Annotated in this window: 46 protein-coding genes and 1 riboswitch (1 of these 47 cut by a window edge); of the genes, 26 read left to right on the top strand and 20 right to left on the bottom strand. The window is 62.0% G+C overall.

Annotated features, from left to right (window positions below; translation table 11 throughout):
* Positions 1-267: 267 nt before the first annotated feature.
* Both B9Z34_RS13070 and B9Z34_RS13065 read right to left on the bottom strand, forming a co-directional pair.
* On the bottom strand, positions 268-564 hold the full coding sequence (locus B9Z34_RS13070; protein WP_108428555.1) for a polyhydroxyalkanoic acid system family protein: 297 nt from the start codon (positions 562-564) through the stop codon (positions 268-270).
* Positions 557-2659 carry a molybdopterin-dependent oxidoreductase gene (locus B9Z34_RS13065; RefSeq protein ID WP_108428554.1) on the bottom strand — a complete coding sequence of 701 codons (2103 nt, stop codon included), beginning with the start codon at positions 2657-2659 and terminating at the stop codon, positions 557-559. Before B9Z34_RS13065 ends, B9Z34_RS13070 begins: the two co-directional genes overlap by 8 nt.
* 200 nt (positions 2660-2859) lie before the next feature.
* On the opposite strand from B9Z34_RS13065, the gene B9Z34_RS13060 reads away from it, so the two are divergent.
* From B9Z34_RS13060 to B9Z34_RS13040, 5 genes are all read left to right on the top strand, one after another.
* The gene (locus B9Z34_RS13060; protein ID WP_108428553.1) at positions 2860-4071 is read left to right on the top strand and encodes a M20 aminoacylase family protein; all 1212 of its coding nucleotides are present in this window, start codon (positions 2860-2862) and stop codon (positions 4069-4071) included.
* 11 nt (positions 4072-4082) lie between these two features.
* Entirely contained in the window at positions 4083-5171 is a 1089-nt protein-coding gene (locus B9Z34_RS13055; RefSeq protein ID WP_108428552.1) for a M14 family metallopeptidase, read from the top strand.
* Positions 5168-6127: a complex I NDUFA9 subunit family protein gene (locus B9Z34_RS13050; RefSeq protein ID WP_108428551.1), complete on the top strand. Its 960-nt coding sequence runs from the start codon at positions 5168-5170 to the stop codon at positions 6125-6127. Before B9Z34_RS13055 ends, B9Z34_RS13050 begins: the two co-directional genes overlap by 4 nt.
* A gap of 174 nt (positions 6128-6301) precedes the next feature.
* Positions 6302-6985, top strand: coding sequence for a glutathione S-transferase family protein (locus B9Z34_RS13045; protein ID WP_108428550.1), 684 nt, complete (start codon positions 6302-6304; stop codon positions 6983-6985).
* Between the two features lie 8 nt (positions 6986-6993).
* Positions 6994-8247, top strand: a complete 1254-nt coding sequence (locus B9Z34_RS13040) for a multifunctional CCA addition/repair protein (RefSeq protein ID WP_108428549.1) — start codon at positions 6994-6996, stop codon at positions 8245-8247.
* A gap of 130 nt (positions 8248-8377) precedes the next feature.
* Here B9Z34_RS13040 and trxC read toward each other — a convergent pair whose 3' ends face one another.
* The 5 genes from trxC to B9Z34_RS13015 all read right to left on the bottom strand — a co-directional run bounded on the left by trxC (position 8378) and on the right by B9Z34_RS13015 (position 11106).
* Positions 8378-8824, bottom strand: a complete 447-nt coding sequence (trxC, locus tag B9Z34_RS13035; protein WP_108428548.1) for a thioredoxin TrxC — start codon at positions 8822-8824, stop codon at positions 8378-8380.
* Between the two features lie 94 nt (positions 8825-8918).
* Positions 8919-9179, bottom strand: a complete 261-nt coding sequence (gene infA / locus B9Z34_RS13030) for a translation initiation factor IF-1 (RefSeq protein WP_108428547.1) — start codon at positions 9177-9179, stop codon at positions 8919-8921.
* A gap of 14 nt (positions 9180-9193) precedes the next feature.
* The gene (locus B9Z34_RS13025; RefSeq protein ID WP_233249603.1) at positions 9194-9409 is read right to left on the bottom strand and encodes a hypothetical protein; all 216 of its coding nucleotides are present in this window, start codon (positions 9407-9409) and stop codon (positions 9194-9196) included.
* A gap of 380 nt (positions 9410-9789) precedes the next feature.
* The gene (locus B9Z34_RS13020; RefSeq protein WP_108428546.1) at positions 9790-9984 is read right to left on the bottom strand and encodes a DUF2905 domain-containing protein; all 195 of its coding nucleotides are present in this window, start codon (positions 9982-9984) and stop codon (positions 9790-9792) included.
* 18 nt (positions 9985-10002) lie between these two features.
* Positions 10003-11106, bottom strand: coding sequence for a class I SAM-dependent methyltransferase (locus B9Z34_RS13015; protein ID WP_233249601.1), 1104 nt, complete (start codon positions 11104-11106; stop codon positions 10003-10005).
* A 227-nt stretch (positions 11107-11333) separates the two neighbouring features.
* Here B9Z34_RS13015 and B9Z34_RS13010 point away from each other — a divergent pair, with 227 nt between their 5' ends.
* The 6 genes from B9Z34_RS13010 to B9Z34_RS12985 are packed head-to-tail and all read left to right on the top strand — an operon-like array spanning position 11334 to position 15118.
* Positions 11334-12107 carry an SDR family oxidoreductase gene (locus tag B9Z34_RS13010; RefSeq protein WP_108428564.1) on the top strand — a complete coding sequence of 258 codons (774 nt, stop codon included), beginning with the start codon at positions 11334-11336 and terminating at the stop codon, positions 12105-12107.
* Entirely contained in the window at positions 12104-12499 is a 396-nt protein-coding gene (locus B9Z34_RS13005) for a dihydroneopterin aldolase (protein ID WP_108428545.1), read from the top strand. Before B9Z34_RS13010 ends, B9Z34_RS13005 begins: the two co-directional genes overlap by 4 nt.
* Positions 12496-12867: a dihydroneopterin aldolase gene (locus tag B9Z34_RS13000; RefSeq protein WP_108285955.1), complete on the top strand. Its 372-nt coding sequence runs from the start codon at positions 12496-12498 to the stop codon at positions 12865-12867. The genes B9Z34_RS13005 and B9Z34_RS13000 overlap by 4 nt, the downstream gene beginning before the upstream one ends.
* Before the next feature lie 5 nt (positions 12868-12872).
* On the top strand, positions 12873-13811 hold the full coding sequence (ttcA, locus tag B9Z34_RS12995; RefSeq protein ID WP_199220125.1) for a tRNA 2-thiocytidine(32) synthetase TtcA: 939 nt from the start codon (positions 12873-12875) through the stop codon (positions 13809-13811).
* 18 nt (positions 13812-13829) lie between these two features.
* Complete coding sequence (locus B9Z34_RS12990; protein ID WP_108428543.1) at positions 13830-14459, top strand: DUF4136 domain-containing protein; 630 nt, start codon at positions 13830-13832, stop codon at positions 14457-14459.
* A 14-nt stretch (positions 14460-14473) separates the two neighbouring features.
* On the top strand, positions 14474-15118 hold the full coding sequence (locus tag B9Z34_RS12985) for a histidine phosphatase family protein (RefSeq protein WP_108428542.1): 645 nt from the start codon (positions 14474-14476) through the stop codon (positions 15116-15118).
* 140 nt (positions 15119-15258) lie between these two features.
* Here B9Z34_RS12985 and ruvB read toward each other — a convergent pair whose 3' ends face one another.
* Both ruvB and ruvA read right to left on the bottom strand, forming a co-directional pair.
* Positions 15259-16311, bottom strand: coding sequence for a Holliday junction branch migration DNA helicase RuvB (gene ruvB, locus B9Z34_RS12980; protein ID WP_108428541.1), 1053 nt, complete (start codon positions 16309-16311; stop codon positions 15259-15261).
* Positions 16312-16325: 14 nt separating this feature from the next.
* Complete coding sequence (ruvA, locus tag B9Z34_RS12975) at positions 16326-16901, bottom strand: Holliday junction branch migration protein RuvA (RefSeq protein ID WP_108428540.1); 576 nt, start codon at positions 16899-16901, stop codon at positions 16326-16328.
* An 85-nt stretch (positions 16902-16986) separates the two neighbouring features.
* On the opposite strand from ruvA, the gene B9Z34_RS12970 reads away from it, so the two are divergent.
* Both B9Z34_RS12970 and ybeY read left to right on the top strand, forming a co-directional pair.
* Positions 16987-17967 (top strand): PhoH family protein, encoded by a 981-nt coding sequence (locus tag B9Z34_RS12970; RefSeq protein WP_108428539.1) that lies wholly within the window; start codon positions 16987-16989, stop codon positions 17965-17967.
* 19 nt (positions 17968-17986) lie between these two features.
* Complete coding sequence (gene ybeY / locus B9Z34_RS12965; RefSeq protein ID WP_108428538.1) at positions 17987-18442, top strand: rRNA maturation RNase YbeY; 456 nt, start codon at positions 17987-17989, stop codon at positions 18440-18442.
* A 221-nt stretch (positions 18443-18663) separates the two neighbouring features.
* Here ybeY and dbpA read toward each other — a convergent pair whose 3' ends face one another.
* From dbpA to tyrS, 4 genes are read right to left on the bottom strand one after another with little or no spacing between them, the layout of a single operon-like run.
* A complete protein-coding gene (gene dbpA / locus B9Z34_RS12960; protein WP_108428537.1) occupies positions 18664-20073 on the bottom strand; it encodes an ATP-dependent RNA helicase DbpA in 1410 nt (469 codons plus the stop codon).
* Between the two features lie 33 nt (positions 20074-20106).
* Positions 20107-20550: a D-aminoacyl-tRNA deacylase gene (gene dtd, locus B9Z34_RS12955; protein WP_108428536.1), complete on the bottom strand. Its 444-nt coding sequence runs from the start codon at positions 20548-20550 to the stop codon at positions 20107-20109.
* A complete protein-coding gene (locus B9Z34_RS12950) occupies positions 20547-21473 on the bottom strand; it encodes a cation diffusion facilitator family transporter (RefSeq protein ID WP_108428535.1) in 927 nt (308 codons plus the stop codon). Before B9Z34_RS12950 ends, dtd begins: the two co-directional genes overlap by 4 nt.
* Positions 21474-21522: 49 nt before the next feature.
* Positions 21523-22755, bottom strand: a complete 1233-nt coding sequence (gene tyrS, locus B9Z34_RS12945) for a tyrosine--tRNA ligase (RefSeq protein ID WP_108428534.1) — start codon at positions 22753-22755, stop codon at positions 21523-21525.
* 144 nt (positions 22756-22899) lie between these two features.
* Between tyrS and B9Z34_RS12940 the strand changes: the two genes are divergently transcribed.
* Both B9Z34_RS12940 and B9Z34_RS12935 read left to right on the top strand, forming a co-directional pair.
* The gene (locus B9Z34_RS12940; RefSeq protein WP_108428533.1) at positions 22900-24366 is read left to right on the top strand and encodes a M23 family metallopeptidase; all 1467 of its coding nucleotides are present in this window, start codon (positions 22900-22902) and stop codon (positions 24364-24366) included.
* 97 nt (positions 24367-24463) lie between these two features.
* The gene (locus B9Z34_RS12935) at positions 24464-25603 is read left to right on the top strand and encodes an anhydro-N-acetylmuramic acid kinase (protein ID WP_108428563.1); all 1140 of its coding nucleotides are present in this window, start codon (positions 24464-24466) and stop codon (positions 25601-25603) included.
* A 30-nt stretch (positions 25604-25633) separates the two neighbouring features.
* Here the strand turns inward: B9Z34_RS12935 and erpA are convergent, their stop codons facing one another.
* The 3 genes from erpA to rplM all read right to left on the bottom strand — a co-directional run bounded on the left by erpA (position 25634) and on the right by rplM (position 27002).
* Positions 25634-25999 (bottom strand): iron-sulfur cluster insertion protein ErpA, encoded by a 366-nt coding sequence (erpA, locus tag B9Z34_RS12930; RefSeq protein ID WP_108362196.1) that lies wholly within the window; start codon positions 25997-25999, stop codon positions 25634-25636.
* Between the two features lie 167 nt (positions 26000-26166).
* Positions 26167-26559, bottom strand: coding sequence for a 30S ribosomal protein S9 (rpsI, locus tag B9Z34_RS12925; RefSeq protein WP_019426472.1), 393 nt, complete (start codon positions 26557-26559; stop codon positions 26167-26169).
* 11 nt (positions 26560-26570) lie between these two features.
* On the bottom strand, positions 26571-27002 hold the full coding sequence (gene rplM, locus B9Z34_RS12920; protein WP_108428532.1) for a 50S ribosomal protein L13: 432 nt from the start codon (positions 27000-27002) through the stop codon (positions 26571-26573).
* 197 nt (positions 27003-27199) lie between these two features.
* Here rplM and B9Z34_RS12915 point away from each other — a divergent pair, with 197 nt between their 5' ends.
* The 6 genes from B9Z34_RS12915 (at position 27200) to B9Z34_RS12890 (ending at position 32057) form a co-directional block, all read left to right on the top strand.
* Positions 27200-28087 carry a 23S rRNA (adenine(2030)-N(6))-methyltransferase RlmJ gene (locus B9Z34_RS12915; RefSeq protein WP_108428531.1) on the top strand — a complete coding sequence of 296 codons (888 nt, stop codon included), beginning with the start codon at positions 27200-27202 and terminating at the stop codon, positions 28085-28087.
* Between the two features lie 174 nt (positions 28088-28261).
* Positions 28262-29293 carry a 1,2-phenylacetyl-CoA epoxidase subunit PaaA gene (gene paaA, locus B9Z34_RS12910; RefSeq protein WP_108428530.1) on the top strand — a complete coding sequence of 344 codons (1032 nt, stop codon included), beginning with the start codon at positions 28262-28264 and terminating at the stop codon, positions 29291-29293.
* On the top strand, positions 29290-29586 hold the full coding sequence (gene paaB, locus B9Z34_RS12905) for a 1,2-phenylacetyl-CoA epoxidase subunit PaaB (RefSeq protein ID WP_108428529.1): 297 nt from the start codon (positions 29290-29292) through the stop codon (positions 29584-29586). Before paaA ends, paaB begins: the two co-directional genes overlap by 4 nt.
* 8 nt (positions 29587-29594) lie before the next feature.
* Positions 29595-30377: a 1,2-phenylacetyl-CoA epoxidase subunit PaaC gene (gene paaC / locus B9Z34_RS12900; RefSeq protein WP_108428562.1), complete on the top strand. Its 783-nt coding sequence runs from the start codon at positions 29595-29597 to the stop codon at positions 30375-30377.
* A gap of 15 nt (positions 30378-30392) precedes the next feature.
* Entirely contained in the window at positions 30393-30929 is a 537-nt protein-coding gene (gene paaD, locus B9Z34_RS12895; protein WP_108428528.1) for a 1,2-phenylacetyl-CoA epoxidase subunit PaaD, read from the top strand.
* 24 nt (positions 30930-30953) lie between these two features.
* Positions 30954-32057, top strand: a complete 1104-nt coding sequence (locus B9Z34_RS12890; protein WP_108428527.1) for a 2Fe-2S iron-sulfur cluster-binding protein — start codon at positions 30954-30956, stop codon at positions 32055-32057.
* A gap of 71 nt (positions 32058-32128) precedes the next feature.
* Here B9Z34_RS12890 and B9Z34_RS12885 read toward each other — a convergent pair whose 3' ends face one another.
* The 4 genes from B9Z34_RS12885 to ahcY form a co-directional block, all read right to left on the bottom strand.
* A complete protein-coding gene (locus B9Z34_RS12885; protein ID WP_108428526.1) occupies positions 32129-32728 on the bottom strand; it encodes an OmpW family protein in 600 nt (199 codons plus the stop codon).
* A gap of 166 nt (positions 32729-32894) precedes the next feature.
* On the bottom strand, positions 32895-33725 hold the full coding sequence (gene metF / locus B9Z34_RS12880) for a methylenetetrahydrofolate reductase [NAD(P)H] (RefSeq protein WP_108428525.1): 831 nt from the start codon (positions 33723-33725) through the stop codon (positions 32895-32897).
* A gap of 18 nt (positions 33726-33743) precedes the next feature.
* The gene (locus B9Z34_RS12875) at positions 33744-34592 is read right to left on the bottom strand and encodes a TlyA family RNA methyltransferase (RefSeq protein ID WP_108428524.1); all 849 of its coding nucleotides are present in this window, start codon (positions 34590-34592) and stop codon (positions 33744-33746) included.
* A gap of 9 nt (positions 34593-34601) precedes the next feature.
* Entirely contained in the window at positions 34602-36035 is a 1434-nt protein-coding gene (gene ahcY / locus B9Z34_RS12870; RefSeq protein ID WP_108428523.1) for an adenosylhomocysteinase, read from the bottom strand.
* Positions 36036-36116: 81 nt separating this feature from the next.
* Positions 36117-36213, bottom strand: a riboswitch (S-adenosyl-L-homocysteine riboswitch).
* Between the two features lie 118 nt (positions 36214-36331).
* Here ahcY and B9Z34_RS12865 point away from each other — a divergent pair.
* From B9Z34_RS12865 to B9Z34_RS12845, 5 genes are all read left to right on the top strand, one after another.
* Entirely contained in the window at positions 36332-37303 is a 972-nt protein-coding gene (locus tag B9Z34_RS12865) for a hypothetical protein (RefSeq protein ID WP_108428522.1), read from the top strand.
* Between the two features lie 6 nt (positions 37304-37309).
* A complete protein-coding gene (locus B9Z34_RS12860) occupies positions 37310-38059 on the top strand; it encodes a flagellar motor protein MotB (RefSeq protein WP_108428521.1) in 750 nt (249 codons plus the stop codon).
* Between the two features lie 126 nt (positions 38060-38185).
* Positions 38186-39814: a peptide chain release factor 3 gene (locus tag B9Z34_RS12855; RefSeq protein WP_108428561.1), complete on the top strand. Its 1629-nt coding sequence runs from the start codon at positions 38186-38188 to the stop codon at positions 39812-39814.
* A gap of 8 nt (positions 39815-39822) precedes the next feature.
* A complete protein-coding gene (locus B9Z34_RS12850; RefSeq protein WP_108428520.1) occupies positions 39823-40605 on the top strand; it encodes an HAD-IIB family hydrolase in 783 nt (260 codons plus the stop codon).
* A gap of 68 nt (positions 40606-40673) precedes the next feature.
* On the top strand, positions 40674-41036 hold the start of the coding sequence (locus B9Z34_RS12845; protein ID WP_108428519.1) for a class I SAM-dependent methyltransferase. It continues 801 nt past the right edge of the window; only the first 363 of its 1164 coding nucleotides appear in the window; its start codon is at positions 40674-40676; the stop codon falls past the right edge of the window.

Below are 41036 nucleotides of genomic sequence, written 5' to 3'. Positions count from 1 at the left end.
CTAATCTTCGGGTGACCGATGCGATCAGGCGATGGCAGGACCTACGCTACCGTTTGGCTGAACCGAGCCGAAAACGCCGCTCACAGAGGGCAACGTTGCGTAAGATATTAAGTTAGCGCATATGCGCCTGCGCGGGTATGACAAGGGGAGCTTGTTGTCCTCGACACTTGATTTGTCTCTCCCTCCGATTCGATCGAGAGTCCATGCCTCCGATCGCTGTGACTACCCAATCAAGCTGGGCACGACCCAAAAAGGTGGAATCCGAACTCAGGCCTCGGGCCCTAACAACTCATCCAGATTGGCCCGGATTTTTGCTTCGATCTTGCCGCTGTAGGCGCCCAACAAAAAACCCAGTTTCAGCTGCAGGTCAAAACGGGTGTCGCTCACCCTCAACTCGCCACTCACCCCACTGCGCTCAAAGCGCATGCGGTCTTGTGCCTCACCAGGCTCAGACACGCAGGCCATGCCCCAGTCTTGCTCGGCCTGTTCGCGCCAGCGGTCGGCCACGGCGCGCGCGCCCGCCAAGCCCAAGGTGTGTTCACGTTCGATCTTCAGTTCAGGCATGGTGCGTTTCTTGGGCTTGGGGGTTCGTGCCTTGGGCGGCCAATGCGGTGTCCAAAGCCACCTCCACCAAGCAGTCGTAAAACACGGGCGCTCGGCCCAGATCGGTCAGGTGCTGACTGGTCAGCTCGTTGACGTTGGTGCCGTTCAGGCCCAGCTTGCGCCACCAGATGCCCAAGCCGTTGACCACGCCCGGCCGTGCACGTTGGTTCACCCGGGCCTTGCAGTGGTAAGTGCCCCGGTCGTTGAACACACGCACCACCGCGCCATCGGCAATACCCCGAAACGCTGCGTCTTGCGGATGCATCTCCAGCAACGGCTCGGTCTCGATGTCGCGCAGGCTTTGCACGTTGACGAAGGTCGAATTCAAAAAGTTGCGCGCAGGCGGTGAGATCATGGCCAGCGGGTAGCGGCCACCCGGCGCGGCCAGCTCGTAGTTGGGCAGGTGGTCGGGCAGACCATCCAGGCCCTGGTCGGCCAGGCGTTGGCTGAAAAATTCGCAGCGGCCCGAGGGCGTGGGAAAACCACCCTGCGCAAACGGCGCATCGGGCACGGGCAAAGAGGCAAAGCCGTGTGCCAGCAGTTGCTCAAAATCCTGCGCATCACCGATAGCGCTGCGGCAGAGGCTTTCGTCGCTCTCGGCAAAACACGGGTCGTCAAAACCCATGCGCGCAGCCAGCGCCCGGAAGATGTCGGTGTTGGTGCGTGCACCGCCCACAGGGGCAATCGCCGGGCGGTTGAGCAGCACGTCGGTGTGGCCGTAGCTGGTGTGGATGTCCCAGTGCTCCAGCTGCGTGGTGGCGGGCAAGATGAAGTCGGCGTAGTCGGCGGTGTCGGTCTGGAAATGCTCTAGCACCACGGTGAACAGGTCTTCGCGGCCAAAGCCCTGCACCACCTTGCCCGACTCGGGGGCCACAGCCACCGGGTTGCTGTTGTAGACGATCAAGGCTTCAATTTTCGGGCCGAATGCGGGCGATGCCGGGCGAAGCAAATCGTCGCCAATGGTGGCCATGTTGATGGTGCGCGGGCGTCTGTCGCCCAACAAATCGGGCCGCTGCAAAGCCGCCCGCCGCACCGGGAAATGCCCCGAGCTGCTGAGCAAGACCCCGCCCGCGCGGTGCCGCCAGGCCCCGGTGAGCGCAGGCAAACACGCAATCGCCCGCACCGCATTGCCGCCCCCGCGCACCCGCTGCATGCCGTAGTTCAAACGAATGGCCGCGGGTTGGGTCGTGCCCCAGTCGCGGGCCAGTTGGCGAATTTGCTCCACCGGCACACCACACACCTCGGCCGCCCGCTCGGGTGACCATTGCAGGGCCCGGGCCTTCAAAGCGTCCCAGCCCAGGGTGTAGCGGTCGATGTAGTCCTGATCGAGCCAGCCATGCACGATCAGCTCATGCATGAGAGATAACGCCAGCGCGGCGTCGGTGCCGGGGCGCAAGGCGATGTGTTCGTGGCATTTTTCGGCCGTTTCGCTGCGCCGGGGGTCGATGCACACCAGCTTGGCCCCATTGCGCTTGGCCGCCTGGGCGATGCGCCAAAAATGCAGGTTGCTGCCAATCGAGTTGCTGCCCCAAATGACGATCAGTTTGGATTCGGCAAAAAACTCGTTCTTCATGCCCACTTTGTTGCCCAGGGTCTGGGTCAGCGCTTCGGCCCCGGCCGAGGCGCAAATCGTGCGGTCCAGCAGCGATGCGCCTAGCTGGTGGAAAAACCGCGCCGCGATCGACTCGCTTTGCACCAGGCCCATGGTGCCCGCATAGCTGTAAGGCAAGATGGCCTGCGGGTCGCGAGCGGCGATGGTTTTCAGGCGTGCGGCAATCGCATCCAAAGCCTCGTCCCAGCCCACGGGCTCAAACTGGCCCGTGCCCTTGGGGCCGACCCGACGCAGGGGTTGCAGCAAACGCTCGGGGTGGTAGGTGCGTTCGGTGTACCTGGAAACCTTGGTGCACAGCACGCCGTCGGTGGGCGCATGCGCCGGGTTGCCCTGCACCTTGACGGCACGGCCATTCTCCACGGTGGTCAGCAGGGCGCAGGTGTCGGGGCAGTCGTGCGGGCAGGCACCGCGCACGGTCTGGGGGGCCAAAAGGGAGTCGGTCATGGGTTGGGTCTGCGGTGGGGCTAGGGGCGAAGATTCGGCCTGATTGTGGCCCAAACCCGCAAGGTGCCGGGGGACAAGCTTGTCCCCCATGTGCACAGGGGTGTTGGCGCTTGGGGTGCTTACAGCGATGATGTTTTAAGTTGTCCCCCATGTGCACAGGGGTGTTGGCAATCCCCCTCAAGTGTGGCTAGACTGTACCTATGAAAATCATCGACTCCATCCTCACCGACGCGGCCAGCATCGCGGCCATTCGCAAAGACATCCACGCCCACCCCGAGTTGTGCTTTCAGGAAGTGCGCACGGCCGATGTGGTGGCCAAACAGCTGACCGACTGGGGCATCCCCATTCACCGGGGCATGGGCACCACGGGCGTGGTCGGCATCGTGCACGGGCGTGACGGCGGCGCTTGTGGCCGTGGCATTGGTCTGCGCGCCGACATCGATGCCTTGCCGATGCAGGAGTTCAACACCTTCGCCCACGCCAGCAAACACCAGGGCAAGATGCACGCCTGCGGCCACGACGGCCATACAGCCATGCTGTTGGCAGCCGCCAAGCATTTCTCGAAACACCGCGACTTTGACGGCACGGTGTATTTGATTTTCCAACCCGCCGAAGAAGGCGGCGGCGGTGCCCGCGAGATGATCAAGGACGGCCTGTTCGACAAATTCCCGATGCAGGCCGTGTTCGGCATGCACAACTGGCCCGGCGCCCCGGTGGGCACCTTTGCTGTCAGCGCAGGCCCGGTGATGGCGTCGAGCAACGAGTTCAAGATCACCATCCGCGGCAAGGGCAGCCACGCCGCGCTGCCGCACAACGGCATCGACCCGGTGCCCATCGCCTGCCAGATGGTGCAGGGCTTCCAGACCATCATCACCCGCAACAAAAAGCCCGTGGACGCGGGCGTGATCTCGGTCACCATGATCCACGCGGGCGAAGCCACCAACGTGGTGCCCGACTTCTGCGAACTGCAGGGCACGGTGCGCACCTTCAGCATCGAGGTGCTCGACATGATCGAGACTCGCATGAAGCAGGTGGCCGAGTCGATATGCGCCGCTTTTGACGCGCAATGCGAGTTCGAGTTTGAGCGCAACTACCCGCCCACCATCAACAGCGCCGCCGAGGCCGACTTTGCCCGCCAGGTCATGACCGGCATCGTGGGGGCCGAGCAGGTGCTGCACCAGGAACCCACCATGGGCGCGGAAGACTTCTCGTACATGCTGCAGGCCAAGCCGGGCGCTTATGTGTTCATCAGCAACGGCGATGGCACGCACCGCGAAATGGGCCACGGCGGCGGCCCCTGCACCTTGCACAACCCGAGCTACGACTTCAACGACGACCTGATCCCGCTGGGTGGTACGTATTGGGTGGAATTGGCCACACAGTGGCTGGCCCAACCCACCCAGACTGCTTGATCAGGCTCCGCATGAACGACATCCAGAACGGCTTTTCCAAAAGCTACGCCCAAGCGCGTGAGAAGTTCCTGAGCGCCGCCCAAAGCGCCGGCCTGCAGGTGGATTCCAACATTCACCCTTTGCCTGGGCGCGATGGCGAAACCCTGGCCATGGACGTGGTGCTCGACGGTGCGCCCGATGCCAAAGCGTTGCTGGTCATCAGCAGTGCCTGCCACGGCGTGGAAGGCTACTGCGGCTCCGGCGTGCAGATCCATGCCCTGAAAAACAGCGCTTGGCGTGAAGCGGCCCGTGCACGGGGTGTTGCTGTGCTCTACATCCATGCGCTCAACCCCCACGGCTTCTCGCATGTGCGGCGCGTGACCCACGAAAACGTGGACATCAACCGCAATTTCCAGGACTTCTCCAAGCCTCTGCCCGACAACCCGGCCTACCGGGAAATCCAGCCCTTGCTCCTGCCCGAAGTCTGGCCACCTGACGCGACCAACGCGGCAGCCACCGCCCAGTACATTGCCGAACGCGGCATGAAGGCCTATCAGGCAGCCATCTCCAAAGGGCAGCATGAGTTTCCTGAAGGTCTGTTCTTTGGCGGGAAAGCACCGACCTGGAGCAACCTCACTTTGCGCTCGGTGCTGCAAAAATACGGTCAGTCATGCCAAAAACTGGCCTGGATCGATCTGCACACAGGCCTGGGCCCGAATGGCGTGGGCGAGCGCATTTTTGCCTGCGCCGACGATGCAGCGGCCTACCAGCGTGCCAAAGCGTGGTGGGGCCAAGGCATCACCTCGATTTATGACGGCTCCTCCAGCTCACCCATGCTGACGGGACTGATGTGGATGGCGGCCTACCAGGAATGCAGGCAAGCCCAATACACCGGCATCGCCCTGGAATACGGCACACAGCCACCGGACAAGGTGCTTTACGCCTTGCGCGGTGACCACTGGTTGCAAGGGCACCCCGAAGCCCCCGAAGCCTTGAAAAAGCAGATCAAACAAGACCTGATGGACGCTTTTTACGTCGACACCGACGAATGGCGCACCCAGATCGTTGATCAAGCGATGGAAGCGATGCACCAGGCTGTCACGGGTTTGGACACGCCATGAGCACCCCGCGCGTTCTGGTGCTGGGTGGCAGCGGCTTTGTCGGTCGCCACGTCTGCGAGCAACTGACCCGCCTGGGCTGGCAGATCACGGTGCCGACCCGTCGCGCCGTGAATGCGGCCAGCGTGCAAAGCCTGCCCGGTCTGACGGTGATCGAAGCCTCTGTTCACCAGGAAGCCGATCTGGCCCGGCTGATGCCTGGCCACGACGCGGTGGTGAACCTGGTGGCCGTGCTGCATGGCAACGAAGAGCGCTTCGAACGGGTGCATGTTCAGCTGCCCGGCAAAATCGCCAGCGCCATGAAAAAAGCAGGCGTGCAGCGACTGATCCACGTCAGCGCTTTGGGTGCCGACCCACAAGGCCCTTCGATGTACCAGCGCAGCAAGGCGCGGGGCGAGACGGTCTTGCACAACGCGGGGCTGCAGCTAACGATCTTGCGCCCCAGCGTGATTTTTGGTGCCGAAGACAAATTCCTCAACCTGTTTGCCGATCTGCAGGCCGTGGCGCCCTTCATGCCCTTGGCGGGCAGCGGCACACGTTTTCAGCCCGTGTGGGTGGCTGATGTGGCGCGGGCCGTGGCGGTCTGTCTGCAAAAGCCGGACACCATTGGCCAGACTTACGAGCTGTGCGGCCCGGATGTGTTGACGCTGGGCGAGCTGGTCAAAAAGGCTGGCCAGTGGGCGGGCGTGAACCACGGCCGGGGTCGGCCGGTTGTCGGTTTGCCGATGTGGGTGGGCTGGCTGCAAGCTGCGGCCATGGAAATGGCACCCGGCGAGCCGCTGATGAGCCGGGACAACCTGGCTTCGATGAAGGTGGACAACGTGGCCACGGGCCAGCTGCCGGGTCTTTCCGACTTGGGCATCAGCGCAGCTTCTGCAGCAGGTGTAGCGCCCAGCTATCTGGGCCACCGCGGGCCATGCAGTCGCTTGAACAGCTGGCGCTCACGCGCTGGGCGCTGATCCCACTGGCGATGCGCTTTGGTGGGTGTGTGAGGGGATGCGGCGGGCTCCTCATGACGGGGTACCGAAAATCGTCACCCGCCGCATCCCCTCACACATCTTGGCGGTCTAATTTGTCTCTTTTTGACAGCCGTGGTCGCTAACATGTGGGTTTCGCCACACGGGAGATAAAACATGATCCAGCTCTACATCGCCAACAAAAACTACTCGTCTTGGTCCATGCGCCCCTGGGTGTTGCTGCGCCAAACGGGCATTGACTTTGAAGAGGTCTATGTCCGCTTTGACAGCTTTGCGCCCGATTCCCAATTCAAGGCCATGCTCAAGAACGTGAACCCGGTGGGCAAGGTGCCCGTGTTGGTGCACGATGGTCTGGCCGTGTGGGACACCCTGGCGATTGCCGAATACGTGGCCGAGCAGTTCCCCGAAAAACAGCTTTGGCCGAAAGACCGTGCCGCCCGGGCACGCGCGCGCAGCATCTGCGCAGAGATGCACAGCGGTTTTACGGGTCTGCGCAGCGCCTGCCCGATGAACATCGAGGCGCACCTGCCCGAAATCGGCGCTTTGGCGCTGCGCGACAAGCCCGCCGTGCGCGCCGATCTGAACCGCATCTGCAGCCTGTGGAGCGACTTGCTCCAAGAACACGGCGGCCCCATGCTGTTTGGCCCCTTCACCGTGACCGACGCCTACTTTGCCCCGGTGGTCATGCGCCTGAAAACCTATGCCCTGCCCGTGCCTGCCGATGTGCAGGCCTACATGGACCGCGTGTGCGCCCTGCCCGGCGTGAAGTCCTGGATCGACGAAGCACTGGCCGAGCAGGACTTCATCGACTTTGAAGAGCCTTTTCGGCTTCACCGCTGAAAGCCACCATGGGTGTTTTTGTCGTCGGCGGTGCGGTGCGCGATGCCTTGATGGGCCAGCGCGTCAACGATCGCGACTGGGTGGTGGTGGGCAGCACGCCCGAAGCCATGAGCGCACAGGGTTATGTGCCTGTGGGCAAGGACTTTCCGGTGTTTTTGCACCCGCAGACCCGCGAGGAATACGCTCTGGCCCGCACCGAGCGCAAGACCGCCCGTGGCTACAAGGGCTTTGCGGTGCAAGCCGCGCCCGAAGTCACCCTCGAAGAAGACCTGGCCCGGCGCGACCTCACGGTGAACGCCATGGCCGTGCCCGAGGCGCTGGCCCACCAAGCCCCCACCACCTGGACAGGTCAGATCGTCGACCCCTACGGCGGCCTACGCGACCTGCAATCCAAGGTGCTGCGGCATGTCACCGAGGCCTTTGCCGAGGACCCTGTACGCATCCTGCGGCTGGCACGTTTTGCGGCGCGCTTTGCCGACTTTTCTGTGGCGGGCGACACCATGGCCTTGATGCGGCAGATGGTCGAGGACGGCGAGGTGGACCACCTGGTGCCCGAGCGCGTCTGGCAGGAACTGGCCAAAGGCCTGATGGCCCCCAAGCCCTCCCGCATGTTCGAGGTGTTGCGCGAATGTGGCGCACTGAAAGTCTTGCTGCCTGAACTGGACCGCCTGTGGGATGTGCCCCAGCGCCCGGAATACCACCCCGAAATCGACACGGGCGTGCACATGATGCTGGTGATGGACATGGCGACCAGACTGAACATGCCGCTGCCCGTGCGCGTGGCCTGCCTGATGCACGACCTGGGCAAAGGCACGACACCCGCCGACGTGCTGCCCCGCCACATTGGCCATGAAGGGCGCAGCGTCAAACTCTTGCAAAAGGTGTGCGAGCGCCTGCGCGTGCCCACCGATTGCAAAGAACTGGCCGAGGTGGTGGCGCGTGAGCACGGCAACATCCACCGCAGCGCCGAGCTGGGGCCGGAGGCCCTGATGCGTTTGCTGGAGCGTTGTGACGCGATTCGCCAGCCCGAGCGCTTTGCGCGGGTGCTGCAGGCATGCGAGTGCGATGCACGAGGTCGGCTGGGGTTTGACGATGCGGCTTACCCCCAAGCCGACCGCTTGTTGAAAGCCCAACAGGCCGCGCTGTCCGTCGAGACCGCACCCATTGCGCAAGCTGCGGCAGCTCAGGGCCTCAAGGGCCCTCAAATTGGCACGCAGATCACCCAAGCCCGAATCCAAGCCATCGCACTGGCATCGCTGTAACGCTGTCTTTGTAGGAGCGAGCCCCTGCTCGCGAATGTGTGCGATGGCTGTGCAGGCATTCGGCTGCAGGGGCAGCCTCCCACAAAGTCAACACCTCAGCTGGAGGAATCGCTGAACCACCCGTCTGCACTCAAAGGTGCGAACGCGTCCAGTCGGCAATGTCTTGCGCGGTGCGAAACGCACCCGCCTGACGGGCGACTTCTTTGCCGCCGACAAACAAGGCCAGTGTGGGGATGCTGCGGATGTTGAAGCGGGCGGCGATGGCCTGCGCTTCTTCGGTGTTGAGTTTGGCCACCCGCACCTGGGGCTCCAACAGGCCAGCGGCCTGTTCGTAAGCCGGGGCCATCATGCGGCAGGGTCCGCACCAGGGCGCCCAAAAATCGACCAGCACCGGCACATGGCTGCGGCCAATGTGCTTGTCAAAACTGGCACCTTCCAGCGCCAGTGGGTGACCGTCAAAAAGGGCTTGGTGGCATTGTCCGCAATCGGGGGCGTTGTGCAGATCGGCCACACGCACCCGGTTGGTGGTGTGGCAGTGCGGACAAACAATGTGCAAGGCGTCTGCAGAAGCGGTCATGGATTCCCCTGTGTTGCAATTCACGTGGGGATCATGCTCGGCGATTCAAGAGCCTTGCGCGTTGACTCAGGTCAACGCAAAGAACCAGCGCGTGTCAGCGTGTTGGGGGGCGACGAGGGGCCATGGGGGCACGGCCAGCCAGGTGACGGAAGCTGATGCGGCCTTTGCTCAGGTCATAAGGCGAGAGTTCGAGCGTCACACGGTCACCCGCCAGAATGCGAATGTGGTTTTTGCGCATCTTGCCGGCCGAATAAGCAATCAGTTGGTGGCCGTTGTCCAGGGTCACGCGAAAACGGGTGTCGGGCAACACCTCGTTGACCACGCCCATCAGTTCAATCAGTTCTTCTTTAGCCATTTAAAACGTCTTTCTCAAAGCAGGATCGGTTTCGTCGTCTGGCGCTCCACCCACAACTTGCCTTCATCGAGGGCGTATTGGCTGGCGGCCGCCGGTGTGGCGAATTCGGGCACAAACCGCATCACGCGGTCGGTGCTGGCGCTGCCGCGGCCACTGGCCACGGACACTTGTGCGCCAAATGCGCCATTGGGCAAAGCCCTGGCGCACGGCTGAATTCGGAATTTTCCCATGGAGATGGGTTGGTGTGAACAATAGAAAAAAGTCATGTATTTTAACGAAGGGGGTCGAACCGCTTTTTCGGCCCTCTTGGGGGCTGTGCGGCGGTACGGGTCTTGGCATGTCCTGCTGCCAAAAAAGCGCCCCCATAAGCAGCCCTGAAGGCCTGCCCAACAACAGCACCGTGCAGAGGTGCGTCAAAAAGGAAGCAAAAAAATCGTCTGGGCCCAGCTTGGAAAAGCATGGCGGGCGATGTGCACAGTGGAGGACAAGACTGGCATCCCTCTGCCGGGATGCGCTATCGGCTCAGAAAGAGCGAGATGGGCATAAGTCGCCAATGGCGTGCCTCACTGTAACACGTCCGGGTCTGACCTGCTTGGGCAGGTCTTGCCGCTCACAACCAGCGCGCGATCCCAGCCGCCGCCATGCTCAGCAGCAAGGTGCTGGTGATGGGGATGAAAAACTCGCGCCCGAACAGGCGAAAGCGGAAGTCTCCGGGCAGGCGGCCAAAGCCGAGTTTTTGCAGCCATTTTTGCAGGCCACTGAAAATGATCAGGGCCAGAAACACCACGATGAGCCAACGCAACATAGCTTGCCTGGATGCCGTTTACAGGCGGTGCGAGCGGTCGCCCCGGGCAAAGCCCTGGGCCGGCCAGACGGTGGAAGTGGAAAAACCGATCACCTTGAACAGCTCGCCCATTTCGTGCTCGTTGACCAAGCGCTGGGCCTGACTGCGCTCGGCCAAGCTGGCGGCGGCCATGCGCTCGGCCAGCCCCAGGTTCAGCAAAAACCAGGCTTGGCTGGTGTAACCCAGAACCTCCAACCCGGCGTTTTGCCCCGCCAGCGCCACCCCGGTGAAGTTGACATGGGCCGTGATGTCTTTTTGGCCCACCGCCACCAGGGGGTTGTCGTCGGCCTGGTGCAGTTGGTGGCACATGACGGTGCCCATGTGGCGCTGCGGGTGGAAGTATTCGGCCTCGGGGAAGCCGTAATCGAGAAAAAACGCCGCCCCGCCCCGCCCGGCCAGCAGCCGCTCGGCGAGGCTGGTGATGAAGGCATCAGCTTGGGGGTGGATTTCGGTCAGGTAATCGTGCTCGCCTTCGATCTCGATGGGCGGGCGCAAGTCGGTGATGCGGTCTTGCCAAGCGAAATCTTCGCCAGAACTGACCACCCCGCGCTCGTGCCACACGCCCTGCGTGCGCTGCAGCAGCTGCACCGGCATGGCGTCCAGCACCTCGTTGCCCACCACCACGCCCTCGATGGCGTCGGGCCAGGCGTCTAACCAGCGCACTTTGCCTGCGTGTTGCAGCAAGGTATCGGCCTGACGGGCACGCAAGGTGCCTGACAAATCGATGATGGTGTAACGCTTCACCGCGTCACCCAGACTGTCCAGCAGCTGCAAGGCCAGCGCCCCGGTGCCCGCACCGAACTCCCAGACCTCATCCGTGCCCGTGGCGCTCAATGCCTGACCCACCTGCACCGCCAGAGTCTGGCCAAACAGGGGCGACATGCCCGGCGCGGTCACAAAATCGCTGCCCGAAGACGGCATGGCGCCAAATTTTTGCAGGGCGTTGGTGTAGTAGCCCAGGCCTGGCTCGTACAGGGCCATGGCCATGAAACGGTCAAAACCCAGCCAGCCGCCCGCTTGGGCGATGGCGTGGTGGATGCGCTGGGTCAGCTCGGCGGAGGACTGGAGATTGGGCGAGGTCACGCGGCGATTGTCGCCGAAGGCGTGCAGGGGTTTGCCGGAGCACAGAGAGACGAATTCATGGCTTGGCCGATAATTGATGGTTTCCTTGTAAGGCTGTCATACCGGACTTGATCCGGCATCCGTGGTTGCGCCAGCATGGACCCCGGATCAAGTCCGGGGTGACAAACTTCCAAAACCACCCCTTCCTGACAGACCATCATCGCTCGAACCACAAGCAGCTCACATTCATGAAACAAGTTCTGGTCACCGGAGGCGCTCACCGCCTGGGCGCCGAGATCGTCCGCCAATTTGCGGCGGCGGGCTGGCGCGTGTGGTGCCATTACCAACGCTCAGCGGCTGCGGCGCAGGCCCTGCAGGCCGCGCTGCGCTCACAAGGGGCGCACGTTGAACTGGTGCAGGCCGACCTGGCACAAAGTGCCGAAGTCGAGCGCATGGTGGCCCACATCGCCCAAACCACCGGGCCGCTGGATTGCCTGGTGAACAACGCCTCGCTCTTCGAGCCGGACGAAGGCACCCAAATGGACCTGCCCGGCGCGCGTTTGCAGCTGGAAGTGAACCTGATCGCGCCCATGCTGCTGGCCTCTTTGATGGCGCAGCAGGTCGCGCCCGATGCCAAATCCGGTCAGCGCAGTGTGGTCCACATCCTGGACCAGAAGGTGTTCAACCTGAACCCGGATTACTTTTCGTACACCGTCTCCAAACTGGCGTTGGAGCGTGCCGTGGCCTTGCAGGCCCAAGCCCTGACCCCCTTGCGGGTGTGCGGCGTGGCCCCGGGCCTGATGTTTTTGAGCGGTCCGCAAACGCAAGAGAACTTTGACCGCGCCAGCCGGGTGAATCTGCTGCGCGAGCCCATCGACCCGACACAAGTGGCGGCCACCTGCCTGTTCCTCGCGCAAAACCCCTGCATCACCGGCACCACGGTGTGCGTGGACAACGGCCAACATCTGGTGCCTTTGGCGCGGGATGTGATGTTCCTCGCCGAGCCGAAAGGTGCTGCATGAGCGACTTGATGACCGATTTGGCGCTGAACTGCCGCCGCCTGTTTTTGCGCAACCACACAGTGGACGTGCGCATCGGCGCACACGACTTTGAAAAGCTCGGCCCCCAGCGCATCGTCTTCAATGTAGAACTGTTCGTGCCTTACAGCGCGTCCACCCCCAGGCAAGACGATCTGGCCGAGGTGGTCGACTACGACTTCATCCGCGAGGTGATTGCCCGCCGCGTGGCGCAAGGCCACATCGTGCTGCAAGAGACTTTGTGCGACGACCTGATGCGCGAGCTGATCGCCCACCCGCAGGTGCAGGCGGTGCGCCTGTCGAGCTGCAAGCCCGATGTGTACCCAGACTGCGAAGCGGTCGGGGTTGAAATTTTCCAGATCAAACCCGCGCCATGAAAACACCCGCAGGACACCAAACCCTGGAGCTGACCGGTTTGCGCTTTGACGCCAACCTGGGCATCCTCGAACACGAAAAAACCGATCCGCAGCCGATCCAGGTCGATGCCGAGCTGAACCTGGGCACGCAGCCCCTGCTGCCCAGCGACGACGACATCAACCACGTGCTGGACTACCGCAAGGTGCGCAAGATCATCATCGACGAATGCACCGCCGAGCACATCAACCTGCTCGAAACCCTGATCGGCAAGCTCTCGAACCGCCTGATGCAATTGCCCGGCGTGTTGGGCGTGCGTGTCAAGATTGCCAAACTTGAAATTTTTGAAGACTGCGAAGTGGCCATTCGCATGGAAACCGGACAGTGGTGAACCTCATGAACACAGACACAGCAGCAGACAACGCCTGGGTACAAGCACAAGCCGACTCAGAGGCCGCCAAAGCCGTCAAGATCGAACGCGAAACCCACAAGCTCGAAAAGCGCCTGTGCCGCCAGATGGGCCAAGCGATTTCCGACTTCAACCTGATCGAAGCGGGCGACCGCATCATGGTCTGCATGTCGGGCGGCAAAGACAGCTACGGCATGCTGGACATCCTGCTCAAGATGAAGGCCCGCGCCCCAGTGGACTTCGAGCTGGTGGCGGTCAACCTGGACCAAAAGCAGCCGGGCTTTCCCGACCACATCCTGCCCGCTTACCTCAAAGAGCTGGGTGTCGAATACCACATCGAAACCCAAGACACCTACTCGATCGTGAAAGACAAGATCCCCGAAGGCAAGACCATGTGCAGCCTGTGCTCGCGCCTGCGCCGGGGCATTTTGTACCGCGTGGCGCGTGAGCTCAAATGCAACAAGCTGGCGCTGGGTCACCACCGCGACGACATGCTGCAGACCTTCTTTTTGAACATGTTCTTTGGCGGCAAACTCAAGGGCATGCCCCCGAAGTTGGTCAGCGACAACGGCGAGTTCATGGTGATCCGCCCGCTGGCCTATGTGGCCGAATCCGACCTGATCCGTTGGGCAGAGCACCGACAGTTCCCCATCATCCCGTGCACCCTGTGCGGCAGCCAGGAAAACCTGCAACGCCTGCAGGTGGGCAACATGCTGCGCGAGTGGCAAAAGAAGTACCCTGGCCGGATTGAAAACATGTTTGCGGCTTTGCAAAATGTGGTGCCTTCGCATTTGATGGACCCCAAGCTGCACGGCTTCAAGGACCTGAAGATCACCGGCATCGAATCCCAAGATGGCGACAAGGCGTTTGACGAGGAAGAGTTCAAGGAGCCGTCTTTGCCGGGCATTCAGGTCATCTCGATGTGAACCTTAAGGGGACAAAGCATGCGCACAGACACACGTCAGCTCACACGGTGGTTTTCGATGGCCTTGGCTGCCCTGGCTTTGACCGGGTTGACGGGCTGCGCCTCCATGCGCCTGATCGACAGCGATGTGGTGTCCGTGGCGGCGGTGCCGCCGGGCATGAGTTTGCAAGGCGCCAAATACCGTTTTGAACGTCTGCCCTCCCAAGTCAACAACCCCGAGGCCGGAATGGCTGAACAGCAAGCGCAGGCCGCCATGACCGCCGTGGGCCTGGTGCGCGACGACGCCGCAGCCAGCCTGAGCGTGATGGTGGGCTTCAGCGGCACGCAGTACCTGGCCGACCCTTGGGGCCGCCCGATCGGGCCGGGCTGGTCGCCTTACGGCAGCGTGGCCATCGGATCGGGTTTTGGATCGCACATTGGCCTGGGTGTGGGCATGCGCTTTCCGCCACCCACGCATTACCGCCGCGAGGTCAGCCTCATCATGCGCGACCTGAAATCAGGTCAGGTGGTCTATGAAACCCGCGCCAGCCACACCGGACCCTGGAGCGACAGCGTGCCGATTTTTGCCACCCTGTTCCAGGCCGCGCTGGCCAATTTCCCCAATCCACCGCTTGGCCCGCGTCGGGTCAACATCGAGCTGCCGCGCTGAGACCCAAGGACCGCATGGAACCGACCCGCATTCTGGCCATTCGCCATGGAGAGACCGCCTGGAACGTCGACACCCGCCTGCAAGGCCATCTGGACATCCCGCTGAATGACGTGGGCCTGCGCCAAGCGCAGCACTTGGCCCAAGCGCTGGTGCAGCGCGATGCCATCGATGCGATTTATGCGAGCGACCTGTCACGCGCCCACACCACGGCCCAAGCCATTGCACAGGCCACAGGCCAAATGGTGAGCACGCATCCCGGACTGAGGGAGCGGCATTTTGGCGCGTTTCAGGGGCGCACTTTTGCCGAGATCGAAGTCGAACTGCCCGAACACGCCTGGCATTGGCGCAAACGCACGCCCGACTGGACGCCACCAGACGGCGGTGAGTCCTTGATCGCCTTGCGCGAGCGGATTGTGACCACCGTGGATGAGCTGGCAGCTCAACACCCCGGCCAGCAAATCGTGATGGTCGCGCACGGCGGTGTGCTGGACATCCTGTACCGCGCTGCTACCCGGCTGGACTTGCAAGCGCCACGCACCTGGCAATTGACCAACACGGCTGTGAACCGGCTGCTGTGGACACCGCAAGGCCTGTCGCTGGTGGGCTGGGGGGACACCTCGCACCTGGAGGCGCTGGGCAAGGACGAGACGACCGCCTGAATTGGCGAGGGTTCAAACCCACCAACATGCAAACCTCTTGACGCCGTGGGAGGCCGCACCTGCGGCCGAATGAGGGCTCTCGCTCAACGGCGATTCGCGAGCCGGGGCTCGCTGCCACAAAGACACAACAGCTTCGGTCTTTAAATCCGTTCGCCAAACGACTTGGGCGGCGTCACACCCAAATGCCTGAAAGCCGCCAGCGTGGCCATGCGCCCGCGCGGGGTGCGCTGCAAATAGCCTTGCTGAATCAAATACGGCTCGATCACGTCTTCGATCGTGTCGCGCTCCTCGCCAATGCTCGCCGCAATGTTGTCCAGCCCCACCGGGCCGCCGTCAAAGCGGTGGATCACGGCTTCGAGTAGTTTGCGGTCCATCAGGTCGAAGCCTTCGGGGTCCACGTCCAGCATGACCAGGGCTTTTTGTGCGATGCCTTTGTGGATGGTGCCGTCGCCTTTCACGTCCGCATAGTCACGCACCCGGCGCAGCAAGCGGTTGGCAATGCGCGGCGTGCCGCGTGAGCGGCGAGCGATTTCGAACGAGCCTTCCGGGTCAATCGGCGCTTTGAGCAAACCGGCGCTGCGGGTCACGATGCGGCTCAACTCTTCGGGGGTGTAGAACTCCAAGCGCGACACGATGCCAAAACGGTCGCGCAGCGGGTTGGTGAGCATGCCCGCCCGGGTGGTCGCGCCCACCAGCGTGAAAGGCTGCAAGTCGAGCTTGATGCTGCGGGCCGCCGGGCCCTCGCCGATCATGATGTCGATCTGGTAGTCCTCGAGCGCGGGGTACAAAATTTCTTCGACCACGGGCGACAGGCGGTGAATCTCGTCAATGAAGAGCACATCGTTGCGCTCCAGATTGGTCAGCAGCGCCGCCAAATCCTTGGGTTTTTCGAGCACCGGGCCGCTGGTCTGGCGCAGGTTCACGCCCAGCTCGGCTGCGATGATGTGGCTCAGCGTGGTCTTACCCAGGCCCGGAGGGCCAAACAGCAGCACATGGTCCAGCGGCTCTTCGCGCATCTTGGCCGCGCTGATGAAAATCTCCAGTTGCTCGCGCACCTTGACCTGCCCGACATATTCGTCAAGCAGCTTGGGGCGCAAGGCCCGCTCGATCGCTTCTTCCTGGTGCGACACGGGGGCCGCCGAAATGACCCGGGGTTCGGGTTGGGGGGCGAAATCGTCAGTGCGGATGCTCATGGCTCAGTTCATTTTCATTTGTTCAGGGCTTTGAGCGCCAGCTTGATGCCCTCGCTCACGCCCACGTCGACAGGCAAGCTCTTGAGGGCCGCGGCGGCCTCCTTGTCGCTGTAGCCCAGCGCCAGCAAGGCCTGCTGGATGTCGCTTTGCGCGTCGGGGGTATTCACCGCAAACAGGCCGCCGATGTCGCCGCCCAGTTTGCCTTTGAGTTCGAGCAGCAAACGCTCGGCAGTTTTTTTACCAATGCCGGGCACCTTGACCAGACGACCGACTTCTTGCGTGGTGATGGCCTGCGCCAAGTCGGTCACGCTCATGCCCGACAGCACACTCAAAGCCGTGCGAGGGCCAACACCGGAAATTTTGATGAGCTGGCGAAAGGCCTCGCGTTCAGCCAAGGTGGCAAAGCCGTAAAGAATTTGCGCGTCCTCGCGCACCACAAAGTGCGTGACCAGACTGACTTTTTCGCCCGTGGCGGGCAAATTGTAGAAAGTGCTCATCGGCACATTGACCTCGTAGCCCACGCCGTGGCAGTCCACCACCACCTCGGGGGGGTTCTTGTCGCTCAGGATGCCGGTGAGTTTGCCAATCATGGAGAGGGTGCCTTCAAATGCCTATCATGGGGGAAAATGCACGGTTTTTGACCACTCGTCACCGCGCCTATTCAGGATTATCAACTTGATCGTCAGACACACCTTCACGCCGCACAACAACACCCGCCTGTCTCACCTGTGCGGCCCCATGGACGCACACCTGCGCACCATCGAAGCAGGCCTGCAGGTGAGCATCGCGCACCGCCATGAACAGTTCAAGGTGGACGGCCCCAAGGCCGTGGCCCTGCGGGCGATGGAGATTTTGCAGGCGATCTACGAACGCGCCGACCGCCCGATTGCGCCCGACATGGTTCAGCTCATGCTGGTGGGCGACAGCGGGGGCGAAGAAGCCGACCTGCCCGCCTTGCAAACCCGCCGCGCCGACCTGAAGGCCCGCACCCCGGTGCAGGCGGCGTATCTGGAAAGCATCGCCACACACGACATCACCTTCGGCATCGGCCCAGCGGGCACGGGCAAGACCTACCTGGCCGTGGCCTGCGCGGTGGACGCACTGGAGCGCGCCAGCGTGCAGCGCATTGTGCTCACGCGCCCGGCCGTGGAAGCGGGCGAACGACTGGGCTTTTTGCCCGGCGACCTGTCGCAAAAAGTGGACCCGTATTTGCGCCCGCTTTACGACGCGCTGTACGACCTGATGGGCTACGACAAGGTACAAAAAGCCTTTGAGCGCAACTCAATCGAAATCGCGCCGCTGGCCTTCATGCGCGGGCGTACGCTGAACAACGCCTTCGTGATCCTGGACGAGGCGCAAAACACCAGCACCGAGCAGATGAAGATGTTCCTGACCCGCATCGGCTTTAGCGCCAAAGCCGTGGTCACGGGCGATGTGAGCCAGATCGATTTGCCCAAGGGCCAGTTGAGTGGTCTGATCGACGCCGAGCGGGTTTTGAAGCGCGTCAAGGGCATCGCCTTCACACGGTTTTCGAGTGCCGACGTGGTGCGCCACCCCTTGGTGGCCCGCATTGTGGACGCGTACGACGCACAAGGCAGCGCCGCCATGCGGGCGGGCGTGACGACCCGCCGCAAGCCTTTACCCACCGACGATTGACACCACCGAATCTCATCCCATGGCCCTCCAACAACTCCAGCTGTCCCTGCAATTTGGCGACTTCCCTCACAAAGCCCGCCACCGCGCCGCCCTGCCCCGCCATGCGGTGGCCCGCGCCATTCGCCATGCTCTGGCCGATGACGCCGAAATCACGGTGCGCATCGTGGGTGAAGAAGAAGGCCGTGCGTTGAACCTGAGTTACCGCAAGAAGGACTACGCCACCAATGTGCTGACGTTCGACTATGCGCAAGAACCGGTGGTGGTAGCCGACTTGGTGCTGTGCGCCCCGGTGGTCGCGCGCGAGGCCAAGGAGCAAGGCAAGACGCTGGCGGCGCACTACGCGCATTTGCTGGTGCACGGCACTTTGCATGCACAGGGCTGGGACCACGAGACCAGCGAGGCCGATGCCGAAGAGATGGAGGCCTACGAAATTGACATCCTGGCCGAGTTGGGGATCAAGAATCCTTATCGGTGACTGGGTGAGGTGTCGGTTTGGGCAGGGCCGGGTTCCTCATGACGGGGTACCGAAAATCGTCACCCGGCCCTACCCAAACCGACACCGTTGTGCGCGTGAACCACTCTTGATTTTTTGAATGCCCACCAAGGTGAATGGGACGATGCGGCGGGCACCGATTTTCGGTACCACATCATGAGGTGACCGCCGCATCGCCCCATTCACCGCTCTCAAAAAAACAATCAAAGCAAGCGAACTTTCACACTCTTGCCCTTGATCTTGCCGCGCGACAGCTGCGCCTCCACTTTTTTGGCCAAATCCGCCTGCACCGCCACATAGGTCGAAAACTCGTTGACGTTGATCTTGCCGACCTGCTCGCGGGTCAAGCCGCACTCCCCCGCCAGCGCACCCATCACGTCACCAGCGCGGATTTTTTCCTTGCGCCCGCCCACGATCTGCAGCGTGCGCATGGGAGGCTGCAGCGGTCCGCCTGCCGCAGGCGTCAGGGCAGACAGCGGCTCCCATTTGGACTCGCGACCTTGCATGACCTCGATCTTGCCGACCGCGCCCATCTCGTCCATGCTGGCCAGCGTCAGCGCCAGGCCTTCGGCATCGCCACGGCCCGTGCGGCCAATGCGGTGGATGTGGATTTCCGGGTCGGGCGTCACGTCCACGTTGATCACGGCTTCCAGGCCCTCCACATCCAGCCCGCGTGAAGCCACGTCGGTGGCCACCAGCACCGAGCAGCTGCGGTTGGCAAACTGCACCAGCACCTGGTCGCGTTCGCGCTGCTCCAGTTCGCCAAACAGCGCCAGCGCGCTGTAGCCCTGGGCCTGCAGCACCGCCACCAGATCGCGGCATTGCTGCTTGGTGTTGCAAAACGCCAGCGTGCGCTCGGGGCGGAAATGTGCCAGCAAGCGGGACACGGCGTCCAGCCGTTGGGTCTCGCTCACTTCATAAAACACCTGGCGAATTTTGTGTGCGCTGTGCTGCGCCTCCACTTTCACGGTCTGCGGCGAACGCATGAATTGCGCCGCCAGCTTGGCAATGCCTTCGGGGTAAGTGGCCGAAAACAGCAGGGTCTGGCGGTCTTTGGCGCACTGGCGCACCACCTTGGCAATGTCGTCGAAAAAGCCCATGTCCAGCATGCGGTCGGCCTCGTCCAGCACCAGCGTGTTCACACCCGCCAAGCTCAAAGAACCGCGCTCCAGGTGGTCCAGGATGCGGCCTGGCGTGCCCACCACCACATCGGCGCCGTGCTCCAGACTCAGCGTCTGGCCTCTCAAAGCCACGCCGCCGCACAGGGTGACGACTTTCACGTTCTGGCGGGCGCGGGCCAGGCGCCTGATTTCCTGCGTGACCTGGTCGGCCAACTCGCGGGTAGGGCACAGCACCACGGCCTGAATGGCTGCGCTGGGCGAGCCCGCCGTTTGCAGGCGCTCGATCAGGGGCAGACCAAAGGCGGCGGTTTTGCCGCTGCCTGTGCTGGCCTGAGCGATCAGGTCTTGCCCGGCCAGGGTCAACGGCAAGCTGGCCGCCTGGATGGGCGTCATCTGGGTGTAGCCCAGTTGTTCGAGGTTTTGGAGGGTGGCGGGTGCCAGCTGAAGCTGGTCGAAGCGCGCGGATGTCGCGTCTTGGGGTTTTGCAGTCATGCGCCGATTATCGGCGGCGATCCCAGTCGGCACTCAAGCGCTCATGCGCATCGGGATGGTGATGGGTCCGTCGTTCACCAAGGACACCTTCATGTCGGCCGCAAACTGGCCCGTTTGCACGACCGGGTGCGCAGCTCGGGCCTGCGCCACAAAGTGCTCATACAAACGTCGACCGTCTTCGGGCGCAGCCGCCTGGGTGAAGCTCGGGCGGTTGCCCCCTGCGACATCGGCGGCCAGGGTGAACTGGCTGACCACCAGCAAACCACCGCCTACGTCCTGCACGCTCCGGTTCATCTTGCCCGCCTCGTCGTTGAAGATGCGCAGCTTCAAAATTTTCGCCAGCATCCTGTCGGCCACGGCCTCGGTGTCGCCTTTTTCGGCGCACAGCAGCACCAGCAAGCCTGGATTGATCTGGCCGATCACCGCCCCATCGACCCGGACACTGGCCTCACTCACCCGTTGCAGCAGCGCGATCATTTCAAATCCCGGGCATCGTCAAAGTGCGCTTCCACATCGCTGGGCAAGAGCTGGATGGTGGCCCGCAAACCGGGCACCTCGCTCATCAGCGCCTGCTCCACACTGGCGCGCAAGGCGGCAGCCCGGCCCAGCGTCCAGCTGGCGGGCATGTGCATGTGCACATCCACAAAACGGCGTTGCCCGGCCTTGCGGGTGTTCAGGTGGTCGAACCGGATGATCTCGGTCTCGCCGCGCTGGTGTGCGAACCCGGCCAGCACCTTCTGAACATCGGCCAACACTTCGGGCTCCAGCGCCTCGTCCATCAGCCCCTGCGAAGACCGCCAGACCAGGCTCCAGCCTTCTTTCAAAATATTGAGCGCCACCCCGATGGCGACCACGGCATCCAGCCACAACCAGCCCGTGGCGCTGACCAGGGCAATGCCCACCACCACCCCGGCCGATGTCCACACATCGGTCACCAGGTGCCGGGCATCGGCCTCCAGCGCCAGGGAGCGGTGCTGCCGGGCGGCGCGAAACATCAGCCAGGCCAGAAAACCGTTCAGGGCCGAGCTGCCCACCGACAAGGCCAGACCCCAGCCAACCTGTTCAATGGGTTGAGGATCGAACAAGCGCCCAAGGGCCACCCAGATGATGCCCAGGGCCGCCACCAGAATCAGGATGCCTTCAAAGCCGGAGGAAAAATACTCGGCCTTGTGGTGGCCATAGGGGTGGTCATCGTCGGCGGGCCGTGCGGCAATGGTGACCATCATCAGACCGAACACCGCACTGGCCAGGTTGACCAGCGACTCCATGGCGTCCGACAGCAAACCGACCGAGTCGGTCAGCCACCAGGCCCCTGTCTTGAGCGCGATGGTGACCAGCGCCACCACCACTGAAGCCCAGAGCATGCGGCTGGGCGTCATCCAGGCATCGAATTTTTTCATCCGCTCAGCATACCCCCGGAGGATGACCTGTCCGTGCGCCAGCCACCGATCAAGCCAGCGTCACCTTGGCAAACTTGCGCTTGCCCACTTGCACCACGTAGGTGCCCGCTTCGAGTTTAAGGCCCTTGTCACTGACCACGCTGGAGTCCACGCGCACACCGCCGCCGTCGATCAGCCGTCCGGCCTCGGTGGTCGAAGGGGCCAGGCCCGCCGATTTGAGCAAGGCGCTAATGCCCATGGGCGCACCCGACAATGACACTTCAGGGATGTCGTCCGGCACGCCGCCCTTGCTGCGGTTGATGAAGTCCTGCTCGGCCGCATCGGCCGCCGCCGCGCTGTGAAAGCGCGCCGTGATTTCCTTGGCCAGCATGACCTTGGCGTCCTTGGGGTTGCGGCCGCTTTCGACTTCCTTTCTCAAGGCCTCAATCTCGGCCATCGACTTGAACGACAACAAGGTGTACCAGCGCCACATCAGCGTGTCCGAAATGGAGAGCACCTTGGCAAACATGGTGTTGGCGTCTTCGGTGATGCCGATGTAGTTGTTCTTGGACTTGGACATCTTGTCCACACCGTCCAGGCCTTCGAGCAGCGGCATGGTCAGGATGCACTGCGGCTCCTGGCCGTATTCGGCCTGCAGGTGGCGGCCCATCAACAGGTTGAATTTCTGGTCGGTACCGCCCAGCTCCAGATCGCTCTTGAGCGCCACCGAGTCGTAGCCCTGCATCAGCGGGTACAGGAACTCATGCACGCTGATCGGCGTCCCGGCCTTGAAGCGGTCATGGAAGTCGTTGCGCTCCATCATGCGGGCCACCGTATACTTGGCCGCCAGCTGGATCATGCCCATCGAACCCAAAGGTAGCGACCACTCACTGTTGTAGCGAATCTCTGTTCTCGCGGGGTCCAGCACCAGGCTGGCCTGCTTGTAATAGGTCTCGGCATTCAGCTTGATCTGCTCGGGCGTGAGCGGCGGGCGGGTGCTGTTGCGGCCCGACGGGTCACCGATCAGGCTGGTGAAGTCCCCGATCAAAAAGATCACCTGGTGCCCCAAGTCCTGCAGCTGGCGCATCTTGTTGAGCACCACGGTGTGGCCGATGTGGATGTCCGGCGCGGTTGGGTCCAGCCCCAGCTTGATGCGCAAAGGCACCCCGGTGGCCTCCGATTTGGCCAGTTTTTGCAGCCAGTCTTCCTGCGGAATCAGCTCTTCGCAGCCCCGTAAAGTGACCGCCAGGGCCTCCCGGGTCTTGTCCGTGACCAGGTATTTTGTAACAAGCGCTTGATTCATAAGGGTTTTTTCTAAAGTCAAATGGGTATAGACCAGTACAATGGCCCGATTACTCCAAGTCGCCCATTTTAGAGGCGGCCTGACTGTGCAGATCGTGCCACCCCATCGCCTGAACGGCAGGTGGCGCGAATTACCCCCGAATTGATGCAATTTTTAGCTCTCATCCAGTCTCGGCTGGTGTCTTTGTTTGTTGGCTTCCTGTTCCTGTGCACTGCCGTGCTGGGCGCGGTGCTGATCGCTGTCCAGCGCACGCTGGCCTGGCTCGATGGCCAACACCCGCAACTGACTCAAGCGCTTCAGGCGACTGCGCGCTGGTTGGCCCGTCATCCCAAAACCATCAGCGCCACTTTGGCCTCTGTTCTGCTGGCTGGCGGTGGCGGTGCATTCGCCATCGCCAATCTGGGACCGGACATCGCAGAACAGCCCGTGGTCACGGTCACCGTGCCTGTTGAAATTGCCAAGCTGGAAGAACAAGCCCAATCGCTCGACCTGATCCAGATGAGTCTGATGCGCACGGACAGCACCCGCGCCTCCGACACTCCGGAGAGTTTGCTGCGTCGCTTGGGCCTGGTTGACCCGGAGGCGGCCGCTTACCTGCGCAAGAACCCCTTGGCCAAGCAAGCGCTCAAGCAAGGGGGCCGCTCCGTTGTGGCCGAAGCCGACAGCCAGCAGCGTCTGCTCAAACTCAATGTGCGCTGGCTCAACAACGAGACCGACACCTTTTTCCAGCGTCTGGCGATCCAACGCACAGCAGATGGTCTGCAGGCCGCCCTCGAAACGTCCCCCATGAACACCAGCCTGCGCATGACAGGCGGCACCGTGGCCAGCTCCTTGTATGACGCGGCAGACGAGGCCCGTTTGCCGGATGCCGTCATCACCCAGCTGACGCAGATTTTCTCCAACCAGATCGACTTTCACCGCACCTTGCGCAAAGGCGCTCGTTTTTCAGTCGTCTACGAAGTGCTGGAAGCCGACGGTGAGCCCGTGCGCACCGGTCGCGTTTTGACCGCCGAATTCAACAACGGCAACAAAACCTACGAAGCCGTGTGGCACCAGGAGCCAGGGCAAAAAGGCAGCTACTACAGCATGGACGGCAAAAGCCTGAGCCGCACTTACCTGGCATCGCCTGTGGCTTTCTCGCGCAAGACCAGCGGTTTTGCCATGCGCCTGCACCCGATCTTTCAAACCATGAAAGCGCACTTGGGCGTGGATTACGCGGCCCCGACCGGCACCCCGGCTCAGACCGTGGGTGACGGTGTGGTCGAATTCGCTGGCGTTCAAGGTGGTTATGGCAACACGGTCATTGTTCGCCACGGTAACAACCACTCCACCGTCTATGCCCACCTCAGCCGCATCCAGGTGCGCAAGGGACAGACTGTTCAAAAAGGCCAAACCATTGGTGCGGTCGGCTCGACGGGTTGGTCCACAGGCCCTCACCTGCACTTCGAATTCCGTGTGAATGGCACCCACGTTGACCCCCAAAAAGTGATCCAGCAAGCCCAGAGCGTGCCGCTCAGTCCTACCGCGATGGCGCGCTTCAAAGTGGTGGCCGATCAGGCCAGAGCACAGCTGTTGGCTGCCGCGCAAATGCGAGAAGTCACCGCGCAATGATCTCAAGGGCCGCAAGGCCCTTTTTTCATGCCATCCCCACGGACACTTTGACTGCCAGATGGCCACTGAAGACCACAACGCGCACATTTTTTCATCCATGCAAACGATTGAGCATTTCATAGGCCTGATGTCGGGCACCTCCCTGGATGGTGTCGATGGCGTGCTGGCCCGCATCAACGCGCAAGGTCAAGTGGAGGTTCAATCGCATGCCTTTGTGGCTTTCGAGGCGCCCTTCAAAGCCGAGCTCCTCGCCCTGAACCAGAGCGGCCCGGATGAATTGCACCGCAGCGCCTTGGCAGGTAACCAGATTGCCCGCCGCTATGTCGAGGTGGTGCACGCCTTGTTGCAACAAAGTGGCTTGCAAGCCCAGGACATCACAGCCATCGGTGCGCATGGGCAAACCGTGCGTCACAGGCCCCTGGAGTTCGATGGCGACCTTGCAGCCGGCCATGGGGCTGTGGGCTACACCTTGCAACTCATCAACCCGTCCTTGCTGGCCGAGCTGACCCGCATCGACGTGGTGGCCGATTTTCGCAGCCGCGATCTGGCAGCAGGCGGACAAGGTGCACCGCTGGTGCCCGCTTTTCACCAAGGCGTCTTCGGGCGCATGGATGCGACTGTGGCGGTGCTCAATGTTGGTGGCATTTCCAACCTCAGCGTGCTTCGGCCAGGGGGAGAGGTTCTGGGCTGGGACTGCGGCCCGGGTAACGCGCTCATGGACCATTGGTGCGCCAAACACACTGGGGCCGCATTTGACCGCGATGGCGCCTGGGCGGCCACTGGCCGCGTCTTGCCCGACTTGCTGGCCGACTTGATGGCCGAAGACTTTTTGCACCGTTCGCCCCCCAAAAGCACAGGGCGGGACCTCTTCAACCCCACCTGGCTGCATGCACGCTTGCCCAAAGCGGCGCAACCTGCACAAGACGTGCAGGCCACACTGACCGAGTTCACGGCATGGGCTTGCGCCAAGGATGTTTTGCGCCACGCGGCCGATGCCCAGACCTTGATTGTTTGTGGCGGTGGCGCCTTGAACAGCCATTTGATGCGCCTCCTGGCCCACCATTTGCCAGCTTTGCAGGTGATCGGCAGCGATCAACGGGGTTTACCGCCCCTGCAAGTGGAAGCCGCCGCTTTTGCCTGGCTGGCCTTCAAAACCGTGCGACGCGAGACATCGAGCTTGCCAAGCGTCACGGGCGCCCAAGGCGCCCGTGTCTTGGGGGCCATTTACCCCCGGTGATTCGGCCAGCCCAGCTGGCCCCCTCGCCAATCAGGTCGAGAAAGAAGAACCGCAGCCGCAAGTCGATGTGGCGTTCGGGTTCTTGATGACAAACTGGGCACCCTGCAGGTCTTCTTTGTAATCGATCTCGGCACCGATCAGGTACTGGTAGCTCATGGCGTCGATCAACAAGGAGACGCCATTTTTGCTCATGGTCGTGTCGTCTTCGTTGGTGATTTCATCGAAGGTGAAACCGTACTGAAAGCCCGAGCAGCCGCCGCCTTGCACAAACACGCGCAGCTTCAAATCAGGGTTGCCCTCTTCGGCGATCAGGTCGGCCACCTTGGCAGCCGCGCTGTCGGTAAAGACAATCGGTTCGGGCATTTCGGTCTGGATATTTTCAGCAACAGCACTCATGGTGTTTCTCCGGTTCAGTGCCAAATAGTATAGCGCGCTGGTCGGGAATTACCGCCCATCCTCTGCAGTAACGCTACTGGCCTCATGGGCTTTTCAAATCCCAAGCGCCCAAACAAAAAGCCGCTGCGGCGAACCGGAGCGGCTTTTTGATGAAGCAGAAAAGCGGATTAACGCTTGGAGAACTGCTTGCGGCGGCGAGCGGAGTGCAAGCCGACCTTTTTACGTTCGACTTCACGGGCGTCGCGGGTGACAAAACCGGCTTGGCTCAGCACGGGCTTGAGCGATGCGTCGTAGTCAATCAGGGCGCGGGTGATGCCGTGGCGCGATGCACCAGCTTGACCGGATTCGCCACCGCCGTGCACGTTGATCATGATGTCGAAAGTTTCGGCATGGTTGGTCAACATGAGGGGTTGCTTGGCGATCATGATCGAAGTCTCGCGGCCGAAGTAGGCTTGGATGTCCTTGCCGTTGACCGTGATCTTGCCAGTGCCTTTTTTCAGAAACACGCGGGCGACGCTGGATTTGCGACGGCCTGTGCCATTGTTCCATTCACCAATCATCTCAAGGCTCCTTAGATGTCCAGCACTTTAGGCTGTTGGGCGGTGTGTGGGTGCTCTGCGCCGCCATACACCTTGAGTTTCTTGATCATGGCGTAGCCGAGTGGGCCCTTGGGCAGCATGCCCTTGACAGCCTTCTCGAGTGCGCGGCCAGGGTGCTTGGCTTGCATGTCGCGGAAGTTGGTGGCAGTGATACCGCCGGGATAGCCCGAATGACGGTAATACACTTTGTCCAGTGTCTTGGTGCCAGTCACTTTGAGCTTGGCAGCATTGATGATGACGATGAAGTCACCGGTGTCGACGTGAGGCGTGTAAATGGCCTTGTGTTTGCCGCGCAAACGGAGAGCAACTTCGCTGGCTACTCGTCCGAGGACCTTGTCGGTCGCGTCAATCACAAACCACTCGTGCACGACCTCAGCGGGTTTGGCGCTGAAAGTTGTTGTCATGAGTTTTCTCTTTGAAGAAAGGTTTGTTGAGCCCTTTTCCACGGTCGGTGTTCCTCTCTTGGGAACCTCTTAGGTGGGAGATTGCTCGCACCTTTTCAGGTTTGGGCGTCTTCGCCGCGGGGCTACAAAATCGCTGCGAAGCTTGCCATTATACGAAAAATCAAGGACTTGCAGAAGTTATTGGTTACCATCGACGCATGTTCAGTTACCGACACGCTTTCCACGCGGGCAACCATGCCGATGTGCTCAAACACATCACGCTGCTTGCCACCCTGCGCCACCTCATGCAAAAAGAGGCCGGCATCACCCTGATTGACACCCACGCCGGGGCCGGTCTGTACCGTCTGGACGGCGATTATTCGCAAAAAGGGGCCGAAGCCGAGGACGGCCTGTTCAAACTGCTGGCCGCGGCCGAAAAGCTCGATGCCCTGCCCGAGCCCGTGCAGGACTATCTGGAACAGATCGCCAGCTTCAACCCCAACGGGCAAGCCAAAATTTACCCGGGCTCGCCCTTTTTGATGCAGCGCCTGATGCGCCACGCATCGCGCGACCGCCTGCGCCTGTTCGAGTTGCACCCCACCGACAGCAAAGCCCTGATGTCCAACATCGCCCAGCTCGAAGCCGGACGCACGGTCACTGTGAGCCGCGAAGACGGTTTTGAAGCCCTCAAAAAGCTGCTGCCCCCACCGCCATCGGCCACGGGCTCCAAGCGGGCCATGGTGCTGATCGACCCCAGCTACGAAATCAAGTCCGATTACAGCAAGGTCGCCAGCGTCATCCAGGAATACCTCAAGCGTTTCTCGACGGGCACTTATTTGGTCTGGTATCCGATCATCCCGCGCCCGGAAGCGCATGACCTGCCCAAACGCCTGCGCACCTTGGCCAACCAGTCACAAAAGCCCTGGCTCAACGCCACCCTAGCGATTGGCCGGGGCCCTGGCGACGAAGGCGGCTTGGTGGCCAGCGGCATGTTTGTCATCAACCCGCCCTTCACCCTGAAAGACCAGATCCGGCAGGCGCTGGATGTGGTCGGCCCCGCCTTGGCGCGCGGGTCCGGCAAAAATTGGGCGGTGGAATCGTCTTGAACGGGTGAAGCCCCTCCCAATGGGCTCTCGAACGGGTATTTCAAGGCGGAAAACACGGCATCAGGGAAATACCTGAGCGCAGGGCATTGAAATTAACCGACCGCACGGTCGGTTAATTGATATACTGGCACCCGCGCCGCGATCATCCCATCCTGTTTGGCGCAGGAGAAGCCCATGTACACGCAATCTTTCAGCGTCCCGGACGGAACCGAGGACGCCAAGTCGGCCGGCCTGAAGGCCGTTCCCAAAGCCCTGAGCGCTCAAGACGCCGCCCTGCAAGCGGCCTTTGACGCCCGCATCGATGCCGATGGCCGCATCGAGCCCCGCGAGTGGATGCCCGAGGCCTACCGCAAAACCCTGGTGCGCCAGATCAGCCAGCACGCCCACAGCGAAATCGTGGGTATGCTGCCCGAAGGCAACTGGATCAGCCGCGCCCCGAGCCTCAAGCGCAAGGCCATCCTGATCGCCAAGGTGCAAGACGAAGGCGGCCACGGCCTGTACCTGTACAGCGCCGCCGAGACTTTGGGCACCAGCCGCGACCAGATGCTGGACGCCCTGCATTCCGGCAAGGCCAAGTACAGCTCCATCTTCAATTACCCCACGCTCAACTGGGCCGATGTGGGCGTGGTCGGCTGGCTGGTCGATGGCGCGGCCATCATGAACCAGGTGCCCCTGTGCCGCTGCTCTTACGGCCCCTACGCCCGCGCCATGGTGCGCGTGTGCAAGGAAGAATCCTTCCACCAGCGCCAGGGCTACGAAGCCCTGCTGGTCATGATGCAAGGCACGGCCGAGCAAAAAGCCATGGTGCAGGACGCCGTGAACCGCTGGTGGTGGAAGTGCCTGGCCATGTTCGGGCCGCCCGACGCCGACAGCCCCAACAGCGCGCAAGGCATGCGCTGGGGCATCAAGCGCATCAGCAACGACGACCTGCGTCAAAAGTTTGTGGACGCCACCGTGCCGCAAGCCAAAGTGTTGGGCGTCACTTTGCCTGACCCGGATTTGAAGTGGAACGAAGCGCGTGGTCACTACGACTACGGCCAAATTGATTGGGACGAGTTCTGGGCCACCGTCAACGGCAACGGTCCTTGCAACAAGGAGCGTTTGGGTGCCCGCGTCAAGGCTTGGAACGACGGCGCCTGGGTGCGCGAAGCGGCCCTGGCCCACGCCAAGAAACAACAGCAACGTCAGATGAAGGAAGCAGCATGAGCACCGCCGCATTGAAAGAATGGCCTCTGTGGGAGGTTTTTGTCCGCTCCAAGCAAGGCCTGGAGCACAAGCACTGCGGCAGCCTGCACGCCTCGGATTCCGAGCACGCTTTGCAAATGGCGCGCGACGTGTACACCCGCCGCCAGGAAGGCGTGAGCATCTGGGTCGTGCCCTCGGCCAGCATCTCGGCCAGTGAGCCCAACGACAAACCCGAATTCTTCGATCCCGCCAGCGACAAGGTCTACCGCCACCCGACCTTTTACGAAATCCCCGAAGAAGTGGGCCACATGTGAGCGCGACCATGAATGCCCCCATCGATTACCTGCTGCACCTGGCCGACAACGCGCTGATCCTCGGACAGCGCAACGCCGAGTGGTGCGGACACGGCCCGATTCTTGAAGAAGACATCGCCTTGTCCAACAACAGTCTGGACCTGATCGGCCAGGCCCGCATGCTTTACCAGCACGCGGCCGAGCTGCAAGGCGGCGGCGCCACCGAAGACACACTGGCGTACTTCCGCGACGTGCCCGATTTCAAGAACTACACCCTGTGCGAATTGCCGCACATGCCCTTGATGTCGGCCACGGCCCAAGGCGACCGCGACTTTGCCATGACCATCGTGCGCAACTTCCTGTACAGCAGCCTGATGGTGCTGGTGTGGGACCAGTTGCAAAACTCCAAAGACGCGCAACTGGCCGCGATCGCAGCCAAGTCGCTCAAGGAAGTGCGCTACCACCTGCGCCACTCGCGCGACTGGCTGGTGCGCATGGGCGACGGCACCGACGAATCCCACGCCAAGGCGCAAGCGGCACTGGACCAATTGCTGCCCTACACCCAGGAATTCTGGGCCAGCAGCCCGCATGAAACTGCCGCGCTGGCCAACGGCACAGGCATCGAGATGGCGGCTTTGCAAAACGACTGGAACCAGATCGTGGATGAAGCCCTGCTAGAGGCCACCCTGAAGCGCCCAGCCGATGGTGGCTTTGTGCCCACAGGCAAACAAGGTATCCACTCCGAGCACCTGGGTTTTGTGCTGGCCGAAATGCAAAGCCTGGCCCGCGCCCACCCGCAAGCCACCTGGTAATCCTCAAGCCAAGCCATGACCACCCTCACTTCGCAGCCCACCGCCGCCGATGTGGCCCGCGCCTGGACCCTGCTCGACAGCTTGACCGACCCGGAAATTCCGGTGGTCACCCTGCGCGAGCTGGGCATCTTGAGGGATGTGCGCGCAGGAGAAGCGGGACTGGAGGTGGTCATCACGCCCACCTACAGCGGCTGCCCGGCCATGGGCGTGATCGAGGACGATGTGAAAGCGCTGCTGCAAGCCCACGGCCTGCAAGGCCGCGTCGTCACGCAACTGGCCCCGGCCTGGACCACCGACTGGATGAGCGAAGCGGCCAAAGACAAACTGCGCGCCTATGGCATCGCCCCGCCACACGCGTGCAGCAGCGCGAGTTCGGGTGCGGCCAACGTGGTGCAGTTTGCTGCGCGTGGCGCCAAGCCCGAGGTGGTGAACTGCCCGCAATGCGGCTCGGCCAACACCACCGAAACCTCCCATTTCGGCTCGACCGCCTGCAAGGCCCTTTACCGGTGCCTGGCCTGCATGGAGCCTTTCGATTACTTCAAACCTTACTGAGCGGCCTTGCCGCCCTGAAGCACCATGTCCGCACCCCGATTTCATGACCTCCCGATCGCACGCATCAGCCCCGAAGCGGCAGGTGCCGTGGCCATCACGCTGAACGTGCCTGCCGATCTGCGCAGCCACTTCGACTTCCAGCCCGGCCAGTTCCTGACCTTGCGCGCCGACATCGACAGCACCGATGTGCGCCGCAGCTACTCCATCAGCTCGGCCCGCAGCCAGCTGCAAAAGCAAGGTGTGCTCGAAGTGGGCATCCGCCCCGTCGAAGGGGGCGTGTTCTCCAACTGGGCGGCCACCCAACTGAAAGCGGGCGACACCCTGCGCGTGATGCCGCCCGATGGCCGCTTTGTGGTGCAGCGCCCCCGAGCGATTCACCGCGTGGGCTTTGCCGCAGGCTCGGGCATCACGCCCATCCTGTCCATCCTGGCCAGCACCCTGGAAGAGCAACCCGAGAGCAAATTCACCTTGGTCTACGGCAACCGCCGCATGGACAGCGTGATGTTCAACGAAGCCTTGCAAGACCTGAAGGACCGCTACCCGGACCGCCTCACGCTGATCCACATCCTCTCGCGACAGGCACAGGAAGTCCCCCTGCTCGAAGGCCGCATCGATGCGGCCAAAGTGCAAGCCATCATCGACGCCTTCTTGCCCGTGGGCAGCATGGACGAGGTGTTTGTGTGCGGGCCGGAGGCCATGATCGAAGCCACCGAGCAAGCGCTGCTCACGGCTGGCGTCAAACCCGAGCGCATCCGCACCGAACGCTTCAGCTCGCCAACACTCGATGCGCTGACCCCTGAAGCCCGCGCCCAAGCCGTGCTGGGCCACCCCGCCACGCGCGAGCAGGGCGAAGTGCAGCTGACCGTGGTGCTGGACGGCAAGCCCTACAACATGCCAATGAACCGCAACGAGAAGATCCTCGACATCGCCTTGTCGCTGGGTCTGGACCTGCCGTATTCGTGCAAAGCCGGGGTGTGCTGCACCTGCCGCTGCAAGGTCATGGAAGGCACGACCGAGATGGAGAAGAACTTCACCCTCGAAAAGCCCGAAGTCGAACAAGGCTTCATCCTGTCCTGCCAGGCCCGCCCCACCAGCGAGCGCGTGGTGATCAGTTTCGACGAACGCTGACCCGCTGCGCAAAGCACCCGATCAAAAGCGCCCTGCAGTGCAGGGCGTTTCTCATGGCGGGTGCCCGCACATCAGAAGCGGTAACCCAGACCGACGCCCACCAACAGCGGATCGAGCTTCAAGGTCCCCTGGTTCGCGCCATCGACGAACACATTGGAGCGGATGTACACCTTTTTGACATCGAAATTCAGCGACCAGTTTTTGTCCAATGGGATGTCCATGCCCACCTGCAACGCGCCACCCCAGCTGTCGTCTTCCAGGTCAGCACGCCCACCCAGCAGATTGACGCTGGTGATGCGGGTGTAATTCACGCCCGCACCGACATAGGGCTTGTAAGCGCCCAAACCGGTGAAGTGGTATTGCAACAGCAAACTGGGCGGTAAATGCTTGAAAGTGCCAATCGATGCGCCGCCCAAATAGACAGTCTGTTTTTGGGGCACCGTCAAAACCAGCTCCGCAGCGATGTTCGGGGTGAAGAAATAGCTGACATCCACTTCCGGAATGGTCTTGTTATTGACCGACAAGCCCAAACCCGTGCCATCTTTGTTGGCCATGTCGAGGTGCACAGCGCGGGCGCGCACCATCCAGGGGCCTTCGCCCGAGGCTTGCGCCATGGCGGCAGTGACAGAGCAAGCAGCCAGTACAGCTGCAACGATGGTTTGTTTTTTCATGTTGACTTTCCTTATGAACGAAGAGCTTTCTGCTCAGTCCTATTGAAAGTCTCAACCACCTGCACGCGTTTGCGTTTTGTCAAATGCCCGCGCACTGCGGTCTGCAACCGTACCCGCACTTGTGATGGATCAAATCCATCCAAGTGCCTTCATCGTTCGGTGCGTTTCACAACCGACGCCAGATCTCCGTTGTGGCAGCACTCTGGTTCATCGTATAGAAATGGATGGCAGGCACACCACCGTTGATCAGCTGTTCGCAAAGGTCAGACACCACATCCAGACCGAAAGCCTTGATCGACTCGACATCATCTCCGTAGGCCTGCAGGCGCAACCTGATCCAGCGCGGGATCTCAGCGCCACACGCGTCCGAAAAACGCAGCAACTGCGACGAGCTGGTGATGGGCATGATGCCCGGCACGATGGGCACATCCACGCCCAGCTTGTAGGCGTCGTCCACAAAGCGGAAGTAGGCATCGCTGTTGTAGAAGTATTGGGTGATGGCCGAATTGGCGCCCGCCTTCACTTTGGTGGCAAAGGCCTGCAAGTCGGCTTCGGGCGATTTGGCTTGCGGGTGGATTTCAGGGTAGGCCGCCACTTCGATGTGGAAATCGTCACCGGTTTCAGCACGGATGAAAGCCACCAAATCGCTGGCGTAATGGAACTCGCCGCCTGCGCCATAGCCGCTGGGCAAATCACCGCGCAAGGCGACCAGGCGCTTGACGCCCATGGCCTTGAGCGTGGCCAGTTCTTCACGCACCGAGGCCTTGGTGGCCCCAATGCACGAAAAGTGCGAAGCCGCTGCCACGCCCTCGGCCTGAATCGCTGCCACCGTGGCAAAAGTGCCTTCCTGGGTGGAGCCGCCCGCCCCGTAGGTCACCGAGCAAAACTCAGGCTTCAAAGCGTACAGCTTCTCGCGCACACCGCGCAGCTTCTCTGCGCCCTCAGGCGTCTTGGGTGGGAAAAACTCCAGGCTGATGGGCAATTTCAAACCAGACATCACAACACTTTCCAAAATTCAATCGTCGTTGGCCTTAGCATAGGTCTTGGCGGCCAGATCAGCCTCGTGCGCCAGGCGCGCTTTCTCGCGCGCGGGCAGCACCGCTGCCGGGTCAGGCCAGCAGGCCTGCACAAAAAATTCACGGTTACCGTCACCGCCCTCAATTGGACTGTCCAACCAGGCCGTCACCTGCATGCCCAACTCGGTCAGGGCTGTGCGCAGGCGGTTTTCAATGAAGGGGTACAGGCTTTCGTCTTTCACAATGCCGCCCTTGCCCACCTGACCCGGCTGCAACTCAAACTGCGGCTTGACCAGCATCAAAAGCTGCCCCGTGGGCTTGAGCAAATGCACCACGCCCGGCAAGACCAGGGTGAGCGAGATGAAGGACACATCGCCCACCATCAGGTCGAAGCCTTCCAACGCTTCAGGGACGCGCTCATCGCCGGGCTCCAGCTCACGGGCGTTCACGCCTTCGATGCAGACCACGCGCTCGTCAGCCTGGATACGTGGGTGCACCTGGGCATGACCCACGTCAATGCCCACCACCTGCGCTGCGCCGTGCTGCAGCAAGCAGTCGGTGAAGCCCCCTGTGCTTTGGCCCACATCCAGGCAGCGCATACCCGCAACCTTCACACCCGTAGCCTTCAAGGCCCCTTCGAGCTTCAAGCCGCCGCGTGACACGTAGCGCGACTCGGCGTCGTCGAGCAGCTGCAGGGCAGCGCTTTCGGGCACCTCGTCGCGGTTTTTCACCACCGCACGCCAAGTCCCGTCCGGCTGCTGCCACTGCACGCCCCCGGCAATCAGTCGCTGAGCCTGGGAGCGAGAAGCGGCCAGGCCGCGCTCGACGAGAAGTTGGTCAATGCGCATGCGTGGTTTTCAGTAGCGGTAAGTGTCGGCCTTGTAAGGACCGTTTTTCGACACGCCGATGTACGCGGCTTGCTCGTCGGTGAGTTCGGTCAACTGTGCGCCGACTTTCTTCAGGTGCAGGCGAGCCACTTTTTCGTCCAAGTGCTTGGGCAACACATAGACCTTGCCGGCTTCGTACTGGTCTTGCTTGGTGAACAGCTCGATCTGGGCAATGGTCTGGTTGGCAAACGAAGACGACATCACGAAGCTGGGGTGGCCGGTGGCGCAACCCAGGTTCACCAAGCGGCCTTTGGCCAGCAGGGTGATCTTCTTGCCATCGGGGAAGATGACGTGGTCGACCTGGGGCTTGATCTCGTCCCACTGCAGCTTTTCCAGCGAAGCGACGTCGATCTCGTTGTCAAAGTGACCGATGTTGCAGACGATGGCTTCGTCTTTCATGGCGGCCATGTGCTCGTAGCGGATCACGTTCTTGTTGCCGGTGGCCGAGACGAAGATGTCGCACTTGTCGGCGGCGTATTCCATGGTCACGACCTTGAAGCCTTCCATCGCGGCTTGGAGGGCGTTGATCGGGTCGATCTCGGTCACCCAGACTTGGGCGCTCAAAGCGCGCAAGGCTTGGGCGGAACCTTTGCCCACGTCGCCGTAACCGGCCACACAAGCCACTTTGCCGGCGATCATCACGTCGGTGGCGCGTTTGATGGAGTCCACCAAAGATTCGCGGCAGCCGTACAGGTTGTCGAACTTGCTCTTGGTCACCGAGTCGTTCACGTTGATGGCGCGGAACATCAGGCTGCCTTTGGCGGCCATTTCGTTCAAGCGCAACACGCCGGTGGTGGTCTCTTCGGTCACGCCAATGATCTGGGCACCCTTGCGGCTGTACCAGGTCGGGTCCACGGCCAGCTTGGCCTTGATGGCGTTGAACAGGCAGGTCTCTTCTTCGCTGGTGGGGTTGGCGATCAGGCTGGCGTCTTTTTCGGCGCGCTTGCCCAGGTGCATGAGCAAAGTAGCGTCGCCGCCGTCGTCCAGGATCATGTTGGGGCCTTCGCCCTCGGTGCCGGCTGGGCCAAAGTCAAAAATGCGGTGGGTGTAATCCCAGTAGTCGGCCAGGGTCTCGCCCTTGATGGCGAACACGGGCGTGCCCTTGGCGGCGATGGCTGCGGCGGCGTGGTCCTGGGTCGAGAAGATGTTGCAAGAAGCCCAGCGCACGCTGGCACCCAAGGCTTGCAGGGTCTCGATCAGCACAGCCGTCTGGATCGTCATGTGCAAGGAGCCGGTGATGCGGGCACCTTTCAGAGGCTGCGCCTTGGCGAACTCTTCACGGATGGCCATGAGGCCGGGCATTTCGGTCTCGGCGATTTTGATTTCTTTGCGGCCCCAGTCGGCCAGGCCGATGTCGGCGATCACGCAATCGGCGTTCACGGCGGTGTTCAAACGTGCATTCATTGTCAGCTCCAAAGCAAATGTGAAGAAGCCACACGTGTGGATGCCGGCACTGAATGGGAAAAACAGGCTCACCGCACGTCGTGTGGATGAGCGTCGTTGCTGTTGAAGTGTTCCGAGCCTCACGCCCCGCTGCCGACTTGCGGACAAGTCAGGGGGCGCTGCAACGCTCCTCGGAATGCTGCATTCTAGCGCAGTCCGCCTTTGCGCGCTTCGCCAGGCCTTTGACCTCGCACTCCGCCCGCCACCAGTTCCGGCATTTGCTAGACTGAACCCATGCACCCCGACCTCTGGACCCCATGCCTGAACTGATGCGCCACCTCGCCCACTATTGGCATGTATGGACGGTATCCGCCGTGATCGTGCTCATTGCCCTGGATTACGTGCGCCAATTCATTGGACCGGCCATGGAACTGAAGAAACACTTGGCCAGGGTCAACGCACAACTGGCTTTGTTGGCCCAGTCGGGCCCTCAGCCCCACATCGACCTGACTCGGCTCAAGACCGAGGTGATGGCCTCCGCCCCCTTGCAGCACGCCTGGCTGCAATACGCCAACACGCTCCAGCTGCAGTCACAAACGGCCCATGAGGGCCCCGTCGGTGCAGCAAGGCAGCGGGTCAGCCAGCTGTCCAAAGCTTTTTTCTCGCGTCTGGACCTGAACGCCCAAGGCAGCCGAATGGACCTGTCCAACCTGGAACAACTGGCGCAAAACGATCCCAGCCTGGCCAAACTCTGGGCCGAATACAACCAGGCCGTGGAAGAACTCCAGCGGCTTGAAATGTCCACGCCAAGCACCACAGCTCAGTGGCAAGCCCACACACATGCTGAGCACTACTTCACCGAGCAGGCCTTGGTGGATTCACCGCTTCAATCCAATTTTTACAAACACACACCCGGCATCCTGACCGGCGTGGGCATCATCGGCACCTTCACCGGCTTGATCGCGGGCCTGGTCGGTTTTGACGTGTCCAACCCCGAACGGGTGCAGGCCGAATTGAGCCAATTAGTCCAAACCGTGGGGCACGCGTTTCTGGTGTCGGCCTTGGCGATCACTTTGGCCATGGTGTTCACCTGGATTGAAAAGTCCGTGCTGACTGGCCGCTACCGGCAAGTCGAAGAACTGCAGCAGTGGCTGGACACCCTGTTCGCCCCTCAGGCCGGGGCTCAATGGGTGGAGCGTCTGACACTGGCCACTGAAATGCAGACGGCCCTCTCCTACAAAATCCTGAGCCAATTGCGCCCATCAGGCCCACGCACCCAGCCGCATTGAACGCGCATGTTCGGCTCCAGAAAACCGCCCGCCAAAAGGTCCCGGGACGAAGCAGAAAAACCCTTCTGGATTTCGTTCTCAGACCTGATGACCGCCCTGATGGTGCTGTTTCTGGTGGCCATGGCGGTCGCCCTGCTCAGCGTCACGACAGGTTTGCGCAAGATGGACGATGGCCGCGCCAACCGGGACCAGGCCATATCGACCTGCCTGAACAGCATCCGCCAGATCACCCAAAAAGCCGAATACGCCGGGATGACACTGCGTGGGCAAACCCTGGAGCTGGGCACCTTGGCCGAATTTCCGAAAGACAGCCATGTCCTGGCCACTGACCGTGCGGTATTCCTGCGCAGCTTTGTACCTCAGATGTTGCACATGGCCCGCACGCCAGATTGTCAGAACTGGCTCAAACGCTGGGTGCTCGAAGGCTACGCCAGCCCGGAGGGCTCCTACCTCTACAACCTCAACCTCAGCCTGGAGCGCTCCCAACGGGTGCTGTGCGTGCTGCTGGACGCCAACGCACCGAACGCTCTTGACCAGGAAGACCGCAAGACGATCCGCGAACTCTTCTTTGTGGGGGGCTCGTCCTTCAACTCGGCCATCCTGAACCAACCCGAAAAAAGCCGCCGGGTCGAACTGCGTCTGGAGTTCAAGGAGCTGCGCAACCGCTGCGAAGCCAACGCACCTGACTGTGAAATCGACGAGGTGCGCCCCATTCCCTGGGACGACGACTTCAAATGCCCCATGGACAAGCGCTGAGCGCTGCATCGTCCGCTGGCATCCCATCCAGAGGGCGGGCCCGGTAAAATCGCTTTCTTTCGCCAGCCCATGACGGGCTTGGCCACCACGGGTGCTGCTTGCCACCCGCACGAATCAGGACCCCTTGTGACCTACGCCAACGAGACCCGGCGCCGCCGGACTTTTGCGATCATTTCCCACCCCGACGCGGGTAAAACCACGCTGACCGAGAAACTGCTGCTGTTCTCCGGCGCGATCCAGATTGCCGGCTCGGTCAAGGCCCGCAAGGCCTCGCGCCACGCCACGTCGGACTGGATGGAAATCGAAAAGCAGCGTGGCATCTCTGTGGCGTCGTCCGTGATGCAGATGCTCTACCGCGACCATGTCATCAACCTGCTCGACACGCCCGGCCACAAGGACTTCAGCGAGGACACCTACCGCGTGCTCACCGCTGTGGACTCGGCGCTCATGGTGATCGACGCGGCCAACGGTGTGGAAGCCCAGACCCGCCGCCTGATCGAGGTGTGCCGTCAGCGCGACACGCCCATCATCACCTTTGTGAACAAGATGGACCGCGAAGTTCGCGACCCGCTCGACATCCTAGACGAAGTCGAACGCGAGCTGGGCATGCCCTGCGTGCCCATGACCTGGCCCGTGGGTCAGGGCAAATCGTTTGGCGGCATCGTCAACCTGCGCACGCAGGCCATGACGGTGTTCGACTCCGGCTCTGAACGCCTGCCGCAAGATTTTGAGACCATCCCGCTCGCCGAGCAGGCCCAGCTGGCCGAGCGCTTTGCCCTGGAATGGCAAACCGCCATGGACAGCATGGAGCTGGCCACCGGCGCATCGCCCGCTTTTGATGAAGAAGCCTTTTTGGCAGGCAAACAAACGCCCGTGTTCTTTGGCTCTGGCGTGAACAACTTCGGTGTGATGGAAGTGCTCGACGCCCTGGTCGACCTGGCTCCTGCGCCCAAGCCCCGCACCAGCAACCTGATTGTCAACAAGCAGCCCGTGGTCAAGGACATCCAGCCCGAAGACAGCGCGTTTTCGGGCGTGGTGTTCAAGGTGCAGGCCAACATGGACGCCAACCACCGCGACCGCATCGCCTTTGTGCGCATGGCGTCCGGCAAATACACATCCGGCATGAAGCTCAAGGTACAGCGCACTGGCAAAGAGCTGCGCCCCACCAGCGTCGTCACATTCCTGAGCCAGCGCCGTGAAGCGGTGGACGAAGCCTATGCGGGCGACATCATCGGCTTCACCACCCACGGCGGCGTGCAGCTGGGCGACACCATCACCGATGGGGCCAACCTGCAGTTCACCGGCCTGCCCTTCTTTGCGCCCGAACTCTTCATGACCGTGATCCTGAAGAACCCACTGCGCACCAAGCAGCTGCAAACCGGGCTGGACCAACTGGGCGAAGAAGGCGCGATCCAGGTCTTCAAGCCCGAAATCGGCGGCCCCATGCTACTGGGTGCAGTGGGCCAGCTGCAATTTGAAGTCGTGCAGCACCGCCTCAAGGCCGAATACGACTGCGATGTACGCCTAGAAGGCTGTCAGTACACCGGCGCCCGCTGGATCACCGCCGACACCCCGGCCGAGCTGCGCGAATTCACCAACGCCTACCCGCAGCGCATGGCGCTGGACGCCGCAGGCACGCTGGCGTATCTGTGCACCAGTCCGTATGACGTGCGGCTGGCGCAAGAGCGCTTCCCCAAAATCCATTTCCACCCGCTGCGCGAGCATGCGGGTCTGGCGTTGGGCAGCGCGGGCTGACCACAGAGATGCAGCTGCTGCGCCACTGGTCACCCGGCCACATCGTCGGCGTCTTCACCGACATCGACGACACGTTGACCACCGAAGGGGAGATCACTTCTGACGCCTTTCAAGCGCTGGCTGATCTGAAATTGGCTGGCCTGCATGTGGTGCCGATCACCGGGCGGCCTGTGGGCTGGAGCGAACCCTTCGCCCAAAGCTGGCCGGTCGACGCCATCGTGGCCGAAAACGGTGCCGTGGGACTGCAACACTCGACCACACAAGGCCTGCGCAAGTTGTACCAACAAGACGCCCGGACACGCCAAGCCCACTTCACCCGCATGCAAGCGGTACTGGACCAGATTGAAAAAGAAGTGACTGGCGCTCGCCGTTCACAAGACAGCGCAGGCCGGGAAACCGATATCGCCATTGACCACAGCGAGTTCACGCAGCTGCCACAAAGCGCCATCGACGAAGTGGTGCGCGTGATGCAAGGCGCAGGCATGACCGCCACGGTCAGCAGCATCCACATCAATGGCTGGTTTGGCACGCACAGCAAACTCACAGGCGCCCGCTGGATCGTGCGCGAGGTGTGGGGCCGCGATCTGGATGCCGAAATCGACCGCTGGGTTTATGTGGGAGACTCCACCAACGACCAGGTGATGTTTGAACACTTCCCGCACAGTGTGGGGGTGGCCAACATTCGGCGCTTTGAGGCGCAACTCACGCACCCGCCGCGCTACATCACCCCCAGTGAACGCGGCGCAGGCTTTGCGGAAATGACCCGACATTTGCTGGCGAGACTGAGCTGAAACCAGCACCCACCCACTTCTTCGCGGCAAGCTGCGCGATACACCGCCCACACCGACAGGATTCGCGCATGAACACCACCCCCCTATTGACCTGGTCTGAAAACGACACCCCACGCTCTGCCCTGTGGCGATCCGACCAAGTACTGCCCAAGCAAGTGGTGCTGGCCGACGACACCATGACCGCCGACACCGCCTTTCGCCTGGCCTGCGCCGGTACAGGCCTGCTCTGGCGCAGCGATTTTCAAAACGCACGACAGCTGCTGCAAGCGCTGGTCCGGCGCATCGACAAACCCAAAAAGGTCCGCACCAAAAAACAAGACCCGAACGCCCCTGTGATCCCCGGTGCAGCTTTCCACACCCACCGCCAGGCACAAGCCCAGCGCACCCGGATCCTGAGCCAGGTTCTGATTGAGCTGGATGGCGACTACGGC

Source organism: Limnohabitans sp. Hippo3 (assembly GCF_003063665.1).
In the GTDB taxonomy this organism is placed as follows: domain Bacteria; phylum Pseudomonadota; class Gammaproteobacteria; order Burkholderiales; family Burkholderiaceae_C; genus Limnohabitans_A.
The sequence above is the reverse complement of the archived record's forward strand: the minus strand, read 5'-3'. Positions and strand labels throughout refer to the sequence as shown.

Coding starts and splice junctions, on each gene's coding strand:
- B9Z34_RS13070 (WP_108428555.1), bottom strand. CDS start 564: ATGCCTGAACTGAAGATCGAACGTGAACACACCTTGGGCTTGGCGGGC.
- B9Z34_RS13065 (WP_108428554.1), bottom strand. CDS start 2,659: ATGACCGACTCCCTTTTGGCCCCCCAGACCGTGCGCGGTGCCTGCCCG.
- B9Z34_RS13060 (WP_108428553.1), top strand. CDS start 2,860: ATGAAAATCATCGACTCCATCCTCACCGACGCGGCCAGCATCGCGGCC.
- B9Z34_RS13055 (WP_108428552.1), top strand. CDS start 4,083: ATGAACGACATCCAGAACGGCTTTTCCAAAAGCTACGCCCAAGCGCGT.
- B9Z34_RS13050 (WP_108428551.1), top strand. CDS start 5,168: ATGAGCACCCCGCGCGTTCTGGTGCTGGGTGGCAGCGGCTTTGTCGGT.
- B9Z34_RS13045 (WP_108428550.1), top strand. CDS start 6,302: ATGATCCAGCTCTACATCGCCAACAAAAACTACTCGTCTTGGTCCATG.
- B9Z34_RS13040 (WP_108428549.1), top strand. CDS start 6,994: ATGGGTGTTTTTGTCGTCGGCGGTGCGGTGCGCGATGCCTTGATGGGC.
- trxC (WP_108428548.1), bottom strand. CDS start 8,824: ATGACCGCTTCTGCAGACGCCTTGCACATTGTTTGTCCGCACTGCCAC.
- infA (WP_108428547.1), bottom strand. CDS start 9,179: ATGGCTAAAGAAGAACTGATTGAACTGATGGGCGTGGTCAACGAGGTG.
- B9Z34_RS13025 (WP_233249603.1), bottom strand. CDS start 9,409: ATGGGAAAATTCCGAATTCAGCCGTGCGCCAGGGCTTTGCCCAATGGC.
- B9Z34_RS13020 (WP_108428546.1), bottom strand. CDS start 9,984: ATGTTGCGTTGGCTCATCGTGGTGTTTCTGGCCCTGATCATTTTCAGT.
- B9Z34_RS13010 (WP_108428564.1), top strand. CDS start 11,334: ATGAAACAAGTTCTGGTCACCGGAGGCGCTCACCGCCTGGGCGCCGAG.
- B9Z34_RS13005 (WP_108428545.1), top strand. CDS start 12,104: ATGAGCGACTTGATGACCGATTTGGCGCTGAACTGCCGCCGCCTGTTT.
- B9Z34_RS13000 (WP_108285955.1), top strand. CDS start 12,496: ATGAAAACACCCGCAGGACACCAAACCCTGGAGCTGACCGGTTTGCGC.
- ttcA (WP_199220125.1), top strand. CDS start 12,873: ATGAACACAGACACAGCAGCAGACAACGCCTGGGTACAAGCACAAGCC.
- B9Z34_RS12990 (WP_108428543.1), top strand. CDS start 13,830: ATGCGCACAGACACACGTCAGCTCACACGGTGGTTTTCGATGGCCTTG.
- B9Z34_RS12985 (WP_108428542.1), top strand. CDS start 14,474: ATGGAACCGACCCGCATTCTGGCCATTCGCCATGGAGAGACCGCCTGG.
- ruvB (WP_108428541.1), bottom strand. CDS start 16,311: ATGAGCATCCGCACTGACGATTTCGCCCCCCAACCCGAACCCCGGGTC.
- ruvA (WP_108428540.1), bottom strand. CDS start 16,901: ATGATTGGCAAACTCACCGGCATCCTGAGCGACAAGAACCCCCCCGAG.
- ybeY (WP_108428538.1), top strand. CDS start 17,987: ATGGCCCTCCAACAACTCCAGCTGTCCCTGCAATTTGGCGACTTCCCT.
- dbpA (WP_108428537.1), bottom strand. CDS start 20,073: ATGACTGCAAAACCCCAAGACGCGACATCCGCGCGCTTCGACCAGCTT.
- dtd (WP_108428536.1), bottom strand. CDS start 20,550: ATGATCGCGCTGCTGCAACGGGTGAGTGAGGCCAGTGTCCGGGTCGAT.
- B9Z34_RS12950 (WP_108428535.1), bottom strand. CDS start 21,473: ATGAAAAAATTCGATGCCTGGATGACGCCCAGCCGCATGCTCTGGGCT.
- tyrS (WP_108428534.1), bottom strand. CDS start 22,755: ATGAATCAAGCGCTTGTTACAAAATACCTGGTCACGGACAAGACCCGG.
- B9Z34_RS12940 (WP_108428533.1), top strand. CDS start 22,900: ATGCAATTTTTAGCTCTCATCCAGTCTCGGCTGGTGTCTTTGTTTGTT.
- B9Z34_RS12935 (WP_108428563.1), top strand. CDS start 24,464: ATGCAAACGATTGAGCATTTCATAGGCCTGATGTCGGGCACCTCCCTG.
- erpA (WP_108362196.1), bottom strand. CDS start 25,999: ATGAGTGCTGTTGCTGAAAATATCCAGACCGAAATGCCCGAACCGATT.
- rpsI (WP_019426472.1), bottom strand. CDS start 26,559: ATGATTGGTGAATGGAACAATGGCACAGGCCGTCGCAAATCCAGCGTC.
- rplM (WP_108428532.1), bottom strand. CDS start 27,002: ATGACAACAACTTTCAGCGCCAAACCCGCTGAGGTCGTGCACGAGTGG.
- B9Z34_RS12915 (WP_108428531.1), top strand. CDS start 27,200: ATGTTCAGTTACCGACACGCTTTCCACGCGGGCAACCATGCCGATGTG.
- paaA (WP_108428530.1), top strand. CDS start 28,262: ATGTACACGCAATCTTTCAGCGTCCCGGACGGAACCGAGGACGCCAAG.
- paaB (WP_108428529.1), top strand. CDS start 29,290: ATGAGCACCGCCGCATTGAAAGAATGGCCTCTGTGGGAGGTTTTTGTC.
- paaC (WP_108428562.1), top strand. CDS start 29,595: ATGAATGCCCCCATCGATTACCTGCTGCACCTGGCCGACAACGCGCTG.
- paaD (WP_108428528.1), top strand. CDS start 30,393: ATGACCACCCTCACTTCGCAGCCCACCGCCGCCGATGTGGCCCGCGCC.
- B9Z34_RS12890 (WP_108428527.1), top strand. CDS start 30,954: ATGTCCGCACCCCGATTTCATGACCTCCCGATCGCACGCATCAGCCCC.
- B9Z34_RS12885 (WP_108428526.1), bottom strand. CDS start 32,728: ATGAAAAAACAAACCATCGTTGCAGCTGTACTGGCTGCTTGCTCTGTC.
- metF (WP_108428525.1), bottom strand. CDS start 33,725: ATGTCTGGTTTGAAATTGCCCATCAGCCTGGAGTTTTTCCCACCCAAG.
- B9Z34_RS12875 (WP_108428524.1), bottom strand. CDS start 34,592: ATGCGCATTGACCAACTTCTCGTCGAGCGCGGCCTGGCCGCTTCTCGC.
- ahcY (WP_108428523.1), bottom strand. CDS start 36,035: ATGAATGCACGTTTGAACACCGCCGTGAACGCCGATTGCGTGATCGCC.
- B9Z34_RS12865 (WP_108428522.1), top strand. CDS start 36,332: ATGCCTGAACTGATGCGCCACCTCGCCCACTATTGGCATGTATGGACG.
- B9Z34_RS12860 (WP_108428521.1), top strand. CDS start 37,310: ATGTTCGGCTCCAGAAAACCGCCCGCCAAAAGGTCCCGGGACGAAGCA.
- B9Z34_RS12850 (WP_108428520.1), top strand. CDS start 39,823: ATGCAGCTGCTGCGCCACTGGTCACCCGGCCACATCGTCGGCGTCTTC.